The following is a 56,209-nucleotide window of genomic DNA, read 5'->3' on the forward strand; positions in this document are numbered from 1 at the left end:
CATGCGGTGATGCGCAAGGTGGTCGACCGCGCCGAGGCGCAGGGCGTAACGCTGGTGATCGAAAACATCGAAGACATCGCACCCGATGATCGGGCGGAGCTGGCCGAAAGCTTTGGCTCGGATGCGGTGAAGCTCTCGATTGATACCGGGCACGCGCATTACGCCCATCACGCCACCGGCGCGCCGCCTGTGGATTTCTTCGTCACCCGGGCCGGCGCGCGGCTCGACCACGTCCATCTTCAGGATGCCGATGGCTATGCAGACCGGCATTGGCCCATCGGTCAGGGCACGATCCGATGGCATCAGGTTTTCGAAGCCATCGCGGCGCTGCCGGTGCGCCCGCGTCTGTTGATGGAATTGCGGGACGCCTCGAAAATCCCCGCATCGATGCGATTTCTGGAGGCGGAGGGCCTCGCCCGCTGACCGTGACCCGCAGAACGGGGCAAGGGCGTTGCCGCGCGCCTGGTCTGAAACGGTCCCCGGCAATCGGCGGGCATCCCCCGATCCCGGCCCATGACAAGGCAGCCGCGTTGCCCGCAGAACGGGACTGTGCTTTCTGGATTGAACCTCGGAGTGACCAAATCGAATCGACATCAAGCCATCGTTAACCATCTTGCCGATAGGCTTGGCATGGCGCCGAGCAATGCGGCCTTGATGAGACAGGCGTGAGGGGGATGACCGAACAATGCCCGAAGTGATCCTCCATATCGGCGCTCACAAGACCGGCACCACAACCCTGCAACGGCTGTTCGCGGAAAACCGGGAGCTGCTGGAAAACCACGGGGTGCTGTATCCCGACACCAACTGGTATCATTACGCGCAGCACCGTCTCGCCTTCGCGCTCCGTGCCCAGTCCTTCGATGTGGCCGGCGGATGTGCCGAAGCGCGTGCCCAGCTCGACCTGTTGTGCCGCGCGATTTCGGAGACCAAAGCCGAAAAGGTCTTCGTTTCCAGCGAGGAACTGTTCTCAATCCCCCTTGGAAAACTGCGCCTTCTGGCCGAGCGGCTTGGCGAATGGCCGGTCAGGATCATCGCGGTCGTGCGCAGACCGGACGACATGCTGCTTTCCCTCTACAACCAGAACATCAAGCATCCGGGAAACTCGTTTCGCCGGCCCATCGGATACTTCCTTGAAAACCCGCATGAGATCGATCCGGACATGCATGCCAATACATGTATCGGCAACTGGATCGAGCTGTTCGGCCAGGACAACGTGACCCTTCTCGACTACGAGTCGAAATCCCCCGTCGACGTCATTATCGATCATCTCGGGCTGGCCGGTCACCTTGCGCCGCCGCTCCAACGCGACAACCCGAGAGTTCCCGGTATCGTCGGGGAGATCATACGCCTCTCGAAGATGATCGACATGCCCGCCGAACGGCAGGCGCGTCTCTTCCGGGTTGCACTCAACCTCTTTTCCGGTCGGCCCAAGCTGGACATCCCGACGGAAGACCGGGCCTCGATCATCGCGGCATTCGAGGCGAAGAATGACGCGCTTTTCGCGCGGTTCGGCCGGGAGAACCCCTATCGTGTTAACAGCCTCTCCTTCGACGAGGAGGTCGGGGAAGCCGCGAAACCGCTCAACATGCGGGACATGATCATGCTGGTGAACCGGATCCTGGAGAAGCCGGAGTAGAGCGTCACGCCTGCCGCCGTTGCCCCGCATCATGACGGCGGCGGCCATCGCGCTGCGCCGTCGCGCAGACAGACCGGAGCGGGCAACGCTCGCAGATCGGAACGCCGTTTCGGCAAATCTCCTGACCAAGAACCTTCATGAGCTGGTGGTGCTGATCGAAATCCCTCGCGGTCCAGCTCTCGGGCAGCAGCGGCATGACAAGGTCATAGGCCTGCGCGATGCCGGTCCGCGGGCCGACATATCCAAGCCGCCGAAGCACCCGCAAATGGTGCGAATCTATGACCAGAGCCGCCTTGCGCAATGTGCTGAAGTTGAGTGTTGCAGCCGCGACCTTCCGCCCCACGCCAGGCAGACGTTCCAGCCATGCAAGCGCGTCGCAGACAGCCATGTCTTCGAGAGGTGAGAGCGTGAGTGCACCATGGGCCCGGGTCACCGCCAGAAGCGATGCCTTGAGGCGCGGCGCCTTGAGTTCCGCGAAAGTGACCCCGCGGATTACCTCATAGATTTCGGCAACGGGCGCGTCCCTCACAGCCTCCCAATGCCCGAACCGGGCGACAAGACCTTCGAAAGCGGACAGCGAAACCTCGCCCCGGGTCTTTCCTCCGATAAGTGCCATCACCAGCTGACTGACCGGATCGAGCGCCCGATAGGGCCCTTGCAGGCCGAAATGCCGCTTCAGACGCTGGTGGATATCCGTCAGCTCATGGGTTCGATCATCAAGGTTAAGCAAGAGTTGCATGGCCCGGAGACCCTATCGCATGAAAGGGAACAAATAAAGAACATCTACCTAGCGCCATGCGGTTTCCCGCCGTTCGCAGACAACAGCCGGAGCCCGAAAACCACTCGGACTTTGCATCCATGCTTCCGGTCTGAAAGGGGCGAGACAAAGCGGCTAATCCGAGCACAAGCCGCGGGTTTACAAATCAAACTGGTATGGTAGTAATACTAATAGGGAGATTCGGGATGACAGCAGTTTTGATTACTGGCGCAGCAAGCGGCATAGGCTTGGCAGTGGCCTGTCGCATCCTGAACGATGGCGGACATGCCGTGTTGCTGGATACCCGGCCTGTCGACCCTGACATGCTTCCGCCAGGGTCGGAGACCCGCGCAATTCTTGTAGAAGGGTCGGTGACCGATCCCGCCGCGTGCGAACATGCCGTCCGCGCAGGCATCGCGGCCTTCGGGGGGCTTTCCGGTGTCTCTCACAACGCAGGCATCCAGCGCTACGGCACCGCCGCCGATACCGATCCGGAGCTTTGGAACGAAGTCCTTTCCGTCAACCTCACGGGTGCGTTCAACATCGCAAGGGCCGCCCTGCCGCAGGTGCTGGACACGCGGGGCGCCATTGTTTTCATGGGGTCTGTTCAAAGCCTCGCATCGCAACGGAACGTGGCGGCCTACACGGCCTCGAAGCATGGGCTATTGGGACTTGTCCGGTCGATGGCGATGGATTTCGCCGAACGGGGCGTCCGGGTGAACATGGTGGCCCCCGGTGCGGTGCAGACGCCGATGCTCGACTGGGCCGTATCGCTGGCCGACGCGCCCGACCAGGTCCGGGATGTGCTGAACGGCATGCATCCGCTTGGGCGCGTCGCACGGGCGGAAGAGGTGGCCGCGGTCGTTTCCTTCCTGTTGTCCGACGACGCCTCTTTCATAACCGGGGAGACAGTGCGCGTGGATGGCGGCCTTCTCACCCAGATTGCAGGCACTCCAAAGGATCCGAAATGACGCGCATCGTCGATCTCAAGGCCTACACCGTCGCCGTCCCGCTGGAGGCCCCGCTGCGGCACTCGAACGGGGCCCATTGGGGCCGGTTCGTGCGCACCATCGTCGAGGTGGTGGGCGACAACGGCTTGAGCGGCTTTGGCGAAATGGGGGGCGGCGGTGCCTCGGCGGAGGCCGCCATTCTGGCGCTGAAGCCCTACCTGGAGGGCCATGACCCGCTGCAGCTGGAGCAGATGCGCTGGAAGATCATGAACCCGGTCGGGTCCCTCTACAACAACCGTGTGCAGCTCCATGCCGCCCTTGAAATGGCAAGCGTGGATCTGGCCGGCAAGACACTGGGCCTGCGCGCCTGCGATCTGCTTGGCGGCGCTTTGCGGGAGGAGGTGCCGTTCGCAAGCTACATCTTCTACCGCTACGAAAACGCCGAAACCGGAAAAGGCGGCGAGACATATGCCGACGAGATCGTTGCCCATGCCAAGGCGCTCAAGCAGCAATACGGCTTCCGCACGCACAAGCTGAAGGGCGGCCATTTCACCCCCGACCATGACCTCGAAGTGTTCCGCGCTCTGGCGGAGGCATTTCCCGAAGACGGTCTCAGGCTCGATCCAAACTCCGTCTGGTCGGTGGAGGAGGCGATCCGCGTCGGCCAGGCTATCGAGGGCCTCAACAACGAGTATTTCGAGGATCCGACCTGGGGGCTGGAGGGGATGCGCCGGGTCCGTCAGTTCGTGCGCATCCCCACGGCGACCAACGCCGTGGTCGTCAATTTCGAGCAACTGGCCCAATGCATACGCCACGATCTGGTTGATGTGATCCTGCTGGACACGACCTTCTGGGGCGGCCTGCGGCAGGCGCACAAAGCCGGGCAGGTGCTTGAAACTTTCCAATACGGCGCGGCGGTTCATTCCTCGGGAGAGCTTGGCGTGCAGCTGGCCTCGATGCTGCATCTCGGGGCGGCGCTGCCGAACCTGAGTTTTGCGGCAGACGCCCATTACCACCATCTGAGCGACGACATCATCATCGGCGGCAAGCTCCGCTATCGCGACGGCGCGATCGCGGTTCCCGAGGGGCCGGGGCTTGGGGTGGAGGTCGACCGCGAGAAGCTGGCCGAATACGGCGAGCATTACAAACGGGTCGGCGGCTACCCCTATGATCGGGACCCGGCCCGTCCGGACTGGTATTCGGTGTTTCCGGAACGCCGCTACGCGGACCCTTCGGTGAAAACCGCGTCTCTCACCATGCCGGAGACCTGAGATGGCAGAGGTCGTTCTGAAGAATGCCGTGAAGGCCTATGGCACCCACCCCGCGGTCAAGGGCATCAACCTCAAGATCGAGGACAAGTCTTTCGTGGCGCTGGTCGGGCCTTCGGGCTGCGGCAAGTCAACGACCCTGCGGATGATCGCGGGGCTGGAAAGCATCTCCTACGGCGAAATCTCCATTGGTGGCGAGGTCGTGAACGATCTGCCCTCGCGAAAGCGCGGTGTCTCGATGGTGTTCCAGTCCTATGCGCTTTATCCGCATATGACCGTGCGCAAGAACCTGAGTTTCGGATTGCGTATCACGGGCGTCGCGAAGGACGAGATCGAGCGGCGCGTGGCCTTTGCCGCCGATGTGCTGGAACTGGGCCCCTATATGGACCGCAAGCCGGCGAACCTGTCGGGCGGGCAGCGCCAGCGCGTCGCCATGGGCCGGGCTATCGTGCGCGAACCCAAGGTCTTTCTGTTCGACGAACCATTGTCGAACCTCGACGCGAAGCTCCGCAACCAGATGCGCGTGGAGATCAAGAAGCTCCACCAGCGGCTGCACAACACAATCGTCTATGTGACCCACGATCAGGTCGAGGCGATGACCATGGCCGATGTGATCGTGATCATGCGTGACGGCTATATCGAGCAGGTGGGCGCCCCGCTGGATGTCTTCAACCGCCCGGCCAACAAGTTCGTCGCAGGTTTCATCGGGGCGCCGCAGATGAATTTCTTCGACGGCACCGTGGTCGCAGGCGGCGTCACGATCAACGGGTTCGACGGCATCTTTCCGATCGATCCGGCGCGGTTCAATCTTCCCGCCGTGGGCCGGCCCGTGACCATCGGTTTGCGACCCGAGGACATCGTGCCGTTCGGCCATGGCGTTCAGCCGGAACGGCCCGTCGAGTTTGAGGCAAGCGTGCCGCTCAGCGAGTCGCTCGGCAATGAGAGCATTCTGTTCGCCGAAACAGGCACCGTCAGTTTCGCCGCCCGGATGCAGCAACCCAGAGCGGTTGCCGAGGGCGAGATCCTGACCTTCGAGGCGGACACCGGCAAGATCCATCTTTTCGACCAGGACAGCGGGTCCACCCTTCGCAGGGACCCGGACTGAAGACATATCAGAGGAGGAACGAGATGAAGAACTGGAAACTGGGAACGGCCGCTTGCGCGCTGATCCTGTCGGCGGCGATGAGCGTCCCCGCGGAGGCTCAGGTCTTGATGGCTCATGACAAGGATTTCTGGCGCGACGGCATGGATGTGATGGCCGAGGCCGGCGACTTCGAACATACCGGCTATGTCACCGAGCAGTACCGCGCCTTCCTGCAAAGCTCGATGTCGGCAAACAACCCGCCCGATATCTTCACATGGTGGACAGGCAACGCCCTGGCCGACATCGTGGCCTCCGGGCAAGTGGCCGATGTGGGTGAATTGTGGGATGAACGCATCGCCGCGGGGGAGTTTTCCGAAGGCACGCGCGACCTCTTTTCCGTGGATGGCGTGACTTATGCGATCCCAATGCTGCTGGCGCGGTGGGTCGTGTTCTACAACATGGAAATGTTCGAAGAGCACGGGCTGAGCGAGCCCACGACCTGGGAAGAGCTGGAACAGGCCGCCGAAACCTTGCATGCCGCCGGTATCACGCCGTTCCATGCCACCGTTCAGGACGGATGGCGCGGCTTCATCTGGTTCTCGGAGATCATGATCCGGCAGAATGTCGAGGCGTATCACGGCCTTCATGACGGCTCGGTTCCGTATGACGGGCCGGAGGTGCAGGCGGTCTTCGATCAGTGGCTGGAATGGTACGAGGCCGGTTACTTCTCAGACCCCCGCTCGAACGAGGAAGCGCAGGATTTCGCCCGCGGCGAAGCCGCGATGTATCTGATGGGCGAATGGGCCGCCGGCACCTTGCTGGAAAACGGCATGACCATCGGTGAAGATCTTGGTGTCTTCATCATGCCGAACGCCAATCCGTCCCAGGCGCCGGGCGTGATCGTCGAAGGGGCCCCGATCCTGATTTCGCAGGAGGCGTGGGAGAACCCCGAGGCGCGGCGGGTCTACGAGTTCTGGGCCTCGACCGAAGGCGCGAATGTCTGGGCCGAAACACAGAGCCTTTACACCGGCAACCTCGCCGCGACCGCGCCCAACGCGATCATCCAGGAAATCTCCTCGGACATCGAGGCCGGCGGCCACACCGCCATCACCCGCTGGTGGGAGGCCGTGCCATCCGACCTTCAGGGGGATATCGTGGCGGAACTGTCGAGCTTCATGCTCGATCCAACGCCGGAAACGGCGGCGGAGGCCATGGCCAACATGCAGGCCTTCAACGCCGACTATTGGGCTGATCAGTGATCTGACCAGGTTGGCCTGATCCGGCCCCCGCCGGAGTTCTCCCCTCCGGCGGGGACCACAAATGCCGCGATAGACGCAGGAAAGCGGACCGATGACGTCACCACACAACATGCCTGACGCGGATCTACAGAAGCTCGATTTTTCGCGCTATGCCGAACAGGAACGCCGCGAGCGCCGCCGCAGCATGTGGACCGCACTCGGCTTCATGTCGCCCGCGATCGTGCTTGTCAGCTTCTTCCTGCTCTACCCGGTCGCCTACAATGTCTATATCAGCTTCACCCGCTGGCGCCGCTTTACCGGCTTCGACGAATGGGGCGGACTGTCTCAATACCAACGCCTTCTGGGCAATCCGAATTTCTCCGAGGCGATGGCGAACACCATCATCTGGGTCGGGGTCTCGCTGGTCCTGCCGGTGGCGATCGGTCTTTTCATCGCCGTCATGTTGCGTGGCCAGAAAATGGAGGAGACCGCCAAGAGCATTTTCTTTCTGCCGCGCATTCTGGCCCCAACCGCGGCGGGGGTGATGTGGTTCTATGTCTATGCTCCCGACGGGGTGCTCAACTCGATCCTGTCGCTGTTTGCCGCCGAGCCAGTGAGCATCGGCTGGCTCTACAACGAGAACACGATCACGCCCTCGATCATCGTGGCCTATCTCTGGCAGACTGTAGGTCTGGCGATGGTGCTGTTGCTGCTTGGTCTGGCGGCCGTGCCGAAAGACCCGCTGGAAGCCGCTTCCGTCGAAGGCGCCACGCGCTGGCAGATCTTCCGGCACGTGACGCTGCCGCTTCTGCTGCCGACGATTCTGGTGGTGGTGATCCTGTCGGTTCTCGCGGGCTTCACGGTTTTCGACCACATCTGGGTCATGGCGCGGGATTTCCCGGGCAAACGCACGCTGTCGCTGACCGTCTACATGTATGTGGAAGCCTTCGACCGGTCGTCATGGGCCTATGCCTCCGCCATCGCGGTGGTGCTTGGGGTGATCGTGCTGAGCGTGACCTGGCTGCAGGTGATCCTGCAGGACCGGATCGACCGAATGACCAAATAGGAGGGCATGAGGATGGCCGTAGATCTCAGCACCCTCGACTATGGCGCAATTGCCCGGACCGAGGCGCGCCGCAACCGCGAGAACAAAGGCGTCTTCGTCCTCATGATGGTGCTGAGCATCGCCTGGCTCGCGCCCTTCTATTACCTTATCGTGTCGGTTCTCAAATCACCTGCAGAGTATGTGGCGTCGCATCCGCTCGCCCTGCCCTCGGGCATCATGCCGCTCTTCGCCAATGTCACCGATGCCTGGGTGGAGGCGCGGATGGGCTTCGGCGTGCTGAACTCTCTCCTTTACGGGGTCGTGGGCGCCGGCGTTGCGGTCTTCATCGCGATCATGGCGGCCCACGGGCTCGCGCGGTACCGGTTCTCGGGGCGAACCTTCTGGTTCATGCTGATCTTCGCCGGCACGATCTTCCCCTTCCAGATGTATCTGATCCCGCTTTTCTTCACCTATCTGGAACTCGGCCTGCTCGACACGCGGATCGGGATGATCCTGTTCTACACAGCGATCTGCATCCCGTTTCCGGTTCTGGTGATGCGCAACTATCTCACGCAGATGTCGTCCGAAATGGACGAGGCGGCGCGGATGGACGGATGTTCGGAGTTTCGGCTGTTCTTCTCGATCATCCTGCCCAATTGCAAGGGTCCGTTCATCGCGCTGTTCCTGTTGCAGTTCACCTGGATATGGAACGATCTGATCTTTTCCACCGTCCTGACCCAAAGGGTCGAGGTCCGTTCGGTGATGAGTACCTTGCAGGTGTTTCAGGGCGCCTATGCAGACGTGTCACAGACGGTTGTCATGGCGGCCTCCCTGTTGGCGTCGCTGCCAACGGTCGTGTTGTTCTTTGTCCTGCGCCGGCACTTCATGCAGGGTCTTCAGGTGAGTTCGAACTAGAGGGGGCAGGCAAATGAAAAAACAGAAGAATTTCACGCCTGATGCCACTGGTGAAGGGTTCACTCTGCGCACCGGACAGCCGGCCTCCCTGCAGGTCTACAGATACCTGCGCTACGAGATCCTGCGCGGCGGGATCGAGCCCGACACGCATCTGTCCGAGGCAAACCTGTGCCATTACTTCGAGGTCAGCCGCCAACCCGTGCGCGAGGCATTGCTCAGGTTGTCTGTCGAAAACCTCGTCCGGATCTATCCGCAGCGCGGCTCGGTCGTAACGCGGATCTCGGTGCCGATGGTGCATCAGGCGCAACTGATCCGCGAGGCGGTGGAGGTGGAGATGGTCCGGCGCGCCGTGGACGCCCGCGATACCGGCTTGCTGCGCGCTCTGGACACAGAGCTTGAGGTGCAGAACACCTATGCCAAGGCCGGCCAATGGGCCCGATTCTTCGAATCCGATCAACGCTTTCATCAGCTCATTTTCGAGAAGTCCGGTGTCGCAGGGGTCTGGGAAGCTTTGGAAAGCTCCCATGCTCAGCTTGATCGCGTGCGCCAGGCCGATCTTCAGATGGAAGAGGTGATGGGCCTGCTGGTCGATCAGCACAGGTCGATCTTCGACGGGATCGCCGCCGGCGACGCACCCCGCGCGGTTCAGGCGATGCAGCAACATCTCCGGCGTGTGCTGGAGAGCCTGACACGTGCCCGCGCCCGCGCGCCCGAGCTGTTCGATGATGTCGATCCGGCACTGGAAGGCTGAGATGCGCGAGGTCGTCATAGCCGCCCCGGGCGTCCGGGATCTTGTCGGCGAAAGCCCGGTCTGGGATCCGCGCAGCGGGTGGCTTTACTGGGTCGACATCATCGGCCGGGTGATCCGCGCGCTGGACCCGGCCACCGGCGTCACGCGGGCCTTCAAGACGCAGGATTTTCCAACCGCGATCGGTCTCTGCCAGACACCCGGTCAGGCGGTTGTCGCCTTCGCCGCCGGTGTGGCGCTGGTGGATCTGGACACAGGCGCTGTCATACCCTTCGCCACCTTGCCCGGGGAGCCCGAGGGCAACCGCCTGAACGAAGGGGCCGTCGGGCCGGACGGCGCGTTCTGGGTCGGCACGATGCAAACCAATCTCAACCCCGATGGCTCCATGCGGAAAATGGACCGGAGCAGCGGGGCGTTCTATCGGGTCGGACCGGACCGTTCCGTGCAACGCGTCACCGATCCGTGCTTCGGGATCACGAACACCCTGGCCTGGGATGTGGCGCGGGGGCGGATGTATCTGGGCGACACGCTGGCGCAGAGCCTGTTCGCCACCGACTGGCCGGTGAACGACGCGAAGCCTGCACCGCTCCGGCCTCATTCTGCGGTGACGACCGACGGGTATCCCGACGGCTCCTGCATCGACGAAGACGGATATCTCTGGAATGCGCGGTATGCCGGCCGCTGTCTGCTCAGGATCGCGCCGACGGGCGAGGTGGCCAGCCGCATCGCAATGCCTGCGGAGAACATCACGGCCTGCTGCTTCGGCGGCCCGGATCTGAGCACGCTCTATGTGACGACAGCCGCCAACCAGCTTTCCGAAGATATGCTCTCGGACCCCTTCCAAGGGGCGCTTCTTGCCGTCGAGCCGGGTGTGCGCGGCCCCGCCCCCTATCTGTTCGGAGTATAGCGGATGGCGCCCTTCGAGCTGGTCTGGGATCGGGGTATCGCGCAGGTCGAGGCTGTCGGCGCGATGCTGGGGCCGGTGCGGCTTCACCTGTCCGATGGCCGTACCATTTCCCCTTTGGCCGTTGGCCCGTGGGGCGAGGACGGAGGGCCAGACCATGATGCGTTGCCCCCCATTCTGAAACGGCTACGGGGGGAATGGCCCTGCGTGCCCTTCGGTGCGCCCGACTGCCCGCCGGACCTGCCGGAGAGATGGCGCGGCGTTCCGTCCAAGGGAACGGGCACGGATTTCCACGGATACGGGTCGCACAACGCCTGGGAGTGCGTCGAAGACGGCCCCGGACGCCTTGTGCTTGAAATCACCTACCCCGAAGACCACGCCATCGCCGGCCTGAGGCGGGAGATCCGCGGCGTTGCCGGGAAGGCCGAACTTGAGATTTCTCTGATGATCACGGCCCGCACCGCCACGTGCCTTCCCATCGCGCTCCATCCGGTTTTTGCCCTGCCGCGAAGGCCCGGCGAGGCGGAGATCGTGGCCGAGGGCATGACCGGCGGGCATACATTCCCCGGCGTGGTCGAGCCCGGGGTTTCCCGGCTTGCCCCGGATCTCACCTTCGAAAGCCTTGAGGCGGTGCCGACACATCAGGGACCAATCGCGCTGTCGCGCCTGCCGCTGCCTGTCGACACCGAAGAACTCGTGCAGCTTTTCGGCGTGGCGGGCAGGGTCACGCTTTGCAACCATGCCGAAGCCTACGAGGCGTGGATCGCCTTCGATCAGACGGTGTTCCCCTCCGTGCTGCTCTGGGTTTCGAACCGCGGTCGCCGCGCCTACCCGTGGAACGGCCGGTTCACGGCGGTCGGGATCGAACCCTTGCGCGGCGCCTTCGATCTGGGCCCAGAGATTTCCTCCAACCCCGCCAATCCCATCGCCCGCTCCGGCATTCCGACCGCGCTTGAGCTGACCGAGGGGGAGGTTTTCACCACCAGCTACCAAATCGGCGCAGGCCGGATTTAAGGACAGTTCTCCATGGCCGACCGACCGATCACCAAGCTCTATCTGCTGAGCCATACCCACACGGATTTCGGCTATACCGACCATGTTTCTGCCGTGCGTCGGCATCACCGGAACATCCTCGACCGGGCGATCACGCTTTGCGAGGAGAGTTTCGATCTTCCCGACGGCGCACAACATCGCTGGACCTGCGAGTTGACCTCGACGACGCTCGATTTCCTGCGCCACGCCTCGACGCGGCAGGTCGACCGTTTTCTTGCGCTTCATCAGGCAGGGCGCATCGCCGTGGGGGCGCTGCGCTATCACTGGACGCCTCTGGTCAGCCGAAGCTTGGCCTTGCGCACCTTGCGGGATATCGACGCGTTGCGCGACGAATTCGGGGTGAAAATCCGCTCGGCGATGCAATGCGACGTAAACGGGCTTGCCTGGTTCTGGAACGACCTGCTGGCCGCGCGGGGCGTGACCTTCCTGTCCACCCATCAAAACCCGCATCGCGGCTATTTCGGGCCGAGGCAGCCATCGCTCTGGCACTGGGAAAACCGGACTGGCGGGCGCATCCTCGTGCATCAGGGGGAGCATTACGGATGGGGCGGCAACTTCCTGCGCTTGGGGCGTCCGGGCGAACAGGACGCAGACACTCTCGGAGCGATGCTGGCGCGCCACGCGGCAAGTACCGATTGGCCGCTCGACGCCTCCGTTCTTACCATCACGAACGCTGCGAACGGCGACAATGCCTTCCCCCAGACCGAGCTGTCAGCAGCGGTGCAGGCGTGGAACGCGCGCAACGATCTGCAAATGGAGATCGTGACGCTCGACCAGCTTGGGGACATTCTCGCTCGGGTTCCGGACCTGCCCGTCCAGAGTGGCGAGTGGATGGACAGCTGGTGCGACGGTGTCGCGTCAAGCCCGCTTGAAACCGCCGCCGCACGCAGCGCCGAACGGCTCCTGCCCGTAATCGAAAGGCTGGGTCCGCCCGAGGACGGATCGTTCGAGGAACTGATCGACCGCCTTGTGCTTTACGACGAACACACCTGGGGGGCGCACAGCGCGGCAACCGCACCGGACAACATTTTCGCAACCATGCAGCGGATCGAAAAATCCTCCTTCGCCTATGGCGCGTTCGCCGCAAGCCTGCATGCGGTGGCCGGGGCGTCGCGGCATCTGGCAAAAGCGCGCGGGGGCGGACATGCGGTCGAAGGGGATCCGGGCTTCACGGCGCAGTCTCATCCCGAATTGAGCGCCGATGCGCAGGGCTACATGGTCGCCAACCCCTCGACCCAGCCGATGGCGCTTGACTGGCCGGTGCCGTTCGACCGCGGGGCCGGCCCGCAAATCGCAATCCCGCAGGCCTATGGCTGCGATGCGTTTTTCCCGGGCTTCGGCGCCGATGGCTGGACCGATGCGCAAAGCCGGTTTCGACCTGACGGGCAGCACCGTCTACAGGCGCAACTGGCGCCGGGTGAAGTGCGGTTTCTGCGACCCACGCCGGTCGAGACGACCGGGGTTGAGACCGGCCCCGGCTGGATCGAAATACCCCTTGCCAGGATCGAGATCTGCCCCCAGACCGGCGGTTTCTCCCGCTGGCTCGACAAGGAGAGCGGGGTGGAGATGGTCGCGCCTGCAAGGCCCCTTCTTGCGCCGGTTTTCGAGCGGATGCGGCCGGGCGTATCCCGCCGGGATATTTTCCACGCCCCCTATTGGGAGCGCTCGGAGCGGCCGATGCAATGGAGCCCCGACCCGGTCTTCGACTATGACGTTCGGCCCGAGATTTCCTTCCACGACGGTGCCGGGTCCGGGGCGCTGCGCTGGACCATCGGCTTTCCGGGCAGATTTTCCGCCGAACTGCGCCTTGCGCCACAGGGGCGGGACGGCACATTCGTCGTGACCGCGCTTCAGCGCACAGAGCCGACCGATCTGCCCTATTCGGTTCACTGGCCGCTCCGCTTCGCCCAACCCGTCGAGACCACATTGATCGACACCGGCGATGGGATGATCGATGCGCTGGCAGACCACGTGCCAAGCTCCTGTCTGCGCTGGCAATGCGTGCAGTCCGGCCTCGGGTTTCGTTTCGGCGACGGCTCGGGCGTGGCCGTCGCCCCGCTCGACGCCCCGCTTTACCAGCCGGGCGGGCCGCATTGGCGGAACCCGCATACGGCCCCGGAAACCGCCGATGGCGGCACGATCTGGTCGATCAACACCCACTGGGACACGAATTTCCCGGTGCGCGTGACAGATCAGGCGCCGGCAAGGTTCGTTCTGCGCCGCCTGCCCGTGGCGGACGCCACGACAATCGGCGCGGCCCTGGAGCAAATGAGCGCCTGCCCCGTGATCGTGCGGGTGCCGGAGGCCGAAGAAATGTCCGCAGGCACCCTGCCGGGCGGAGCGTGAAGGAGGATACGGGATGAAATTCATGCGAATTGGCGCGGTCGGCGCCGAAACGCCCGCGGTGCTGGACGAAAACGGGATTGCGCGCGATATCTCGGAGATCGTTTCCGATATCGGGCACGAGACGCTGCCACATCTCGAAACCCGCATGGCGCCGGTCACCCTGTCTGATCTGCCCGAAGTGCCGACACACGGCGCCCGCATCGGCGCGCCCTTTGCCCGGCCCCGCAATGTCTGGTGCATCGGGCTGAATTACTCAGATCACGCCACCGAAGCCGGTATGCCTGTCCCGACCGAGCCAATCCTCTTCACCAAATCCGGCAGCACGGTCTGCGGGCCGAATGACCCGATCCTGAAATCGCCCGCCATGACCAAGCTCGACTGGGAAGTGGAGCTTGGCGTTGTGATCGGCAAGGCCGCGCTGGAAATCGGGCCCGACGCGGCGATGGATCATGTGTTCGGCTACACAGTGGTGAATGATGTGTCGGAACGGGCCTGGCAGCTGGAGCGGGGCGGGCAATGGTCCAAGGGCAAGGGCTATCCGAATTTCTGTCCGGCCGGTCCGCTGCTGGTGACACGCGACGAGCTTGGCGATCCGGGCGATCTTGCAATGCGGCTCGCAGTCAACGGCGAGACCTTCCAGAACGGCTCGACACGAACGATGATCTTTCCGGTCGCCGAGATCGTGCATTATCTCAGCCAGTTCTGCCTTCTGGAGCCCGGGGATCTGATCTGCACCGGCACGCCGCCCGGAGTTGGCATGGGCCAATCCCCGCAACGCTATCTCGACATCGGCGACGAGGTGGTTTTGTCGATATCGGGGCTTGGCGAGCAAAGACAGACCGTCATTGCCTCGGAGAAACGATCATGAGCGGAAAACTGGCAGGAAAGATCGCCGTGGTCACGGCGGCCGGGCAAGGCATCGGCCGCGCCTGCGCCGACGCTCTGATCGCGGCGGGGGCCGAGGTTCACGCCTCGGACATAAATGCCGAGACCCTTTCGACGCTGGACAGCGCAACACGCACGGTATTCGACGCGACGTGCGAGGAGGAGGTCGCAGCCGCCTTCGCCAGGCTGGACCGGATCGACATTCTCGTTCATGCCGTAGGCTATGTCCATCAGGGCACAATCGAGGAATGCACGCCCGACGAGTGGCAGCGTTCCAGCCGGATCACGCTGGACAGTTGCTACACCGTGCTGCGCGCGGGCCTTCCCAGAATGAAAGAGGCGGGCGGCAGTATCGTGACCATCGCCTCGGTCTGTTCGTCGATCAAGGGGTTTCCCAGACGGGCCGCCTATGGCGCGATGAAGGCGGGCGTGATCGGGCTGACCAAATCGGTTGCGGCTGATTATCTGAGCGCCGGCATCCGCGCCAACGCGATCTGCCCCGGCACCGTGGACAGCCCGTCACTGCGCGAGCGCGTCGCCGATCTTGCAGAAGAATTTGGAGATATGGACAAGGCCTGGGAGTTTTTCCTGAGCCGCCAGCCCACCGGCCGTCTGGGAAGGCCGGAAGAGGTGGCTGCGCTCGCGATGTATCTTGCATCCGAGGAAAGCGGCTTCATCACCGGCCAGGCGATCAATATCGATGGCGGCATCACGATCTGAAACGCCCAGGGAAGGCACAGGCAGGACGGCATCGGTCCGTATTGGCGGGGTCGTTGAGAAAGCTGGGATAGCGGTAGAGAAATCTGCAGGTTTTACTCCCCTGTTTTCGGTCAAGCGATATGGTCTGGGTTTAGGGGTGTTATCAAACGTGTCTTCTTTTCTGAAAAGGGGCTTGGATGATGTGGCGGTCAGGCGGTTTCCTCGCGTCGGGCCGACCGCCCTCCCCAGAGCCCTATGACCACGATCCCGGGATTGCCGGCGGCATCGGGCAGCCTCACCTGGGTCAGCACCGGTTCGATGAACAGGAACCGGAGGTTGAAGACAACGAGCGGGATCGCGCCCGTCAATCCGAAGACCAGAACGGTCGCGGAGGCGACCCCATCGCACGTCAGGCCGGATAAAGGCGCGCTGTCACACCGATGTCGACCTGTTCAAAGAGACCGTTGATATGCGCCATGACCATGCGGACGCAGCCGGAACTCGCCCTTGATCCGATCGATCGGGAAAAGGGTGTGCCGTGAATGCGGAGATAGGTGTCACGCTCACCGACATAGAGGTAAAGGGCGCGAGACCCCAGGGCATTGTCAGGGCCGGGCTCCATTCCATCTTCGTATTGCGCATAGAGATCGGGTTCGCGCTCGATCATGGAACGGGTCGGCGTCCAGTGCGGCCAGCGGACCTTGCGACGGATCGTGTAGATGCCGGGTTCGTACAGATCGTCCCGCCCGATAGCCACACCATATCTCATCGCCGTCCCGCCCTCTTCGACATGGTAGAGATAGCGCGCCACGGCGTCGACATGGATGTCACCCGGCCTCAACCCGTCTTTCGCCAAGACCCGGGTCGGCAGGAAGCGCGGATGCAGACCCCACGGGTTCGACGTGGCAGGGTCGTAATACGGCGGGGTGACTTGCGCATCCCATTCAGCCTTCTGCGCCTCGCTTGGCCAGGTGCCTGCCGAAAGTGGTGCGACGATGGGGGCCGAGAACATGGTGGCGGTCGTCATGATGAAGTGGCGGCGTGTCAGCATCTTGGCATTCTCCGCTTGGTTGATCGATGAAGGGGCCATCCGCTACGGACGAGGCGAAGGCCCGGATCGGAGGCAGGCAGGCTCTTGATGCCGGGGTTGTCCGGGATCGTCTCGGGGACAGGTGCCCGCAGGAGATAGACGGAAAGACCGTCCAAAGTCGCGCCCATGGGAGAGGAGGCGGCTTGCGCCTCGGCCCCAGAGATTTCATCTGCCCGCCAACGAGCAACCGAGACGGAGGCGTTGGTGGCGGCATGCCGCATCAAACCACCCTCATCCACGTCATCATGCCCGACTCGGCATGAGAGAGCATGTGGCAATGAAACAGCCAGTCGCCCGGGTTATGTGCGACGAAGGCGATCTCCCGCGTCTGGCCGCCATAACTCAGGAGCGTGTCGCGGAGCGGCCCCAGCGTGCCGTCCGTCGCAATCTCGTGGAAATGCATACCGTGCAGATGCATCGCATGCGGAAACGCTGTGTCGTTCACGATTTCCAGACGGACGGGCTCGCCCAGAGACAACTCCGCCAACGGCGCGGCCGTCATACCTATCATATCATTGAAGGCCCAGAACTGGTTGGCCTCGGCCATTTCACGGAAGGTTCTGCGCTCGCCGTCCAGCACCGCGGACCGGAGCCGTCCCATCGCACCGCCGCCCATGTGAAGGCGCAGGCGGCGCGCCTGCGCAAGATCCGGCGCGCCCATGTCGGGGTTCGGCGGCAATGGATCGGGCATGTTCGCCCGCGCGTTGGACGAGCCCGGCATCACCGGGAAGGCCGACTGGACGAACCCCTCGCCATTGTCGACGCGGACCAGATACGCCGTCTTGCCCTCTTCCGCCACGACATCCACGAAGAGGTCGGCACGCTGGCCCGGACCGAGCAGAACAGTGTCCGACAATGGCTGCGGCCTCTCCAGAGGCATCCCGTCGAGCGCCATGACCCAGCCGTTGAGGCCGGACAGGGCCAGTTCGAAGATCCGGGCATTTGCCGCGTTAACAAGACGGAGCCGCAACCGCTCATGACGCCGCACATCGAGGCTGTGATCGTATTGTCCATTCGTCGCGATGAAGTTGCCAAGCCGGCCCGCATGGCTTCGGTCGTGAGACCGCGAGAAGTCCGCGTCGATCTGCGCGGTGTCCTGGTTGAGCAGCCAATCGTCGAGGATCAGCACCTCATCGCGGTCCACATCCGGCCTTTCTGGCTCCTCCACCACAAGCGCGCCGTAGAGACCGCGAGCGACCTGTTCCATCGAGCGATTATGCGCGTGATACCAGTAGGTACCGGCATCGGGAGCGACGAAATCGATATCGAAAGAGGCGCCGGTGGCGACAGCTTGCTGCGTCAGGCCCGGGACCCCATCCATCGCATTGTCGATCCGCAAGCCGTGCCAGTGCAGTGATGTGGCCTGAGGCAGGTCGTTGAGCAGCCGCCGGACCACGCGTCCGCCCTGACGGACCCGGATCAACGGGCCGGGCATGGTGCCGTCATAGCCCCAGATCTCTGTTTGGGGGTAAGCCGGTGGAGCCAGTTGCACGCTGGCTTGACGGGCGACAAGTCGGCTTTGAGGGGGCTCCGGTTCGGCCCAGGTGCGGGATGCGACCGTGGTCAGGAAGGCCGAGGATGTTGCCCGCATCAGAAAGTCGCGCCGTGTCTGCATGGTCGTTCCACCTTTGAGGAAAGCGGACCTGCGGCTGCGGCCGCAGGTCCATTGGATCTTGCTGCGCTCAGCCCTGAATTTCGATATCTCCGACCATGCCCGCTTCGAGATGGCCGGGCACGTTGCACCCAAATCCGATTTCGCCAGAGCCGGAGAACGTCCAGATCACTTCGCCGGTATCCCCGGGCGTCAGCAGGACGCTGTTCGGGTCTTCATGCATCATGTCGGCCTCCCGCATCCGGTCATGCCGGATTTCCCGGGTCGTCATCATGCCGGACTGCATCATCTGACGCATCTCGTCGGCGTGCGAGCGCCATGTTTCGCGGGTGCCGAGATTGAATTCGTGTACGAACCGGCCGGAATTCGTGACGACGAAACGGATCGTTTCGCCTTCCTGAACTTCGATCACGTCCGGATCGAAGGCCATCTCGGTCATGTCGATCTCAATCGTACGATCAACGTTCTCGGCGGTGCCCGGCTCTCCAGGGAGGCCGTGGCCGGGATCGGCAAGTGCGATCGCCGAAGAGATCGCAAGAATTCCTGCGGCGAGGAGTGGGGTAAGCATATTTGTGGTTTTCATCTCAACGTTCCATTTGCTCGGTTTCCTGTCTGCATTGGTGCAACTGTCGTCCGACTCAGCCTCTCGGTGGTGGCAGCGCAGGAGGAACGGTTCGGCTCGGGCCACCGGTTCGTGCCAGAGAGGATGCGCCACCGAATTCCGCGGTTTGACGTTCAAATCCGGGATCGTGGACGAGCACGGCCGCCACCTGACATTGGAGGCCCGGATGGCAATGCCGGCTCACTGCCGCCGGCCAACCGTCAGCACGGCCCGATTGATCGCCCGCATGACTGTACGGCTCACCCTCCTCCGAAACTGCGCCCTGCGCCATTACGGCATCAGGCAAGGACGACACGATGGCGGCCAGCACGACGCAGGCAAGCAGAACCGCCATACACCGGATGCTGCCGGCCATTCGCATCAATTTATCCCGTTCGCGCGCTGAAGCTCACGAATATACGCGGTGATGGCCATGACATCGGCACGCGTGACGCCCTCCACCGGCGGCATGTTCCCGAACTCCCAGTGATGTGCCCGCACGCCGTATTGAACCGCTCGCTGAAACGCCTCATCCGCATGATGGCCGGGCTCATAGATGCGATGGACGAGCGGCGGCGCTATTCCTTCGCGACCTGCGGCATTGCTGCCGTGACATACCGCGCAGGTCACCTCGAAGGCCCGCTGGCCGATCTGGGCCCGACCCGACAGGCTATCGGGAAGCCGCACCTCAACCATGGGGGCGCCTTGTGCAATCGCAGCGGTTTCTTGCTGCGCAGGCGACCCCGGATCGCCCGCCTTCGGAGAAGAGAGCCACCATCCGGCTCCCGCGATCCCTGCAATCAACACGATGGCGGTAATGGATTTACTTGTGTTCATTCCGCTTTCTACAGTTTCGCGCGCATTCTCTTTGACACGACATCCTCATACCCCCATCGCGCCATCCGGCAACATGACAAGGCAGTGATTTTTGTATCGGTATGTATCCCCCGCTCGTCCCGCGCGTCAGGTCGGCGGACAGGGACAAGCCAAACAGATCCGTGTCGGTCCATTCGACATTCCAGAATCGCGGCCCCGGATCATGTAATCATATCTCCCCCGCCAGTTCGGGTCCGCGGCCGCGGCCATCGGGACCGAGGGGACCGGGGCGACCGCCGCTGTCTGTCCCGGCATTCTCAACGCTTCTTTCCTTCGAAGAGCCGATGCGGGGCAGGACACCCGCCAGCGGGACGACCATGGTCGCCACAAGCCCGCCTTGCGGACGGTTCGCCATACGGATCTCGCCACCATGCGCCCGGATAATGGAGCGGGCGATGGACAGCCCAAGCCCGTGCCCGCCGGTCTCGCGTGAACGCGACCCTTCGAGCCGGAAGAACGGGTCGAAGACCTGCTCCAGCTTGTCGGAGGGTATGCCTGGCCCCCGGTCGCGTATCTCGATCAGCAGGGTGTCGTCGTCGGTTCGCCATGTGATCTGCGCATCACGACCGTACCGGGTTGCATTCTCGGCCACGTTGCGCAGAGCGCGGCGGAACGCGACGGGCCGGAGGCGGGCCTCAACTCCCGGGCCGCCAACGATATCGGGCGGGTCGATCATGTCCGCGACCAGATCGTGCAGAAAGGGACCAATATCGACCGTTCTCGGCTCCTCGGTGCCGGTCAGGTCCTCCGCGAAGCTCAGCGTGGCCTCGGCCATGGTCTGCATTTCCTCGATCGACTCGATCAGGCTTTCGCGGGTCTCTTCCTCGTCGACCAGCTCGGCCCTGACGCGCAGCGCCGTGAGCGGGGACCGCAGATCGTGCCCCACCGCGGCGAGCACACGCGTCCTGTCGGCCACAAAACGGGTCAGACGATCCTGCATCTGATTGAAGGCCCGCGTCAGATCCTCCACCTCTTCGGGACCGACAAGGGGCAAAGGCACCGCGTCCTCGCCGCGGCCGAGCCGCTCTGCCGCACCGGCGAGCTTCCGCAACGGCCCCGTCAGCCGCGTGACCAGAAACCAGCACATCGTGATCAGCATGAGCGCGGCCGTAAGGGCGAAGGTGAGTGTCGAGAAAAGTGGCCATTGCAGCGGCGGACGCTCAAACCGGGTCCCGACATTCAGCCACCGGCCACCTGCAAGCGCGATGGACAGGGTCATTTCCAGTGCCGCCGTCTCGCCTTGCATCATGGAACGGTGCATTTCCGCCATCTCGGGCGAGAGGTTCGGCAATGGAAGGACCGGCGTTTCGATATCGTCGAGCCTGACCCGGATGTCGCGGCTGTAGCTGTCGCCCAGAAGTGCCCGCACACGCGCTTCCACCGCTGCCGCGTGATGGTGATCGGGCTCGGTCACACTGGGTGTGTCGGACAAATCGAACCGGACGAGCGGGGAGTCCGCGGCGCGCAGGATCGACGCCTGAAGATCGGGCGGCGCCTCTTCCAGAAGCCGGGCGACATTGGCGGCCCGGCCCGCAGCCTCGAAGCCGAGCGCCGCACGGATGGCGAGACTTCGCTCGTCCACGAACAGCCACAGGCTGATGGCCTGTGCGACGACGAGCGCGGCCATGATCAGGATCAGGAGTTGCGATCGCAGGCTTCGGAAGGGACGGATCATTCGATGACCTCGACATCGGCAACCAGACAATACCCGCCGTTCCTGACCGTGGTGATGATCCTTGGTTGCAGCGGGTCGGGCTCGATCTTGCGTCGCAGCCTGCTGATCTGATTGTCGATCGTCCGGTCCATGGGTCCGGCGGCACGGCCCGAGGTCAGATCGAGCAACTGATCCCGGCTGAGAACGATACGCGGTCTCTCCAGCAACACGGTCAGCAACCGGAAGTCCGCTGTCGTCAGGGCCAACCGATCGCCGCGCGGCGTCGCGATCGCGTGCCCATCCGTTTCCAGTGTCATGCCCGCGAAGCGAACACGTTTTCCCGCGAACGCGCCGGCGTGATTTTCAACTGTCGAACTCCTCCGCAGCACGGCCTTTATCCGCGCCAGCAGTTCGCGGGGGTTGAACGGTTTCGGCAGATAGTCATCGGCGCCGAGTTCCAGCCCGACGATACGGTCCGTCTCTTTTCCGAGCGCGGTCAGCATGATGATCGGGAGCTTCATTTGCGGCGCCAGCCTGCGGCAAACGGAAAGCCCGTCCTCGCCCGGCATCATCACATCGAGCACCAGAAGATCATAGTGACCTCCGGCAAGGCGCAGATCCATTTCGATCGCATCCTTGGCCGCAGTTGCGCGCATGCCGTTCTTTTCCAGAAACCGGGTCACCGATTCCCGGATCTGACGATGGTCGTCCACGACCAGGATATGGGGGCTTGCGGACATCATCTCCCTGTCTAACAAACCGGCGTTTCCCGGTCAGAGCCAGTTTTGTCTCCGTTTGTATCAGACCGGCCGCCTGCGACACGCGGATACAAATCCGTCCATGACGCCGGTTCCGATTTCCGGTGTGACTACCGACATGATGCGGGCAAGGCAAACGGAGGATCACAGAATGAATTTGCGTGGAAAGATGGCGGCTGCCGGAGTGGCGGTTGTGCTGACAGCCGGGGCCGCCGCCGCAGATAGCGGGCCGCATCATGGCGATGGCGACAGGATGGGAACGGGCATGCATGGCGACATGATGCAGATGATGATGCGCATGCATGGCATGATGGGTGGCGGCGGCATGATGCCGGGCATGGGCATGATGGGCGGCCAAATGGGCATGTCTCCCGGAATGGGAATGATGGGCCCCATGGGCATCATGTCCGACATGGATGGGGATGGCGACGGCGTTGTGACGCCCGAAGAGGCGCGCGCGGCGTTTGGCAATTTCCTCACCGAATATGATGCGAACGGCGACGGAACGCTGTCCATCCAAGAGTTCGAAACGCTGCACAGCGCACTCATCCGCGAGATGGTGGTCGACCGGTTCCAGCATCTGGACGCCGATGGCGATGGAGCGATTACGGAGGAAGAAATGCAGGCGCCGGCCTTGAAGACTCAACTTATGCAGGGCGGGCGCGCGCATATGACGGAAGGCAGCGGAAGCACACCGGGCCAGATGATGGGCGGCGGCGGACGCATGCAGGATAACTGACATCTCTGTCAGGACACATCGCAATCCGGGGCCGGAGTGATCCTCCGGCCCGGAACCGTCCTTGGCGGAGGGGATGCCCGAGATGCCCTATTCACATGATCGCCAGCCGACGGGCGAAGGCTCTGCGCAAGGCTTCGGCAGGGCGGAGGGACGTCCAGGTTCCGGCGTCAGCCGCATCTCTGCCTGGGTGACATGGATACTGGCCTTTGCCGTCGTGATCGGGATCGCGGCCGCCGCTATGGGCGTGCTCGACATCGACCGCGCCATGGTCGATGCATGGGTGACAGGCGCGGGGGCCTGGGGACCGCTTGCCGTGATCGGCCTCATGGCAATCGCCGTGGTGGCAAGCCCGATCCCCAGCGCACCGATCGCATTGGCCGCCGGTGCAGCCTATGGGCATTACGCGGGCGCCGTCTATGTGGCGCTTGGGGCCGAGGCGGGCGCGCTTATCGCGTTTCTGGTCGCAAGGGGCGTCGGGCGCGGACCTGTCGAAAGATGGCTTGGCGACAAAGCCGACTACGGATTGCTCGGATCCCAAAACGCGCTGACGCTTGTCGTCTTCGCAAGCCGTCTCCTGCCCTTCGTTTCCTTCGATGGCATGAGTTATGCCGCGGGCCTCAGCCGGCTCCAACTCTGGCGGTTCGCGCTTGCGACGATGGCCGGTATCCTCCCCGCCAGTTTTGTTCTCGCGCATTTCGGAAGTGTCGCCGTCGATGGCGGCCTGGGCATGACATGGATCGTTGCAGGGCTGGGTCTGGCGACGGCGCTGCCGATCCTGATGCTTGCCCTGCGCCGGTCGCATCGCAAGGGCAAATCCAATCGCGACCCGGAGCGGCAAACAGAGCCGACCGAGCCCTGCCCGCGCCAACGTGCAGCCCATGAAGGGGCCCAAGGCAATGGAAGGCCCACCCCTTGACCTTCCAGTAACTGGAATCCCTACATTGTCCGCCTAAGGAGAATTTGAATGACCGATCACACTCATCGACATCATACCGCCGAACCCGCTCCGGGCATGGAGATCGCGGCAGATCCCGTTTGCGGTATGCAGGTCGAGATAGGCAACGGCGCACGGTCGCGGGAGTATGGCGGCGATACGTTTTGGTTTTGCTCTGAGGCCTGCGAAGATGCGTTCCAAGCGGATCCTTACTTCTACGCGTCCGGTTCCGCGTCCAGCCGCGCCGCCATCGTAAACCCCGACGCCGTCTGGACCTGCCCGATGCACCCCGAGATCATCCGCGATGAACCGGGAAGCTGCCCGATATGCGGCATGGCGCTGGAACCGGTGGTGCCCTCCGATGAACCAAGCCACGAGCTTGTCGATTTCACGCGGCGCATGTGGATCTCCGCGGCGGCGGCGGTCCCTCTTGTCGCCATTACCATGGGCGACCTCGTCGGGCTCGACCTGCGCGGTTGGCTCGGGCACCGCGTATCCGTCTATGCGGAATTCGCTCTCGCAACCCCAATCATCCTCTGGGCGGCGCTGCCGTTCTTCCGCCGTGGTATCGATTCGATCCGCAACGTTTCGCCGAACATGTGGACGCTGATCGCGCTTGGCGTGGGTGCGGCCTATCTCTACTCACTGGTGGCGACCTTCGCGCCCGGCGTGTTCCCCGATGAATACCAGATGGGCTATGGCGTCGGCACCTATTACGAGGCCGCCGTGGTCATCGTCGCGCTGGTGTTCGTCGGACAGGTGCTGGAACTGCGCGCGCGCGAACGCACCGGCGACGCGATCCGCGCGCTGCTCGATCTCGCGCCCAAGACCGCCCGGCGCATACTGCCGGACGGCAGCGAATACGACGCGCCGCTGGAAAACATCGTCGAAGGCGACCTTTTGCGGGTCAGGCCGGGCGACAGCGTACCGGTGGACGGCGAGGTGATCGAAGGCCGGTCCTCCGTCGACGAGAGTATGATCACGGGCGAACCCGTGCCGGTGGAGAAGACAACCGGCGCGCGCGTGACCGGCGGCACGATCAACAAGAACGGCACGCTGGCGATCCGCGCGACGCAGGTCGGCGCGGACACGGTGCTGGCCCAGATCGTCGAGATGGTCGCCGGCGCGCGGCGGTCGCGGGCGCCGATACAGGGGCTGGCCGATCGGGTTTCGTCGGTCTTCGTGCCGACCGTTGTGGTCATCGCCATCGTCGCTTTCTTCACCTGGCTCTCCTTCGGTCCCGAACCCGCTTTGGCCTACGCCATCGCTTCGGCCGTCTCCGTGCTGATCATCGCCTGCCCCTGCGCGCTTGGGCTCGCCACGCCGATCTCGATCACCACCGCGGCCGGGCGCGGCGCGCTGGCCGGTGTGCTGATCAAGGACGCCGAGGCGCTGGAACGGATGGCGCGGGTCGATACGGTGATCGTCGACAAGACCGGCACGTTGACCGAAGGCAAACCGAAGCTCACCGATGTCTTGGCGCTTGAGGGGCACGAGGAGACCGAGGTCCTGTCACTCGCCGCCGCGCTGGAACGCGGCTCGGAGCATCCGTTGGCCGACGCCATCGTCGAGGGCGCCCGCGCGCGCGACCTGGAGCCCGGACGGGTGGACGACTTCGACGCGGTCACCGGCAAGGGTGTCCGCGGCATCGTCGGCGCCCGTCCCGTCGCTCTCGGCAACCGCGCCATGATGGAGGAACTGGGCATTCGGACCGATGCCGCCGAGGAGACGGCTGACGGATTTCGTATCGAGGGAAAAACGGCGATGTTCGTTGCCGTCGACGGGGCGCTGGCGGGGATTGTGGCCGTGGCCGACCCGATCAAGGCAAGTACGCAAGCCGCGATCCGCGACCTGCATGCCCTGGGGCTGACGGTGATCATGGCGACGGGTGACAACCAGCGCACAGCAGAAGCGGTGGCACGGAAACTCGGGATCGACGAGGTGCGGGCCGGCGTCCTGCCGGAGGACAAGAAGAACCTTGTGGAGGAACTCCGCGCCAAGGGAGCGAAGATCGCCATGGCGGGCGACGGCGTGAACGACGCGCCCGCCCTTGCGGCGGCGGATGTGGGCATCGCCATGAGCACCGGCGCGGATGTGGCCGTCGAAAGCGCGGGGATCACCCTCATGCGCGGCGACCTCGTGGGGCTCGTGCGCGCCCGGAAGCTGGCCAAGGGCACCCTGCGCAACATCAAGCAGAACCTGTTCTTCGCCTTTGCCTATAACGCGGCGGGTGTGCCCATTGCAGCCGGGGTTCTCTTCCCCTTCGTCGGACTGTTGCTGTCGCCCATGATTGCGGCGGCCGCGATGAGCCTGTCTTCCGTTTCGGTGATCTCGAACGCGCTCAGACTTCGGCGGCTGGACCTCTGACGGGTATGGATTGGAGCGCCTTCAAACCCGCCGGGAAATCGGCCGCAAGGTGTTGTGGCCCCGCGCAACGGTCTTCCAATGGGCTTGCCTCCTGCGCGCGAGCCTCTAGAAATCAGCATGAAAAGGAGAACCTGAAATGAGGTTTCACGTCCCCGACATGAGCTGCGGCCATTGCACGGACGCCATCGACAAGACCCTCAAGGCGATCGACCCCGATGCCCGGGTCGATACCGATCTGGCTTCAAAGACGCTCACGGTCGTGTCGAACAAGGATGCCGTTGCGCTTCAGGCCGCTCTCAGAGAGGCCGGCTATCCCGCCACCCCGGTTTGACAGGATGAAACGATCCTTCGGTGCAAAAGGCTTTCGCTGATGAACGGAGTTTTGGAATGGATAGTCAGATGAACAGACGTGCTTTTCTTCTCGCGGGCGCTGCGGCCGCCGGACTGGCCGGCAAAGGTGCCGCGCAAGCGCTGGCGCCGCGGATGCAGGTCTACAAGTCGCCGACCTGCGGATGCTGCTCGGCCTGGATCGAACATGCAGAGCGCGCAGGATTTGCCGTCGATGCGCAAAACCTCGATCAGGACACGCTTTATGCGCTCAAGGCGCGGCTCGGGATCGCGCCCGAAATGGCCTCCTGCCACACCACGCTTGTGGACGGATATGTGGTCGAGGGCCACGTGCCCGTCCGCGATATCCAGCGTCTGCTGGCCGATCGCCCGGACGCGCTCGGGCTGACGGTTCCGGGCATGCCGATCGGGTCGCCGGGCATGGAGATGGGCGATCAACGCGAGGCGTTCGATACGCTGCTGGTCCTGCGTGACGGGACGACCGAGGTGTTTGAGCGACACGCGTGAATGAGTTGCCTAGGGGCCAGTGATTTGCCGGCAATCTTTGAAACCGTGGGGCCGGTTCGTCTGGCATGATCCGTCGACCGGTTCCGAGGTCGAAGCGATGCGCCGAGCGTCGGTTGGTTTGGGCTGCATGCATCTTCGGACAAGCTCCGTGGCCTCCCGATCACTCGAAAATGCGGCAGGATTGCATGACACCTGCGGTTTAAAGGTACGCCTCGCGACGGCCGATTCGCCAATCACAAAGGCTGGTGCGCCATGCCCGTCGGCAATACTGGGCACAACCAGGAAGACCGCTATTGGCTGCCGATCAACAAAGGCGATCGCATAGCAATGCCGTTGCGTGGAAAGGCAGGGCATGCTGTTTCTCGCCTAGCTCGATTGCGCACGCCGCTCCGTTGCTACTTCGGGCTGCCTCTCGGAAGTGGTTGGCTGTTGCAGGTCATTAGCGACAAGTCGCTTGCGAGAGGGCAGATCAGGCGTGCCCCTCCATCCAGTCCATCAGAAGCCCGGTCACCCTGTCGGGCTGATCGAGCATCAGCCAGTGGCCGGCCTCATCGACCTGCTCGAACTGCCATTCCGCCTCCATGAACCGTTCGGAGTCCGCGATCTGCGGTCGCCACATGAGCTCGTCCTGCGCGCCCCAGAGGCCGAGCGTGGGCACGGTGACGGGCACCGGCTCCGGCAGCTGGCCCGTCAGCGCGGCGAGCAGGATCTCGGCCACGGGATGCGCCAGTTCGATCCGCCGCATGGCCTGCAGATAGTCCGGCTCGGCCACCATGCGATCTGCGATGGCATCGCGCTGCGGATGGCCGGCGAGAAAGAACCGCATGAAAGCCCCGTCGCTCGCCCTAAACAGTTCCGGCGCCAGTTCGGTCTGGGCGAGCAGGAAGTACCAGAGGTTGCTCAGCTTGCCATGGTCGAGATCGAACAGCGCCCCGCTATGGCCGACCGACAGGGCAGCATAGGACGCGAACCGCTGCGGGGCCGACGCCACCATCTCCCACCCGACCACCGCGCCCCAGTCATGGGCGACCAGATGGGCGCGGGCAATGTCCATCCTGTCCATCATCAAAAGCAGATCGGCGGCAAGGCGCGCGCCGGTATAGCGGCCAGTGTCCGGATGCCGCTCGCTCTTGCCGAAGCCCAGAAGGTCCGGCGCGAGCACGCGGTAGCCGGCCTCGACCAGAGCGGCCACCTGGTGCCGCCATAGATCGCCATCGTCGGGCCAGCCATGGATGAGGATGACGGTCCTGTCCCCCGCGCCATGCTCCCTGACGTGATAGGTCGCCCCGTTCAGCTCAATCTCCATTTGCGTACCTTTCTGACAACTGTTGAAGCCCTGACCGCAGAGCGGTCTTCGGCCATTGACGGATCTTTCCCGATCTCACAGCTTGAAGGTAATGGATGCAATTACCCCCAGGTTATCGAACCGATGGACAGGCGCTCGCCCTTCGCGATCATGCTGAAATCTCGGCGTCATGAACGCCGTCTGTCGCAGCTCGACCTCGCCATGGAGGCCGGGATCAGTCAGCGGCATCTGAGCTTCCTGGAAAGCGGGCGGTCGAAGCCCGGCCGCGACGTCGCCGCTCGGCTCGCACGGGCTCTGCGGCTGGCGCCGGAGCTGGCGAACGCCTTCATGGCGGAGGCCGGCTTCGCCCCGATCTTCCCGGCAAGAGCGATCACCGATGCCGCCATGGCGCCCGTGCGGAGCGCCGCCGCGCAAGTGCTGCAGGGCCACATGCCGTACCCGGCGGTGCTGGTCGATGCGGTGGGTGACGTTCTCGATGCCAACGTGGCTTTTGACGCCGCCCTGTCGCTCTTCGGCGATCCAGCGGAGCTTTGGGACCGAACCCATGAGGGCAGGCAACAGAACCTCTACCGGCTGACGCTCCATCCCGCCGGCACGGCCGCAGCGCTGGTTAACTTCGGCGACGTCGCCCGCGCGACCCTGCAGCGCATGGCCCGCGAGGGGCAAGCAGGTCCGCGCCTGGCAGCCCTGATCAAGGAGATCGTCGGCTGGGGCACCATCGATCCGGCTTGGGCAAGTCCCGGCTGGGGACCGTCGCCCGCACCCATCTTCGCCGAGCGCTACAGGATCGGGCATCAGATGCTGAGCATCTTTGCCGTCACGACCCGGTTGGGCACGGCAATGGATGCGATTGCGGGAGGCCTCAGGGTCGAAAGCTACTTCCCCGCCGACCACAGGACGCAAAAGGTGATGGAACGGCTAGAGCGGTGAGGCTTCGGAAGTCGAGATGCAACCATAGTGGGAAAGTCCAGGTTTCTCGGGGATCGCAGCTCGTTCTTCGAGGCGCGGATCTGGCCAAATATCTCGATGAGGAGGTATGGATCCCCGAGTGCGGTGGGGAGCATGCAGTGTCCGCATTCAATTGCTTTCACTCCCAAGACCATCAGCAGCAGAGATAGCCCAGGCGCTCGTCACGCCGCTGTCCCCAGTTGGGCCCGCGCCAGGGCGGCGTAGCGACCCCCGCGAGCAAGAAGGTCGATGTGTGTGCCCTCTTCCGCGATGCGCCCGCCGTCGAGAACGAGGATGCGGTCGGCGCCGCGCACGGTGGACAGGCGGTGCGCGATGACGATTGCGGTGCGGCCCTCCATGAGCCGGTCGAGCGTGGCCTGGAGCCGCGCCTCGGTGGCGGCGTCGATGGCGGAGGTCGCCTCGTCCAGCACCAGGACCGGCGCATCCTTGAGAACGGCGCGCGCGACCGAGAGGCGCTGCTTCTGACCGCCCGAGAGGCGCACGCCGCGCTCGCCCACCCGGGTATCGAGACCTTGTGGCAGCGCCTCAACGAAGGACAGCGCTTCAGCGGCGGCGAGAGCGGCGCGGATCTCCTCCCGCGACGCCCCCTCGCGGCCCATGGCGACGACCTCGCGCACCGTTGCATCGAAGAGAAACACGTCCTGGCTGACGCGCGCCACGCTCTCGCGCAGGGGGCGCAGCGCGAGGTCGCGCAGGTCGCGTCCGTCGAGCGTGACACGGCCCCCTTGCGGATCGTGGAAGCGCGACAGAAGGGCGGCAACGGTGCTCTTGCCCGCGCCGGTGGGTCCGACGATGGCGACGGTCTCACCGGGGGCGACGGCGAAGGAGAGGCCGTGCAGGACCGCGCCGCCTTCCTCATAGCCGAAGCGCACGTCCTCGAAGGCAATGGCGCCGCGGACGGGACGCGGGTCCACAGCACCGGGCGCCTCGGCGATCTCGGGCGCGGTCGCCAGAACGTCCTCGATCCGGCGCATCGCCGTGAGCGCCTTGTGCAGGGCCTCGGAGGCGCCGACGACCACGTAAAGCGGCTGGTAGATGGCGGTGACAAAGAGAAGGACCGCGATCAGGTCCGCGACCTCGACCCGTCCGGAGGCGAGGCCGGTGCCGCCCACCCAGACGACAAGCGCGATGGCGAGGCCCGTGGCCCCGTCCACGGCCGGATCGAAGCGACCGATCAGCGTGCGGTTCGCGATCTCGCGCCGGGCGAGCGCGCGCGACCCGCGCGACAGGCGCGTGCGCATGGCCCGTTCGCGCGCGAAGCCCTGGATCTCGATCATGCCGCCGACGTGGTCCTGCACCGTGCCGGCCAGCGCCGCGCCGCGTTCGGACTCTTCGCGGAAGGACGGCCCGACCTGGCGGCCCTGCCAGAGCACATAGGCCAGTGCGACCGGCAGAGGAGCCACGGCGACGAAGGCCAGCGCCGGGTCGATGAAGAGCATCACGATGAGTACGCCCAAGCCCACCACGGCCGAGGTCACGAAGCCCTCAACGCTGTCGGCCAGCAGCGGCTCGATACGGTAGCTGTCCTCGGTGACGCGTGCGACCACCTCGCCGGAGGGACGGCGGGCAAACCACGCGGGGGCCATGCGCTGAATGTGGGCGTAGAGCGCGAGGCGTGTGTCGTGGCAGGTGCGGAAGGCGGCGACATGGGCGTAGTGGAAGATGCCGAATGCCGCGGCCGAGCGCAGCGCATAGGCTGCGACGACGGAGAGCGCCAGCAGCCCGATCCCGGCTACGGCCCCCTGCTCCACCCGGCCGATTATCTCGCGCACGATCATGGGACCGGCGAGCGTGCCGGCCGTCTGCACCGCGATCAGCCCCGCGACGACGGCGACGATGCGCCGGTACCGTCGCAATGGCGCAAGCGCGCGATACCCGAGGAGCGGGCGGATGGCGGCGCCTGCGGGCGGCGCAGGTAGAGCAGAGCCGGTCATTCGCGCGCGAGCCGGTCAGCGAAGGAGTTGGGCTGGGATCCGCCGTCCGGCGCCATCCCGAACATCCCCTTGGCCACGTCGTCGAGGATCGTACCGGCGTCGATGTCCAGAACGACGGTCGGGGCGAGCGACAGCGCCACGAGCAGGAGAGGTATGTGTCTCATATATCGTCTCCGTTTTTGGTTTCGCGCACGGTCGAGCCGGTCGCCGACGAAGGGCACGGCGGCGGCGGCCGACATGAGGAGGTCGGCCACCGTCCGGCCCCTATTCGGGCCGCCGGACGATCTCGTCCGAGGTGGTGACGGTAAGCACGACAAGGCCGAGCGCCATCAGCGCATCGTAGGAGGCCGATGTCGCCTCGTCGCGCGGCAGGATCACCATCTGTCCCTCACGGCAGGCATGCAGCACCTCGCAGAAGGACGGCAGAACCGCCTCCATGGCGGCGACAGCATCGGCGGGCGTCTGGCCGGCATCGTTGCGGTAAGTCAGGAAGACGATATCGGCGTCTAGATCGGGCAGGCGCTCGGCGCTCCAGGTCTCGCTCGTGCCCTCGGGGATCGCGTCCACCGCCGACGGGAAGGAGAAGCCCGCGTCGCGCAGCACCTTTCCCAGCGCGGAGTAGGTATGCTGCACATAGATCTCGCCCTCGACGCCCTGCAAGACGGCGACGGTGATCTCTTCGGTCGGCACGAGGTGCCGCAGCTGTGCGATCTGCGCCTCGTAGCGGGTCTGGAGCCGGTCGAGTACGTCCTGCGTCCCTGTCGCCTCCGCCAGGAGCGGGAAGACGTCGATGGTCTGCCGCGCCGTCGTGTCGAGAACAACCGTCGGCGCGATGGCCGAGAGTTGCTCCACATCCGCGGTCTGCCAAGTGGAGGTGAGGATGAGGTCGGGCGCTGCGGCGGCGACGGCCTCCACGTCGGCCGGGTTGCCGCCGAGATAGCTGATCCCGGAATTGTCGAAGTCGTAGCCCGTCACGCGGATCGAGCCGCGGATGAAGGGCGTACCATCCGGTGTGGTGCGCCCGTGGCTGCCCACGGGGATCACACCCAGTTCGATCAGCGGCGTGCCCAGATTCTTGTCGTGCAGCACCACGATGCGCTCGGGGTCGGCGGGAACCTCCACAGTGCGGCCGAGATCGTCGGTGACGGTGCGGGGCTCCTCTGCGGCGGCGGGAAATGCCGCGAGGAGAGCGGCGGCGAGGGCGGGACGAAGCATGAGTTTCTCCTTTCGAGTATATGCACCGGGGGGCCGCTCGCGCTGGCCCACCGAGATCAGCGGTCCGGCAAGTTACGCGCAGCATGAGTGGTCACGAGGTGCAACAGCGTGTTGAGCTGCGCGAAAGCCGTGTCGCCTGCGACCTCTCGCGGCAGCAACACGTAGCGGCCTTCGGCGCAGGCCGTGAGCACGTCGCACCAGGCGGGAAAGATGCCGTCCATCCGTTCCCTCGGGCTTGCCAGCGTATCGCCATAGGCAATGGTGTACGTATCGAAGATGTAGTCCGCCTCGAGTTCGGGCAGGATTTCCGCGCTGACCTCCTCGCCCCAGACGACGCCGCGATCCGCCATGGTCTGGGCGAATGGAACGCGCTCCATCCCCAGGTCATGCAGGACATGCGTGAGCCCGCCGTACCCCGCGAAGACGTTCAGCTGCCCGTCCCAACCCTGGATCTTGGCGTAGCTCATGCCGTCGAGTTGCGGCAGGAGGGTGCGCGCCCGCGCGACATTCGCCTCGTAGGCGGCGCTCAGCCGCTCCCATGTCTCCAGACGTCCAGCGGCGTCGGCCACGTCGCGCGAAAACCCCAGGAGGTTGGCGGGGTCCGAGCCGATGAGGACCGTGGGCGCGACCGCCTCGTACTTCGCGAGATCCTCCAGATCCACCTCGCGGCCGATGATGAGGTCCGGCGCCAGCGCCGCGATGGCCTCGAAATCCATCGCCTGGAAACTGCCGACATAGGCTATGCCTGAGTTCTCGAAATCGAGGCCCGTCAGGATGTCGACCGAGCGCATGAAGGGCGTGCCGCCATCATCAAGGCGGCCATGGCTGCCGACAACGGGCGCGCCGATCTCGATCAGGTTGAGCGTGACCTGCTGGTCGTGCAGGCCGACGATGCGTTGCGGCTCCTCTGGGATGCAGGCGATCCCGCCGAGATGGTCGAAAGGGCGGGTGCCCGCCGCGCAATCCTGCGCCGTCGCGGTGACGGGAAGGGCCATGAGGACGGCGAGAAGGATGGAAATGCGCATCATCGGTGTCTCCTGTTACTGGTGCGTGCCTGGCCAAAGTGCCGCCGCGGCTCATTCGGTCACGAGGTCGCGGTCCAGATCCTCGCGCAAAAGGATCGTCGCGATCTGGTCGAGGCCGTTCTCGGCCTTGCCCCAGGCGGACCCGACCATGGCGATGCCGTCGAGCGGATAGACCTGACCGGCCCGCGTCACGGCCATGGCCTGCACCAGCGGGTGCGCGGTGAAGGCCGCGTGGCTGTCAGAGGCGCCGCCGTCATCCGCGTCGTAGACCAGATGCAGCATCGCATCCGCCTCGTGCCCGCCCACGGTCTCCATGGCGCGGTACTCGCGCTCGGAGCCAAGACCCCGTTCCGGCGCGGGGCGCACGGGGTCGAGCGCGCGCAGGACCATGCCCAGCGCCTGTGTCGGGTTTGCAGGATAGAAACGCCCCCCGGATTCGTCGAAGGTGAGGACCGAAACGGTCGTGGCGGCCAGCCTGTCGCCCAGCGCGTCGCGCGTCTCGGCGGCCTTGGCCTCGAACCCGGCGCGCAGCTCTTCGGCGCGGTCGGTGCGGCCTACGAGGTCGGCGAACTGCATCAGCGCGTCCTCCAGCGGCTGCTGGAACATGTCGATCACCACGACCGGCGCGATCCCGCCCATCAACTCCGGCGCCTCCGGCGGCCATGGTGCGGCGACGATGAGATCGGGCTCCATGGCGGCGACGGCCTCGGCATCGAAGGGGCCGCGATAAGAGCCGATCCATTCGACCTCCGACGTGTCGTAGCCCTCCATGCGGCGGAAGATGCGGGTACCGTCGGACTGGACGTGCCCGAAGCTGGCGACGGGCGTGACACCCAGCTCCATCAGCGGCAACAGCCCGTTCTGATCATGGAGCGTGACGATCCGCTGCGGGTTTTCGGGGATGCAGGTCGTGCCGGCGCCGTGCGCGAAGGCACGCTGGCCGTCGGCGCAATCCTGCGCTAGGGCAGGCAGTGCAAGGGCCGCGAGGATCGCGGCGAGGGGAATTCGGAGCATGTCGTGCCTCCATCGGTTTGGGAGGCTGGCTCGGGCCCGACCGGGGCCCTTGCTTGCCGGGATCTCGGAACTCAGTCGGCGCCGAGCGGGACGAAGTCGCGCGTGGCGACCTGGCTCAGCAGGATCGCGAGGGTCGTCTCCAGCGCGGCGAAACTGACGCCGCGCATACGCTCACGGTCGAGGAAGAAATGCTGGTTGTGACGGGGCGCGTGGAGCACCTCGTCCCAGACCGGGACCAACGCCTCCCACTGCGCGCGCTGTGAAGTGGGTGTCTGGCCGAAGGCGATACTGTAAGTGCCGATCAGGAAGTCCCCATCGATCTCCGGCAGCAGCTCGGGGCTGATGCGGGCGTTGCTGTCCTCCAGCGCAAGGATGAAGGGTGGCGTAGCGAAACCGAGCTCCCGGATGACATGGCTGAGTGCAGCGTAGTCTCGATATGCGACGAGTTCACGATCGAACACATCGGCGACGGTGATGGTCACGTCTGCGGGGTCGGGGATGGTGTCGGCGACGACCGCACGGGCATCGCTCAGGCTCGTCTCGAACTGCGCGAGCCGGGCCTCGTACACGTCCAGCACTCCGGCTGCGTCGGCGATTTTGCGGTAGCGTTCCAGAAGCGGGTTGCTCCAGATACCGATGACGACGGTGGGCGCGACCGCGCTGAGGCGGTCGATGTCATCCTCGCGCCAGTCCGGGATCAGGATGAGGTCGGGTCGGGCCGCCGCGATCGCCTCGAAGTCGGGCGCGTTCGGATTGCCCAGAAAGGCAAGATCCGTGTTCTCGAAGTCGATGCCGAAGATGTCGAAGGCCCCGCGCGGATAGGGATCGCCGCCATTCTTGTCACCGTCCTGACGGCCCGACGAAGCCACGAGGTTCGCGCCCAGCTCCCACAGCGGCGTGGTGAACTGCTCGCCCCGCAGCGACGCGATGCGCTGCGGGGCGACGGGAATTTCGACGGTACGGCCGGCGTCGTCGATATAAGGCCGCATCTCCTGCGCATGCGCTGGCAGGGCAAGGAGAAGGATCGCCAGAAGGCCTCTCATGAGCAATCCTTTCAGATCTGAGAGCGCGCCTGCGCGCGCAGGATAAGCCAGACGAACACGGGTGCGCCGATGGCCGCCGTCACAAGGCCCGCCGGAAGCTGTACGGGGGCGAAGGCCGTGCGGCCCAGAAGGTCGGCCGCGCTCACCATCAAGGCACCGGCGGCGGCCGACAGGGCGAGATGCAGGCCCGGCCCCGAGCGGGCGAGACGGCGCGCGACATGCGGCGCGACGAGACCGACGAAGCCTAGCGGACCGACGGCGGCCACCGCAAAGGCGGCGAGCGCGACAGAAAGGGTGATGAGGATCATCCGGTCGCGCCGGACGGCTGCGCCGAGCCCCGCCGCGGTCTCGGGCCCCATGCGCAGCGCGGCGAGCGGGCGCGCGGCCCAGAACAACACCGGCGTCATGGCGAAAAGGCCCAGCGTGAGATACGCAACCTCCCCCCAGCCCGCCGCATGGACCGACCCCGCGAGCCAGCCCAGGGCCGCCAGCGCCCGGTCGATGTCGCCATAGGTCAGCAACGCCTGGGTGCAGGCCGAGATGAAGGCCGCGACGCCGATCCCCGTCAGGATGAAGCGCATCGTCGCCCCACCCGTCCGGCGCATGGCGATCCACTGGATCAGGGCCGCGACCACGAGCGCGCCGCCGAAGGCGAGGATCGGGCGCAGTGCGATGGGGGTCTGGGGGAAGGCGATCATGGTTGAGACGACCGCGAGGCCCGCGCCCTGGCTCACGCCCACCAGCGAGGGGTCAGCAAGCACATTGCGCGTGACCGTCTGCAGGACCGCCCCCGACAACGCCAAAAGCGCGCCGGACAGCGCAGAGACCAGCGCGCGCGGAAACCGGAACTCCCACACCACGGTCGTCGCCGTATCCGACGGGGCCGCGCCGAAGAGCGTCGCGACCGACTGCCATGCGGTCAACGGGAAGCTGCCCGACATGAGCGCGCCCAGCAGCACCGTGAGGCTCGCCAGCAGCAGGAGTGTGACGATGGTCAGCGCGCGCACCGGCAGGCGGTAGGTGACCCAGCCGTCCAGCCGCTCGATCACGGTCTCGCTCATAGCCGGGCCCTCACCAGCCAGACGAAGACCGGCGCGCCCAGGATCGCGGTGACGAGGCCCGTGGATATCTCCACCGGCGCTAGCACCAGCCGCGCGGCGATGTCCGCCACCAGCATGTAGATCGCCCCCGCCAGCGCCGACCACGGGACCACCGCGCGGTAGTCGTGGCCGACGAAGAACCGGACGACATGCGGAATCACCAGGCCCACGAAGGCGAGCGGCCCAGCAACCGCCACCGCCGATGCCGTCAGCGCGACGACGGCGAAGAGGATGGCGGCCTGGAGCTTGTGCACATCCACGCCCAGCCCGGTCGCCGCCTCTTCGCCCATGGCCAGTACCGTAACCTGCCGCGCGGCGCCGAAAGCGACGGCCAGCCCCGCCAGCGTCCAGGGCAGCGCCCAGAGCGCCGTCTCGGTGCGGCGCCCGGCCAATGTACCGGTCAGCCAGACGCGCAGGTTCTCAAACGAGTCCTCGTCGATGAGATGCGCCATCGAGATGAGTGCGCCCAAAAAGGCCGTCACCGCCGCGCCCGCAAGAACCAGCGTCAGCGGCGTCGCTCCGCCGGGGGCAGAGATGGCGATTCCCCAGACGATAACGGCACCTGCAAGCGCGCCGAGCGCCGCGAACAGAGGGATGACGCCCGGCCCCCCGATGCCGAGGAAACCGTGCAGGATCACCACGGCAAAGGAGGCCCCCGCCAGAAGCCCCAACAGCCCGGGATCGGCCAGCGGGTTGCGCGTGACCCCTTGCATCAACGCGCCCGCGACCGCCAGCGCCGCGCCGACCATAACCGCGATGGCCGCGCGCGGCAGGCGAAGGTCGCGGATCACGACATGATCGAATGTGGTGTTGTCATAGGTGAGCAAAGCCTCGGCCACGGTACCAAGCGGAATCGCCTTGGCGCCCACCGAGATGTGCCAGCCGAAAACAAGCGCAAGGAGTGCCAGCGCGAGCCCGTAAGCGGGCACCCGACCGTGTCGAACAAGCGCGATCATTCGGCAGCAGCGCGCAGGCTCGGCACGCCAGGCAACAACGGCACGCAGACCGGACGGCCGCTTTCGGGGTCGGTGAGGACGCGTGCCGCAAGGCTAAATACCTCGGCGAGGTTGCGTTCGGTAAAAACCTCCGACGGCGGGCCCTCGGCGTGGATCGCGCCGTCTTTCATCATCACCATGCGGTCAGCGAAGGCGGCAGCCACGTTCAGCTCGTGCAGCACGACGACGAGAGTTCGCCCCTCTTCGCGGGAGATGCGCGTCAGCAGCCCCATAATCTCCACCTGGATACGAAGGTCGAGGAAGGTCGTCGGCTCGTCGAGCAGGAGGATCGGCGTGTTCTGCGCCAGCACCATCGCGATCCAACACCGTTGGCGCTGACCGCCCGAGAGTGACGCCACGGGCCGGTCCGCGAAGACATCAACGTCCGCCGCCTTCATCGCCGTGGCCACGGCGCTCGCATCCTCTCGCGACCATTGGCGCAGGAGAGTCTGGTGCGGGAAACGTCCCTGCGCGACCAGTTCGCGCACGCGCAGCCCCTCTGGCGCAACAGGCCCCTGCGGCAGCAACGCCATGCGCGTCGCCACCTCGCGCGTCGGCCTGCGGTGCACGGGTCTCCCTTCCAGCAGCACCTCACCCCTCGTAACGGGCAGCACGCGCGCCATGGCCTTCAGGAGCGTGGATTTACCGCACCCGTTCGGACCCACAATGGCAGTCAATGCGCCGTTGGGCACCTCAAGGTCGAGCCCCCGAACGACAGGCGGGCCGCCATAGCCTATGGACACGCCGCGGACGGCCAAACGCGGGGCCGCGATCTCACCATACGCCTTTTCATTGATTGCCTGAATGCCGTCCCGGCACGCCTCCGACATACGTCGCCTTCCTCATACGGATCGTGAATCGGTTGGCGACGGCTGACCAATCTTGTCGAACCTTCCATATCTGACTACTTTAGTAAAGAATTATGAAAGGAAGAGATCATGATGGCACTACCCCGCTCGGGATCAACGGAGTGACCCACATGAAACAGCATGTAGTCATCGGGTCGGCCAAGCGTTGCGGCGCCGCCGCCCGGCACGGCCCGCTCAGATTCCGCGCGAGGTTTCGCTGAGAAATGCCGCGCAGCTTCTGCACCGATCTGTCGCGCGCCGCTGGCGAACCGCTGGCTGGCACAGGGGCGCACCAGTCCCGCATTCTGTTGCTGCGCTGGCCCAAGGCCGGCTGGGATCGGCGCATTTTCCAGGCGCCGGGGATGTCGGACGATCTCGCCGCTGCCATCGCCGACCTGAGGCAGGACGGGAGCGGCCGCCGCGTCCAACTGATCGACCGCAAGGGAGAGGCGACCGGCCGGCACCGGCTCTTCCTCTATCCCGAACAACTGACCCGCGAGGTGGCGACCGAGGAACTGCCCGACGTGATCCGTGCGCTCGACGTCGGCGACCTGTCGGGCTGGCAGGCGCAGGTGCGGCCCGTGATGCTTGCCTGCACGCACGGTGTGAAGGACCGATGCTGCGCAAAGTATGGCTTTGCGCTCTACAAAGCGCTTGAGCGCGCAGCGGATGGGCCGGAGGTCTGGGAGAGTACGCATCTCGGCGGGTGCCGCCTGTCTGCCGTCGCGCTCACCCTGCCCAACCTGCACAAGTACGGCCGTCTGTCGCCGGCCGACGCCGCTGCGCTCACGGCCGACGAGGCCGCCGGGAGGCCGTTCCTCCCGGCATGGCGCGGTCCTTCGCACCTGCCGCCCGAAGCCCAGGCCGCCGCCGTCGCAGCCGAAGCCGCGGCGCGGCGCATGGGCGGCATGGTGGCGGGCGATCCGAACGGCGCGGACGGCGCATGGTCCGCGCCGGTGCGCCTGCCGGGGGGCACGACGACAGTCCACGTGGCTCTGGAACCGATAAAGACCCGCCGCCCCGGCACCTGCAACGACCTCGACGCCGGTGAGGTGGCACAGGCAGTCGGGTGGCAGGAGCAAGGAGCGGCGCTCAGATAGAGCAATCGAACCGCAGCAGGTACGGATAAACGCGACGGCATCGCTCCGCCCTCGTGCGTTGCTCAAAATGCGTTTGATGTTCATTGTTCTTGTCTGACTTGCTTACTTGCTATCCCACTTCATAGCAGACATCCTGTTTCACGTAACGAACAGCAACTTCGTCCTGCGTTGTAGACCTCGCCGCTCCTTACGACCAGCAGGCGCAAAACGTGACAAAACCCCTTCTATTTTGCCGGGGGTTTTTGACCGGGTTATGTGTCTGATCTCATGTAAGGCAAGGCAGGGCGGCATAAATGACTTGCTCTGATTGCGGCGGTCGCTCTCCAGTGGCGAACGAGGTCCGGTATGTTGGCCTCATGGATATAAGCCGTGAGGAGAGCGACCTATGGAACATTATGCCGGTTTGGATGTGCCCCTGAAAGAAATTTCGATCTGCGTTGTCGATCATGATGGCAAGACCATTACGCGCGGGGCTTGTCCTGCGGACCCGGAAGGCGTGGCAGGTTGGTTTCGCAACCGATCGCTAACTCCGCACCGGATCGTGCATGAGAGCGGGATGCTCTCGATCTGGCTGCAACGCGCGATGACGAGGCTTGACCTTCCCACCACATGCATCGATGCCGGCAAAGCGCACAAGAGCCTGTCGGCGCGGCTCAACAAGTCCGATGCCGCCGATGCCGAAGGCTTGGCGCAGCTTGCGCGCACCAACTGGTTTACCCCGGTCCATATCCGTAGCGAAGAAGCCGATCGGCTCAGCAGCCTGATTGGCGCGCGCGAGCGTCTGATCCGTTTGCGCAAGGACTTGGAGGGACACATCCGGGGCGTCCTGAAAACCTTCGGCATCCGCATGATCGGCATTGGTCAGGGTCGACAGAGACAGGCGTTCCGCGATCAACTCGCAGCAGCTGGAGAGACTGATCCGATCCTGCGCACGATCGCTGATGGCTTCATCGCGGCCCCTTCGACCCTGTGCCAAGCGGCTGATGAACTCGACAAAGCCGTGAAGAGAAAAGCTAAGGCGCACCCCGTCGCGCGCCGTTTGATGACCATCCCGGGCGTCGGACCGGTGAACGCGCTCAGTTTCATTGCCTTGGTCGATGATCCAAACCGGTTCAGCCGGGCATCTGATGTTGGCGCGTTCCTCGAGCTCACACCAAAGCGGCATCAATCTCGTGAAATGGATTGGTCGGGACGGGTGTCAAAGTGCGGAGACGGGACGATGCGCGGACTGCTGTTCGAGGCGGCGTCCTGCTTGATCCGGCGAGTGAAGCGTTTCTCACCACTGAAATCATGGGCAGTACGACTGGCCGGACGACGCGGGTACCGAAAGGCCGCAGTCGCAACAGCGCGCAAGATTGCAGTCCTGATGCTGACGATCTGGAAATCTGGCGCGGACTATCAATGGACAAAGGAGGCCGCTGCCTGATCTGTATTTCCGCCGCAGAGAAGGCGGGAAGCGAAGTCCCGACAGGACGGAGGTAGATCGATCTCGTAAAAACGGTTGGGGCGCAGGCTCGCTTGCCCACCCCGCAAACGACATTGGAGACGATCCACCACCGAACACCATCATGAGGCGCAAAGCACGACCTCGGAGAGAACCATGATCCCGAACGGACAGATCGCTATCCCACTTGACATAGCCGCAATCAGAGAACCGTTTTTGCCGCCCGATGTGCGAGACCAAGCATTCGCCGCGCTCTGCGTGAACTCACAGGATGCGAGACGAAGCCGGCTTTCGCTGCACCAGCGCCAACGACTGGTTTCGGCGTTTGACTTCAGGAACTAACTCGATGGACCACCGCCGGATTTGCTCAATGCAAGCCGCCGCGTTCCTCACCTTTTTTGCGTAATCCGTAACGCTCTTCATCGATTTTGTCGGCGGCGAAGTCCATGAAACTGCGCACGCGAAGCAAGCTGTGCGCCTCTTGCGATGCAACCAACCACCACGGCGTGTCGAGTTCCGGGGGTGGCGGGAAGCAGCGGACAAGATCTGGTAACGGGTCGCCGCTCCCGGTCCACAGCAGCCCGACTCCAACGCCGGCTCGGATCATACCAGCCATGTTGGGAACAGAATTGCAGGTGGCTACGATCTTGTCTTCGCTGGTATGCGATACGAACCATTTGACGAACCCCAAATGCGCAATTTCTTTGCCAAAGCTGACAATCGCGTGGCTTCGTAGGTCTTCCATTTTCTCCGGCATACCATGGGTCGCGATATAGTCTGTGGAGCAATAGGCAGACCAGGTGATATCCGGCAGGCGACGGGCGATCAGCGTATCGCCGGCCACTGCATCTGTCGCCCGAAAGGCAATGTCCGCATCCCCGCGTTCGAGACTGACCTGCGTTTCTGCTGAGAGGTTCTCGAACCTCACCTCGGCGTGGAGGGTTCGGTACGCCATCATGATTGGGCTGATAATATGCGTCATCAGCGCCTCGGGTGCAGTCACGCGGATGACACCGGACACATCGCGATTGAGACGCTCGGCTTCGGCTGCAATGTCGAGAGAGGCCTGTTCCAGCGTCTCCGCCCTTGCCAGCAATGCCTTGCCTTGCGGCGTTAGGGAATATCCACGGGTGTCACGCATGAACAGGGTCAGTTGCAACCCATGCTCCAGCGCCTGAATACGTCGGCTGACGGTTGTGTTGTTGATATTCAGCTGTCGGGACGCAGCCAGTGTTGAGCCTTCGCGCGCCACTGCCAGGAAGATGCGGATGTCACTCCAGTCATACATAACCCAAGAATAGCATGGCTCTGCAAAAATGCAGAATGGTTCTCAACCTTGATGGATAGGCCGCAGGTGGCCCGCTCAATATCGTAGTGGTCATTCCTCGGAATTCCAAAAACAGGGAGAAGGAAGATGGACACAATAACCACACAAAAAGCCCCACACAAAATCCGCGATATTCAAAATCACCACATGGATTCAACAATCTGGGACAGTTTCACTTTTCGTGATGATGATATCATCGTGGCAAGCTACGCCAAGGCAGGCACGACGTGGACACAGCAGATCATCGGCCAGCTCATTTTCGATGGGCGCACCGAACCTGCGATGGGACAAGTCAGTCCTTGGGTCGATCTGCGTGTGCCTCCGCCGGAAGTGAAGTTACCGATGCTTGAGGCACAGACGCATCGGCGGTTTCTCAAAACGCATCTGCCCGTCGATGCGCTCGTCTTCTCGCCCAAGGTCAAATACGTTTATGTCGCCCGCGACGGTCGTGACCTGATGTGGAGCCTGCACAACCACCATTACAACGCGAATGACCAGTTCTTTTCCGTCATCAACGACACGCCCGGCCGCGTCGGCCCTGCGTTGGACCGCGCGCCCGAAGATCCGGTCGCCTACTTCCGCGAATGGCTTGATGGGGATGGCTATCCGTTCTGGTCTCTTTGGGAGAACATGCGTAGCTGGTGGGCGGTCCGCGACCTGCCCAATGTGCTGATGGTGCATTTCAACGACCTGAAGGCCGATATGGACGGCGAGATCCGGCGGATGGCCGGCTTTCTGGATATAGCCCCGACCAACTGGGACGCGATCCTTGATCATTGCTCATTCGATCACATGAAGGCGAACGCCGATGCCATGGCCCCGATGGGAGGGGCACTTTGGGAGGGCGGCGGGGCGACCTTCATCAACAAGGGCACGAATGGCCGTTGGCAAGCAAGCCTGCCTGCCGCCGACAGTGCTGCCTACGAGGCCCGGTCCATTGCCGAATTGGGCGAGGAATGCGCCGCTTGGATGATGAACGGTCGTCGTTGATTTAAATGGCCGGTGCCCCAGGGTCACCGGCCATCCCACTCTTTCAAAAGGTATGGTCCCTTTCTGCACGTTTTCTGCGGAATCGGCTGCCGGTCAGCGTGATGCGATCGGGCTGGCGATACTGGTTCAGCGCGATGGCGACCAACACCTCTATCGCAGCTGTGCTTTGCGCGAACGGCTGGCTGGGCGGCTGGGATGTGCTGCTGTTCGTGTTCCTGCCAACGATGCTATTGGCCGCGGTCGCGGGGATGTGGTTTTTCTCCGTCCAACATCAGTTCGAAGACACTATCTGGGGAGCCACAGACTGCTGTCGTTTTCGGATGCGAGGGCGCTGGCCTCGTGACGTGATGTGCAGGCCCCTAAGACAATGACCATTCAACATCTGAGTCTGGCGGGCATGTATCGCGATGCGCGGAGAGCAGGTCTCCAAGTGTTTCACCGAATAAACAGAAAACCAGCTGAGCAGGCATCCCTGCGGCCCAAACGCTGGACGCAGCGGCGTACCATTCAAAAAAACCGGTCTTTGAACTTGAGACGCCACGCCATTGCCAGAACTCTGTGCTAAGCTTTCAATAAGATTACTTCTTCTTGGTCTGGCCGATATTGACCGGTGCTTTGCCCCTGGCAAAGTCGACCGCAGCAACGATTTTTTCTTTGAGCTTTTTCGGTTTCTTCACTTCTCGGTTGCCGCGTCTTTTGTCACCTTTGGACATTTTCTCATCTCCCTGGATAAAAGTTGTCGGTTTGGTGGCCGACGCAATTGCCGATCATCAGATCTGGCCCCGCTTGCGAGGTGATCCTTCCTGAAAAACGGGTCACACGGCTAAGTCATCGACGCATATGCGGCAGAGCCCCGTTCGGAGGGGTCTTGACGGGCGACAACCGCTTCCATCACGAGCGACGCGCCAAGTTGCCGCCAACAATGATCCGGTTGATCAGCCCGGCGACGACCTGATGCATTTCCTTTTCTGCATCAGACCCGACGGCGTTCTCATGGGTCGCCGCTGCGTCGCGGAGAACCCCAACTGTCTCGCGTTCCGGAAGCAGCTTGTGATCGTTGATGGCAAGCAGAAGTGCCTCGCAGATCGAAAGGGCTGCCATTCCTGAATAATCTGTTTGGTTGGACATTGCGGGCCTTCCTTCCTGCAGATATTCGATCAGGATGAAGCGCGAGCCTGATTAGCTAAACCATCCTCGCAGGAATCGCGGTATGCGGGACTGATCGAAAGCAGTCCCTGCGCCGTCTTCGTCAAGAATTCCTCGCCGCTTCGGGAGGGGCCATTGAACGCCATCGAAAGCAGTCCACTCACCCGAAAGCTCTCCGCCTTCGTTGCGTTGTCGGAGAAGGAGCTTGGTGTTCTGGAACGTCTGCACCAGCGCCGCAGGTCCTTCGTCGGCGGTCGCGACCTTGTTCATCAAGGACAGTCGGAACAGGCGGCCTATATCCTGGCAGCAGGCTGGGTTTGTTCCTACAAGATCCAGCCCGATGGGTCGCGCCAGATCGTCGATTTTCAAATACCGGGGGATTTCCTGGGGTTGCGCAGTGTTCTGCTTCATACCTCGGACCATAGCATCGAGCCCATCGCCGAGATTGAGGCAGCGGAAGTGTTGGTCAGCGATCTTCTGGAGGCTTTCGAGCAGACCCCGCGGCTTGCCACAGCCATCCTCTGGGCCGTGTCCCGGGATGAGGCGATGGTGGTCGAACATCTGGTTGGGCTTGGACGACGCGACGCGGACGCGCGCATGGCGCATTTCCTGCTCGAGCTTGGTGCCAGGTTGGCGCTGGTCGGGATGGGAAGCAAAGCGGGCTATGCCTGTCCATTGACGCAATATCATCTCGCCGATGCATTGGGGCTGAGCGCTGTTCACGTCAATCGTGTCCTGCGAAAGCTGAGAGAGGCCGGATATGTCACATTCCGGGATGGTCAGGTGACGTTTGACGATTATGATCGTCTGGTTACACTGGCAGATTTCGATCCTGCCTATCTTGATCACACCGGGCCGCTATTGAAGTAAGGGGGCAGGCTCCGCTGGCCTCAACCTGGGTTGGCCAGGACATAAACCCGCGCCAGAACGGAAAACACGATGAGGGCGGCAAGGATCCACCCGAAGGAAATCGTTGGAATCCCGGATATTGAGCTGGTCCTAGTATCCTGCACAGTTTCTCGGCCCTGCTAAGGTATATCGGGTTGTGTACTCAGGCCGCTTTCGTCAGTTCGATCCTCACTAAGTATGCCTCATCGGGGGTCCTCAGACCAAGTGCCGAGTGCGGGCGCTGGCGGTTGTAGAAGTCGATCCAACTGTCGACGACCCGCCCAGCCTCGAAGCCATCCGCGATATCCTGAAGGTAGACGGCTTCATATTTCATCGATCGCCAAAGCCGTTCAATGAAGATGTTGTCCATGCAGCGGCCGCGGCCGTCCATGCTGATCCGCACCCCGGCCTCGGTCAGAGTCGTGATCCACGCTGACCCGGTGAACTGGCTACCTTGGTCGGTATTCACGATCTCGGGCGGGCCATGGCGACGGATCGCCTCGTTCAGCGCCTCGACGCAGAAGTCCGCGTGCATCGTGTTCGAAAGCCGCCAAGACAGCACCTTGCGCGTCGCCCAATCCATGATCGCCACAACGTAAAGGTAGCCACGGCTGACTGGAACGAACGTGATGTCAGCACACCAGACCTGGTTCGGGCGGTCGATGGTCATGGTCCGCAGCAGGTAGGGATGGATCGGATGCGCCGGGTGAGGTTGGCTGGTCTTTGGCCTGCGATAGACCGCCTCCAACCCCATTCGACGCATCAGCCGCCGGATCCGGTGCCGCCCGACCGACAGGCCGTCACGCTTAAGCATCGCAACCATTTGTCGGCTACCGAAGAACGGATAGGCCGTGAACAACCGGTCGATCGACTTCATCAATGCCAGCGTGTCGTCGCGAACCGGCACGGGTCGATAATACAGCGACGACCGGCTGATCCCCAGGATGCGGCACTGCGCGCTCAGGCTGAGCTGCGGATGATCGGGCTGGACGATATTCTTGCGACGGCAGGGGCTCATGTCTTGAGCCCTTTGGCTAAAAAATCGTTCTCCACCGCCAACCTCCCGATCTTGGCGTGCAGATCCTTCAGCTCCGCTTCTCGGTCCACCGCGCCACCCGCCTTTCCGGCGAACACATCCGACAGGCCCTCCATTGCCTGCTTCTTCCAGGCACTCACCTGTGTCGGCAGCAGCCCGTGCCGCGCCCGCGATCTCCTGCACCGTCCTGTCACCACGCAGCGCTTCCAGCGCCACCTGGGCCTTGAAATGATCCGTAAACTTCCGTCGCTTCCGCGCCATCGTCATATCCCTTCGTCGTTGGGATACACCTTAGCTCACTGTCCAGTTTTCCGGGACCAGCTCAATCTTCCAGCGAGAACTCGTAGAACAGTGCCGCCTGCGCTTCTTGCTTAGGTCCCATCATCGCCAATGCCCCGGCTCGTTGAGGCGATTGAACCAGCGAATTACGTCTCAATCAACGATGAGTTTTTCAACGAAATAAGCCGTCCCTGCAGAAAGATGGCTGTTTGGCGGAAGTTCTGCAGTCTTGGCAGTCGCAACCATGATATGTTAGGAAACCTCGGACTGAATGCGAAATTGTCCGAGGTTACCCATCAGTGCCGCGCGATCCAACACAAAGGCAGCGCCTCCTTGAATATCTGGAGTCCCATGCGCCGGCGCGCGCAAGGGATCTTGAGGGGGTGGGCGTGTCAGCGGCAACAATCTCCCGCTCGGTGCAGTCCGGAGACATCCTCCGGCTTGGTCGAGGGCTCTATGGCCTGCCCGACAGCACCCCCGATACGCATGAAACTCTCATCGAAGTCGCCAAGCGCGCGCCCAAGGCCGTCATCTGCCTCACATCGGCACTGGCGTTCCACGGCCTGACTGATCAACTTCCGCGTCGTGTCTGGATCGCCATTGGCGCCAAGGACTGGGAACCAAAGATCACCTATCCGAAGATCCGAACCGTCCGGTTCCGCGAACCCTATTTCTCCGGCGGTGTCGAGGAGCACCAGATGGGCGGGGTGACGATCAGGATGTATTCGATACCCAAGACGCTGGCCGACGCGTTCCGGAACCAGCGCCTGGTCGATCGATCGGTCGCCATTGAGGCGCTCAAGGCCGCGATCGAGCAGCGCAAAACCACGCCGTCAGCGATTGCCGAGGCTGCGCGCACCTACGGCGCCTGGAACCAGATGCGTCCCTACCTCGAGGCCGTGACGTCGAATGGCTGACAAGCCCAGGAACATCGCCGCGTCTGTGCGTCAGAGACTGCTGAACCTCGCACGCGCGGAGGGACAGGCCTTCGACGTGGTTTTGGTCGCGTTCGGACTGGAACGGCTCATCTACCGCCTGTCAGTGTCGGCGCACCGCGATCGCTTCGTCTTGAAGGGCGGCATGCTCGTGACTCTCTGGACGAAGGACAGAGGCCGGTTCACCCGAGACGTCGACTTCCTGTCGTTCGGCGCAGAGGATGAGGCGATCCTGACAAAGACGATCGTGGAGATCCTCGAAATCGACGCCGGCGACGGACTGGTTTTCGATGGTGCCAGTCTCACGGCGGCCCCGATCCGAGAAGATCAGGTCTACGGCGGCATGCGCCTCAAAACGGTCGCGTATCTCGAGAAGACACGGATCCCGATCACGATCGATGTCGGTTTCGGAGACGCGCTTGGAAACCCCGACTACACGCTCGATTACGGTTCTCTGCTCGACTTTCCCTCGGCATCGGTGCGCGCCTACTCCCCGGAGACCGTCATCGCAGAGAAGTTCCAGGCGGTCGTCGCTCTTGGTGTCATCAATGGTCGGATGAAGGATTATTACGATCTTTGGGCGCTGCCGAAGGCCGTCGATCTCGATCTGGAGGACTTGCTGGCCAGCATCGAAAAGACCTTTGAGCGGCGTCAAACGGAAGTCCCGAGGGAGCGACCGCCGGGCCTGTCCCAGGAGTTCGCTACCGAGCCAACAAAGTCTGCTCAGTGGCGCGCCTATTCCGAGGCGACCGAGATCGAAGGCATGAGCCTTGCGGACGTCGTCAGTGATATTTGGGCGACGCTTGAACCGATCTGCGCGCGCGTCGGTGGTGCGACCTGAGGAAACCAGACCTCAGCTTGTGTATTCGGACATGTCAATCGGAAGCTGGCAGACATGGCCGACCACGCGCCGTGACTTCTTTGTTGCCCAGCTAGTGCGCTTCGCCGCGACGCGCCCGTGAGTGATAGACTTCATTTCTATAACTCATTAAAGCCCCAAATTTGAGCGATAGAACTGTGTGTCACGTCTCCGTCAGCCCCGCATCCTCGAGCTGCTCTTGATCCGGCAGGTCCTGAAGCGACTCCAGATCGAAGGCGACCAGGAACTGCTCTGTCGTCACGTAGGTGTAGGGGGCGCCGCGCCGCGGTGACCTTGGCCCCGTCCCGATCAGTCCCCGCGCATGCAAGCGGCCAATCAGGTCTCGGCTGATCTCCTTTCCGAAGATATCCTTGAGTCCATCACGTGTGACCGGCTGGTGGTAGGCAATGGCGGCCAGTACCGCGACGTCGTATTCCCGCAAATCGAGATCCTGGTCAGCCACATCGGCGGCCATCCGGATCGCCGTCGCATAAGCCGGTCGGGTCCGCAACATCCAACCGCCGGCGACCTTGGCCAGCTCAAAGGACCGCCCCTCGAGATCGGTGACGAGATCGTCAATGAGAAGATCAACAGAGATCCCCTGCCCCACCACCCGCGCCAGATCTTCGCGCGGCACCGGCGAGGCGCTGGCGAAGAGCACGGCCTCGATCCGGCGCATCCATTCGCGCCATCGCAGGTCCTCGGGCAGATCCTCCAGCTCCCGGTCCAGCGCCTGGTCTGTGTGGTCTTTCGCCATCGTCAGATCCCGTAGAGCCGGAAGGTGTCGCGCCCGGTCAGTTCGCGCACAGCGCCGAGCGCGACCAGCCGGTCACAGAACCGGCGTGCGGCGCGATCGGAGCGCAGGGACGTCAGCGCCGTCGGAGCCACAGCGTCCCGGCTCAGGAACAGCGCCAAAGCCTCGTCGGATCCCTTTGCTCGGAGTTTCGGCGCGACCTTTTTCAGGCGGGCCGCACGTCGGGCAAGGTCGGTGGCCTCCCGCGTTACCTCGACCGCTGCCGCCGCGATCGCCCGATGGCAGGTCAGGCGCAGTTCTTCACCCGATTTCCGCAGATCGGCCCGCTTAAGACCAAGCGCGACGAGCGGCAGGACATGGCTCCACCCAAGCGCTTATGCTAGAGTAGCATCCGCGAGCAGCAGGGACGCGATGTGGTTTCGCGGACGCTCCTCCATCACGGCTTGAAACACGGCTGCGGCCCGCGCGACCGGCGCCCCCTGCCCTGCATCCAACCAGCTGGCAATTTGCTCTGCGTCGATCTGGGGCAGTGCGCAGTGCAGCGCCTTCACGGAGATCGGCCGCTCCACCGCACGTCGCCAAGAGAAATAGACTTCGCCGGCAGGGCCCGGATTGTCGCCGGGTTGCAAAAACCCGACGGCATCCCGCAACTCTGCAGCCTGTTCCGGTCGTCCCTGATGCGTCACGCAGACCTCTGCGGCGTGCAGCGCCAGCCGCGCCCGCAGCAAGGTCTGGGGGACGTCATCCCGGCTCAACACCAGATGCAGGTGGCTCAACGCCGCCCCGGACAAAAACGCCACATCTTCAGGGGTTTCCGCCCGCGTCGAGGTGACCCAGGACGGCATCCGAGGTAGGGTCTCGCTGTCGTCGGCGAAGCTTTGTCGGGCATAAGTCATGCCACAAGACTATCCTGTCGCGGCGCTTTCGTCCACAATATGATGTGCAAACCGCCCCACTCTGCAGGTCTTCGCTATGTCCAATAAGTTCGCCTTATCAGACGTTTAGCCATCACAGTCGCCCGGCCATTTCCAGCCCGCTTCGTGATCGGTGATCACATCATATTCGTAGGCGAGCCTTCCCCGGGGCGTACCTATTTCGACGCGGCCGCATAACCCGCGACGTATGTTGCCGCCGGATCGTTCACGAAGCGAACGTTCATTGTGCCCGCCATACCGATATGCATTCCATCGAAATGACCTTCAGCAGCTGTAAGCAGAGTACCCCCTTGCGACACGCAAACGCCTGCAGATATGCGTAATGTCTTCCTGATCCCAAGAGATTCGATCAAGCGCTTGCGAACAAAGAATGTCGAAGCGTTGAGCCTTAGCATCTCCAGCAGGGGGATTATTCCATTTCCGCTGAGGATACTGGCACCGCCGAACCCCTTATCCAAGTAGTTGTCCGCAACCTCTCATCCTTCCCGACCCGCCAGACGGCGGCAAAGCGGAAGCTGGTCGTCGATCGACTGCGGGTTTTGATGGCCGAAGGATAGCGAACGCAGAAGTTGACTTTCGGCGTGGATGGGTCCCGTTTCTCAAAAACGGCGCGTATTTGGTTGCTGGGTACACGACGTTGTTTTGTACCTGTGGGGCTAAGTCATTGATTTACGCGAATTCGCGCGTCAAATCACCTGTACAGTCAAGATTAGATTATCGCTAACCAATTGAGTTAGATGGATTTTTGATGTTAAAATTGGTTGCCGGGGGCAGGATCAAATCATAACTTGCGCCCCGAGCAAGTAAACATGGTTGCGGGAGGGCGCAACCGACGATCCCGTCGGGCGGGGCCCACAAAAGCAAAAACCTCCGCGGCAGGACCGGCGGAGGCATCGCAAGTATCGTTGGTTGCGGGGGCTGGATCTGATCACAACTTGCGCCCCGAGCAAGTAAACATGGTTGCGGGAGCCTGCAATCATCTTTACTTGCGACCGGACTCTCCTCTTCACTCTATGATGCTCCAGATGGAAACAGAGATCCTTAGCGAGCTGTTTCGCACATCCGCGTAGGAGTGGACCTGCTCCAGATACGACTGACACGTGATCACGGTCATGGGAGTGAAGCCGACAGACATCGGGCCGAAAATAAGCCACTGCCGGTTTGCCAAGAGCGTGACGTGCCTAGCGCAACTCGCCACTTTAAATCCCAGCTACGATAACGGGAAGTATCTGAACCCTACGTACAAGCTGCCCACGTAAGAGATAGTTGCTCCGTCGAGCATACCTTTCGAACTCGTTGTCCGAACCCAGCAAGTTTCTCACCGACACTTCAATCTATCTCAATGCCGGACGCTCCGCCCCAGGCCATTTTGCGACAACCAGAGTTCGCCCGTCGTTCTTTGAGCAAGGGTGGATTGAGTTTGGAGTAGACCATGTCAGATCGCAATTTTCCTTCGAGTGTCCCTGGTCAAACGCAGGATCATCAGCCGGGCGACGAATTTGAAGTGCACCCTGAACCCGACTACGACCCCCGGTATCCGGGTTCTGGTCGGCTGGACGGCAAAGTTGTGATCATCACCGGCGGCGATTCCGGTATTGGTCGCGCTGTCGCCGTGCTTTTTGCGCGTGAAGGCGCGCGAGTTGGAATTGTCTACAAGGATGAAGTCGCTGACGCAGAAGAAACCAAACGTTTGGTCGAGCGGGAAGGATCAGAAGCCAAGCTCGTCGCAGGCGATGTTGGCGACAAGTCATTCTGTCAGGATGCAGTCGAGAGCATAGTGTCCGAGTTCGGCCAACTCGACTGTCTCATCAACAACGCCGCCGAGCAGCACGCACGCGACGAGGTCGAGGATATCCCTGAAGAGCAGCTCGTGCGGACGTTCCGAACGAATATTTTCGGACAGTTTTTCTGCGTACAGGCAGCTCTGCCGCACCTCACCGAAGGTTCGACGATCATTAACACTACATCGGTCACGGCCTATCGTGGTCAGGACCTGTTGCTGGACTATGCTTCGACAAAAGGTGCCATCCTCGCGTTTACGCGCGCGTTGTCGTCAAAGCTTGCGCCGAAGAAGATTCGCGTCAATGGCGTGGCCCCCGGTCCGATCTGGACACCGCTGATCCCGGCCTCGTTCCCGGAGGACAAAGTTGACGCGTTCGGGACCGATAGTCCTTTCGGCCGACCCGGGCAACCGTGAGAGGTCGCACCGTCTTTCCTGTTTTTGGCATGTGAGGATTCCAGCTACATGACCGGACAGGTTCTGCATCCCAATGGTGGAGATCTTATCGGTGGATAATCGAGAGCGGCTGACTACGCCTCAGCGTTGTTGGTTTGTCCTTTCAAGATAAGCCACCGATAGATGCCTACGATATTGATGACAGTCAGGACGACGTTCTGTATCGCCAACGGGGTTTCTCCCGCCTGCAACGCGAAACAGACCCAGGCGATTGAGGATGCGGTAAAGACGATGAAGCCGTATCCTGTCAGCTTCCGACCGAGATTCAGAGAGACAATGACTGCAGCAGCTATTCCGGTGAGGGTCGCGAACCACTGAACCATATCCTGCATCGTTTCTCAGCTCCTTGGATAGACCACCGCGCGACGCTTAGGGTCATGCTGTCAGCAGACCAGCACGGACCGTCGTTGTTTCACTCCATTTGACTTTTAGGTGGGATGTTCGGGGATGCTTCAAGCTACCTTGAAGCGGCAGATAAGGATTTCTGTGATGCCGTCCGAATGGACAGTCTTCATTGCATCCCTTCGGGACCCCTCTCGTGAGGGTCGCGCTGCTCACGTGGTTTTACCCACCCGGCGGGTCTGGCTTGGGGCGCGCAGCGCATATGATCGCGCACGGCTTGCGCGAGACCGGATGTTCGGTGAGCGTCATCACCGCGTCGAAACCCCTTGGGTTTCGGGAAAACGACACAGACGTCGAAATCATCGGTTGCGCTCCACCAGAGAAAGGGGTCGGCGGCTTCCTGCGTCGGCGGGCCTGCGGCGGGCATCTTGTGGCACCGTGGCATTTTCAGAAAGTGGTGCGCGATTTACGTCAGGAAAAACCCTTCGATATCATTGAGGCAACGAACTGGTACGCGCCGGCTGCGCTCCTGACGAGCCACGAGACGCCAATTGTCATCCGCAACAGCACGCCAGCGATCGACACAGGGTCCTCTGCCATCGGCGTGCGCAATTTGATCGATCTCCGATTTGCTCACGCCTTAGAGGCGTGGACCGCAAGGCGCGCCAGCGCTCTCATCTCGAACACGGTGACGCATCACCGCATGATCGAACAAACCTATCGTATTCCTTCCGCAAAGCCGCACTCTGTCGTCGAATTGGCCCTCGATCCCACACTCTTGGCGCGCAGCCGAGACGTCGGTCTTGATCCCGTAACTGCGCCCAGATTCCTGTTCATTGGTCGCGACGAGCGGCGCAAGGGGTTTCGGGAGATGCTCGAGGCCTTTGTCCGGATTGTCAGCGCACAGAAGCGCGCCGATCGACCCGCTCCGTGCCTTACAATCGTTGGCGTCGACGAGGATGCGGTCAGTGCACTCCTGACCCGCAATCCCGAAGGCCATCATGCCTGTCGCTATATTCGTTGCTTCCCAGCTGTTGCCGACGAAACGCTGCATGATCTCTATGAAGAGGCAAGCATTGTTCTCGCGCCATCGCGCTATGAGTCCTACGGTCTGGTCTACCGCGAAGCAGCGGCCTTCGGCCGACCACTGGTCGCATGCGCAGAGGACCCAGCCGCAGTACAATTCGTCGAGCGGGCCAATTGTGGTGTTCTGGCGAAAGACTGTTCTGCGCAGTCCATTCAGACGGCGATTGAATTGCTATCAGCAGACCTCGAACTGCAGAGACAATTGAGCGCGAATGGGCGTCAGCATGCCCCGACCCTGACCCGCCGTCGGCTGGGCGAAGAAACGCTGAAAGTCTATCGCTCAGTCCTCGCTGGTCGTCAGTACATCTTGGCGACAGCCGCGCGGACGAAGACGGCCCGCTAAGTCGGATGCCAGTTGAGCCGCCCCTTAGTCTGCTGATCGAGAACCCAGGCTTTCTCAGCGTCCCAGCTATGTCCGCCCCACCCGGCAAAGGTAAACCCATAGAGATCGACACTTGTATCCCGCGCGCAGCGTTCCAGGCAGGCAAATGCCGCGAGGTACCCGGTGCTGGGGTTGATCTGCGCGCCATTGGCTCCCTGGGCGCACAATGCATTTGTTGCCGCTGAAAAGGTTTCTGAAGCAAGCGTGCGAACGATTTTGCCAAGGGGTCGAAGCGCGGCACGCATATCCCATTCGAAGTTCAAGCAATTGACGGATTGGCCAATGCCATTGTCCATGATGGCGAGAGATGGCTGCCGGTTTGGGGCGGCCAAAGGCAGCGTGATGTAGGATGTCCGTGCGAGATAATCGCGCGACCAGAACGCTTCCGAACGCAACCATTCCAGAGGCTGACCCCCGCAGTTGATGAGATAGAGCTCGTCGATCCGCGTGCCCGTCACATCGCCATAGCCGAACGCATTGTTAAACCGCACCACATAATCCGCGCCATCAATGAGCGAAGACCGGTCCTCTTCAGTCGGCGCGTTTCCAACGATGGCGATGCGGTTTGGCATATCTTGTCACTCCATCAGTCGGCCTCGCCTTCTCGTTGCTAAGGCAAGATCCCAACCAGCAGCAAAAGCGAGCAGTCAAACGAGGGCTTGATATGGCATAATTATACCAAACCTTCTGACGGGACCGTCTTGATGAATAAGCAAAGAAATGGATTTGGCATCAATCTAGATTGAGGGCGCGCCGGTCCATCCTGCGATACTCGGCGGCAGTTGCAGGAGAATGCTTTGATACGTGTCCATGTCGCCGTACCGGTTCGTGACGAGGAGGCTGGTTTGCCAGGCCTGCTGCAGTCGCTGGCTTGCCAGGCCGGATGCGATGCGATCGAGCTAACTGTGCATCTTCTCTTCGATGGGTGCCGGGATGGTGGACTCGCGTTTGCGCGGCACGTTTTCGAGACCGGTTCTCTTGCGGGCAAAGCATCGCTGGTCTCTCGGGCTGGGTCACCGAATGCCGGTCGTGCGCGGCGCTTGGCGGTGGAACATGCCTTAGAGGGCAGCGAGCAAGAGGATGACGCGATTCTGCTGACAACGGATGCGGACACGGTCCCCGACGCCGATTGGGTTCGAAACGCAGTCGCAGCTCTGCGTGAGGTCGATGTCGTTGCCGGCTATACGGCCCGGGATCGTGCGGCGGTGCTGCCAGCGCGCGACGCGCTGGAGACCTATCTCGAAGACCTGCACTGCCTGCGGCGTCAAATCGACGTCATTCCCTACGATCCGGCACCATCCCATCCGTGGGTTGGTGGGGCCAATTTGGGATTTCGCGTGAACGCCTACCGACAACTTGACGGGTTTGCGCCAATCGCGAGCGGAGAGGACAAGGATATCGTGGATCGTGCGCGCCACTTGGGTCTACGCGTACGCCATGACAGGGCGATGCGGGTCGTGACCTCATCTCGCATGAACGGTCGAGCGAAAGGGGGTTTGGCCGACGCCTTGCGCTTCATGGCGGACGAGGTCGAGGAACCTCGGGTCGAACACCCCGCCGACGCCGCGCGGCAATATGCCCGCCATGCGTTTGCGCGGAAGGTCTATGCACAGCGAAAGGGTCAATGCGATTGGACTCGGGCAGAACAAGCTCTCGGAGCAACCCAGGAACTGCGACCCTTGGCGAAGGAGGCACCCAACGCCGACGCTTTTGCCATGAAGGCGGTTCCCGCTCACGAGACGACGCGTGATGTGGCGCTGTCAGAGGCTGCGGCCATACTCACAACTCTGAACGCCAATCAGTTCCGTGTGTGAGAGATGCGCCACAGCGGCCCGAGCCGCCGACCTTCCGAACCGGGCGGAGTGCCCGGACAATGCCAAATTCATTCGCCAGTGCGTCGCTCAGCTCGACGCAGGCCGATCCCGGCAAGATCCCGGTACTTTTGAAGAGATGGCCGATCTTCTTCACCGCCTGTTTCGTGCGGGTCGGCACGACATCGCGCTTGGA

The 56,209-nt window shown here is 63.1% G+C and carries 55 protein-coding genes and 2 pseudogenes (2 of these 57 running past the window's edge); 30 read left to right on the forward strand and 27 right to left on the reverse strand.

Translation table 11 applies throughout. The annotated features are described in order from the left end of the window. Both ACQ651_RS14030 and ACQ651_RS14035 read left to right on the forward strand, forming a co-directional pair. On the forward strand, positions 1-423 hold the 3' portion of the coding sequence (locus tag ACQ651_RS14030; protein WP_430449588.1) for a sugar phosphate isomerase/epimerase family protein. Its footprint begins 414 nt before the window's first position; only the last 423 of its 837 coding nucleotides appear in the window; its start codon lies off the left edge, out of view; it ends in the stop codon at positions 421-423. Between the two features lie 262 nt (positions 424-685). Next, complete coding sequence (locus tag ACQ651_RS14035; RefSeq protein WP_430449589.1) at positions 686-1,636, forward strand: sulfotransferase domain-containing protein; 951 nt, start codon at positions 686-688, stop codon at positions 1,634-1,636. A gap of 4 nt (positions 1,637-1,640) precedes the next feature. Here the strand turns inward: ACQ651_RS14035 and ACQ651_RS14040 are convergent, their stop codons facing one another. After that, on the reverse strand, positions 1,641-2,375 hold the full coding sequence (locus ACQ651_RS14040) for an endonuclease III domain-containing protein (RefSeq protein WP_430449590.1): 735 nt from the start codon (positions 2,373-2,375) through the stop codon (positions 1,641-1,643). A gap of 224 nt (positions 2,376-2,599) precedes the next feature. Between ACQ651_RS14040 and ACQ651_RS14045 the strand changes: the two genes are divergently transcribed. The 12 genes from ACQ651_RS14045 to ACQ651_RS14100 all read left to right on the forward strand — a co-directional run bounded on the left by ACQ651_RS14045 (position 2,600) and on the right by ACQ651_RS14100 (position 15,549). Then, a complete protein-coding gene (locus ACQ651_RS14045; protein WP_430449591.1) occupies positions 2,600-3,364 on the forward strand; it encodes an SDR family NAD(P)-dependent oxidoreductase in 765 nt (254 codons plus the stop codon). Then, complete coding sequence (locus ACQ651_RS14050) at positions 3,361-4,614, forward strand: enolase C-terminal domain-like protein (protein WP_227286909.1); 1,254 nt, start codon at positions 3,361-3,363, stop codon at positions 4,612-4,614. The genes ACQ651_RS14045 and ACQ651_RS14050 overlap by 4 nt, the downstream gene beginning before the upstream one ends. Position 4,615: 1 nt before the next feature. Next, positions 4,616-5,716: an ABC transporter ATP-binding protein gene (locus ACQ651_RS14055; protein ID WP_227286910.1), complete on the forward strand. Its 1,101-nt coding sequence runs from the start codon at positions 4,616-4,618 to the stop codon at positions 5,714-5,716. A 23-nt stretch (positions 5,717-5,739) separates the two neighbouring features. Then, positions 5,740-6,954, forward strand: coding sequence for an ABC transporter substrate-binding protein (locus ACQ651_RS14060; RefSeq protein WP_227286911.1), 1,215 nt, complete (start codon positions 5,740-5,742; stop codon positions 6,952-6,954). A gap of 91 nt (positions 6,955-7,045) precedes the next feature. Continuing rightward, positions 7,046-7,999, forward strand: coding sequence for a carbohydrate ABC transporter permease (locus tag ACQ651_RS14065; protein ID WP_430449592.1), 954 nt, complete (start codon positions 7,046-7,048; stop codon positions 7,997-7,999). A 12-nt stretch (positions 8,000-8,011) separates the two neighbouring features. Further along, positions 8,012-8,893 carry a carbohydrate ABC transporter permease gene (locus ACQ651_RS14070; protein WP_375551445.1) on the forward strand — a complete coding sequence of 294 codons (882 nt, stop codon included), beginning with the start codon at positions 8,012-8,014 and terminating at the stop codon, positions 8,891-8,893. 13 nt (positions 8,894-8,906) lie between these two features. Continuing rightward, on the forward strand, positions 8,907-9,644 hold the full coding sequence (locus ACQ651_RS14075; RefSeq protein WP_227286914.1) for a GntR family transcriptional regulator: 738 nt from the start codon (positions 8,907-8,909) through the stop codon (positions 9,642-9,644). Between the two features lies 1 nt (position 9,645). Beyond that, the gene (locus ACQ651_RS14080) at positions 9,646-10,548 is read left to right on the forward strand and encodes an SMP-30/gluconolactonase/LRE family protein (RefSeq protein WP_430449593.1); all 903 of its coding nucleotides are present in this window, start codon (positions 9,646-9,648) and stop codon (positions 10,546-10,548) included. Positions 10,549-10,551: 3 nt separating this feature from the next. Beyond that, the gene (locus ACQ651_RS14085) at positions 10,552-11,559 is read left to right on the forward strand and encodes a hypothetical protein (protein WP_430449594.1); all 1,008 of its coding nucleotides are present in this window, start codon (positions 10,552-10,554) and stop codon (positions 11,557-11,559) included. Positions 11,560-11,571: 12 nt separating this feature from the next. Then, on the forward strand, positions 11,572-13,944 hold the full coding sequence (locus ACQ651_RS14090) for a hypothetical protein (protein WP_430449595.1): 2,373 nt from the start codon (positions 11,572-11,574) through the stop codon (positions 13,942-13,944). A gap of 13 nt (positions 13,945-13,957) precedes the next feature. Then, entirely contained in the window at positions 13,958-14,812 is an 855-nt protein-coding gene (locus ACQ651_RS14095; protein WP_430449596.1) for a fumarylacetoacetate hydrolase family protein, read from the forward strand. Continuing rightward, positions 14,809-15,549 (forward strand): SDR family oxidoreductase, encoded by a 741-nt coding sequence (locus ACQ651_RS14100; protein WP_430449597.1) that lies wholly within the window; start codon positions 14,809-14,811, stop codon positions 15,547-15,549. Before ACQ651_RS14095 ends, ACQ651_RS14100 begins: the two co-directional genes overlap by 4 nt. Before the next feature lie 188 nt (positions 15,550-15,737). On the opposite strand, the gene ACQ651_RS14105 is transcribed toward ACQ651_RS14100, so the two are convergent. From ACQ651_RS14105 to ACQ651_RS14135, 7 genes are all read right to left on the reverse strand, one after another. After that, positions 15,738-15,896 carry a hypothetical protein gene (locus ACQ651_RS14105; RefSeq protein WP_430449598.1) on the reverse strand — a complete coding sequence of 53 codons (159 nt, stop codon included), beginning with the start codon at positions 15,894-15,896 and terminating at the stop codon, positions 15,738-15,740. Positions 15,897-15,937: 41 nt separating this feature from the next. Next, the gene (locus ACQ651_RS14110; RefSeq protein ID WP_430449599.1) at positions 15,938-16,579 is read right to left on the reverse strand and encodes a L,D-transpeptidase; all 642 of its coding nucleotides are present in this window, start codon (positions 16,577-16,579) and stop codon (positions 15,938-15,940) included. Positions 16,580-16,838: 259 nt separating this feature from the next. Further along, positions 16,839-18,233, reverse strand: coding sequence for a multicopper oxidase family protein (locus ACQ651_RS14115; RefSeq protein WP_430449600.1), 1,395 nt, complete (start codon positions 18,231-18,233; stop codon positions 16,839-16,841). A 67-nt stretch (positions 18,234-18,300) separates the two neighbouring features. Continuing rightward, entirely contained in the window at positions 18,301-18,969 is a 669-nt protein-coding gene (locus ACQ651_RS14120) for a cupredoxin domain-containing protein (protein WP_430449601.1), read from the reverse strand. A gap of 243 nt (positions 18,970-19,212) precedes the next feature. Further along, positions 19,213-19,668 (reverse strand): c-type cytochrome, encoded by a 456-nt coding sequence (locus ACQ651_RS14125; protein ID WP_430449602.1) that lies wholly within the window; start codon positions 19,666-19,668, stop codon positions 19,213-19,215. A gap of 208 nt (positions 19,669-19,876) precedes the next feature. Beyond that, positions 19,877-21,382: an ATP-binding protein gene (locus ACQ651_RS14130; protein ID WP_430449603.1), complete on the reverse strand. Its 1,506-nt coding sequence runs from the start codon at positions 21,380-21,382 to the stop codon at positions 19,877-19,879. Beyond that, positions 21,379-22,101: a response regulator gene (locus tag ACQ651_RS14135; RefSeq protein ID WP_430449604.1), complete on the reverse strand. Its 723-nt coding sequence runs from the start codon at positions 22,099-22,101 to the stop codon at positions 21,379-21,381. Before ACQ651_RS14135 ends, ACQ651_RS14130 begins: the two co-directional genes overlap by 4 nt. 169 nt (positions 22,102-22,270) lie before the next feature. Between ACQ651_RS14135 and ACQ651_RS14140 the strand changes: the two genes are divergently transcribed. The 5 genes from ACQ651_RS14140 to ACQ651_RS14160 all read left to right on the forward strand — a co-directional run bounded on the left by ACQ651_RS14140 (position 22,271) and on the right by ACQ651_RS14160 (position 27,014). Continuing rightward, positions 22,271-22,858 (forward strand): EF-hand domain-containing protein, encoded by a 588-nt coding sequence (locus tag ACQ651_RS14140; RefSeq protein WP_430449605.1) that lies wholly within the window; start codon positions 22,271-22,273, stop codon positions 22,856-22,858. A 238-nt stretch (positions 22,859-23,096) separates the two neighbouring features. Then, entirely contained in the window at positions 23,097-23,774 is a 678-nt protein-coding gene (locus ACQ651_RS14145; protein ID WP_430450331.1) for a TVP38/TMEM64 family protein, read from the forward strand. A gap of 48 nt (positions 23,775-23,822) precedes the next feature. Continuing rightward, positions 23,823-26,159 (forward strand): heavy metal translocating P-type ATPase, encoded by a 2,337-nt coding sequence (locus tag ACQ651_RS14150; protein WP_430449606.1) that lies wholly within the window; start codon positions 23,823-23,825, stop codon positions 26,157-26,159. Positions 26,160-26,295: 136 nt separating this feature from the next. Then, entirely contained in the window at positions 26,296-26,490 is a 195-nt protein-coding gene (locus ACQ651_RS14155) for a heavy-metal-associated domain-containing protein (RefSeq protein ID WP_227286928.1), read from the forward strand. A gap of 68 nt (positions 26,491-26,558) precedes the next feature. Then, a complete protein-coding gene (locus tag ACQ651_RS14160) occupies positions 26,559-27,014 on the forward strand; it encodes a DUF411 domain-containing protein (protein ID WP_227286929.1) in 456 nt (151 codons plus the stop codon). Between the two features lie 469 nt (positions 27,015-27,483). Here the strand turns inward: ACQ651_RS14160 and ACQ651_RS14165 are convergent, their stop codons facing one another. Further along, positions 27,484-28,320 carry an alpha/beta fold hydrolase gene (locus ACQ651_RS14165; RefSeq protein WP_430449607.1) on the reverse strand — a complete coding sequence of 279 codons (837 nt, stop codon included), beginning with the start codon at positions 28,318-28,320 and terminating at the stop codon, positions 27,484-27,486. Between the two features lie 123 nt (positions 28,321-28,443). Here ACQ651_RS14165 and ACQ651_RS14170 point away from each other — a divergent pair, with 123 nt between their 5' ends. Beyond that, positions 28,444-29,250, forward strand: coding sequence for a helix-turn-helix domain-containing protein (locus tag ACQ651_RS14170; RefSeq protein WP_430449608.1), 807 nt, complete (start codon positions 28,444-28,446; stop codon positions 29,248-29,250). 200 nt (positions 29,251-29,450) lie between these two features. Here ACQ651_RS14170 and ACQ651_RS14175 read toward each other — a convergent pair whose 3' ends face one another. From ACQ651_RS14175 to ACQ651_RS14215, 9 genes are all read right to left on the reverse strand, one after another. Beyond that, on the reverse strand, positions 29,451-31,223 hold the full coding sequence (locus ACQ651_RS14175; RefSeq protein ID WP_430449609.1) for an ABC transporter ATP-binding protein: 1,773 nt from the start codon (positions 31,221-31,223) through the stop codon (positions 29,451-29,453). Beyond that, positions 31,220-31,387, reverse strand: coding sequence for a hypothetical protein (locus ACQ651_RS14180; RefSeq protein ID WP_375551428.1), 168 nt, complete (start codon positions 31,385-31,387; stop codon positions 31,220-31,222). The genes ACQ651_RS14175 and ACQ651_RS14180 overlap by 4 nt, the downstream gene beginning before the upstream one ends. 100 nt (positions 31,388-31,487) lie before the next feature. After that, entirely contained in the window at positions 31,488-32,438 is a 951-nt protein-coding gene (locus tag ACQ651_RS14185; RefSeq protein ID WP_227286934.1) for an ABC transporter substrate-binding protein, read from the reverse strand. 56 nt (positions 32,439-32,494) lie between these two features. Then, on the reverse strand, positions 32,495-33,466 hold the full coding sequence (locus ACQ651_RS14190; protein ID WP_227286935.1) for an ABC transporter substrate-binding protein: 972 nt from the start codon (positions 33,464-33,466) through the stop codon (positions 32,495-32,497). 48 nt (positions 33,467-33,514) lie between these two features. Then, on the reverse strand, positions 33,515-34,477 hold the full coding sequence (locus tag ACQ651_RS14195; protein WP_227286936.1) for an ABC transporter substrate-binding protein: 963 nt from the start codon (positions 34,475-34,477) through the stop codon (positions 33,515-33,517). Between the two features lie 71 nt (positions 34,478-34,548). Further along, positions 34,549-35,520: an ABC transporter substrate-binding protein gene (locus ACQ651_RS14200; protein ID WP_227286937.1), complete on the reverse strand. Its 972-nt coding sequence runs from the start codon at positions 35,518-35,520 to the stop codon at positions 34,549-34,551. A gap of 11 nt (positions 35,521-35,531) precedes the next feature. Further along, positions 35,532-36,581: a FecCD family ABC transporter permease gene (locus ACQ651_RS14205; protein WP_227286938.1), complete on the reverse strand. Its 1,050-nt coding sequence runs from the start codon at positions 36,579-36,581 to the stop codon at positions 35,532-35,534. After that, on the reverse strand, positions 36,578-37,576 hold the full coding sequence (locus ACQ651_RS14210; RefSeq protein ID WP_430449610.1) for a FecCD family ABC transporter permease: 999 nt from the start codon (positions 37,574-37,576) through the stop codon (positions 36,578-36,580). Before ACQ651_RS14210 ends, ACQ651_RS14205 begins: the two co-directional genes overlap by 4 nt. Beyond that, complete coding sequence (locus ACQ651_RS14215) at positions 37,573-38,445, reverse strand: ABC transporter ATP-binding protein (protein ID WP_430449611.1); 873 nt, start codon at positions 38,443-38,445, stop codon at positions 37,573-37,575. Before ACQ651_RS14215 ends, ACQ651_RS14210 begins: the two co-directional genes overlap by 4 nt. Positions 38,446-38,687: 242 nt before the next feature. On the opposite strand from ACQ651_RS14215, the gene ACQ651_RS14220 reads away from it, so the two are divergent. Beyond that, entirely contained in the window at positions 38,688-39,563 is an 876-nt protein-coding gene (locus ACQ651_RS14220; RefSeq protein WP_430449612.1) for a sucrase ferredoxin, read from the forward strand. Between the two features lie 385 nt (positions 39,564-39,948). Further along, a complete protein-coding gene (locus ACQ651_RS14225) occupies positions 39,949-40,989 on the forward strand; it encodes an IS110 family transposase (RefSeq protein ID WP_430449613.1) in 1,041 nt (346 codons plus the stop codon). A gap of 385 nt (positions 40,990-41,374) precedes the next feature. On the opposite strand, the gene ACQ651_RS14230 is transcribed toward ACQ651_RS14225, so the two are convergent. After that, positions 41,375-42,295 (reverse strand): LysR family transcriptional regulator, encoded by a 921-nt coding sequence (locus ACQ651_RS14230; RefSeq protein WP_430449614.1) that lies wholly within the window; start codon positions 42,293-42,295, stop codon positions 41,375-41,377. A 126-nt stretch (positions 42,296-42,421) separates the two neighbouring features. Between ACQ651_RS14230 and ACQ651_RS14235 the strand changes: the two genes are divergently transcribed. Beyond that, positions 42,422-43,324 (forward strand): sulfotransferase domain-containing protein, encoded by a 903-nt coding sequence (locus ACQ651_RS14235; protein WP_430449615.1) that lies wholly within the window; start codon positions 42,422-42,424, stop codon positions 43,322-43,324. 578 nt (positions 43,325-43,902) lie between these two features. Here ACQ651_RS14235 and ACQ651_RS14240 read toward each other — a convergent pair. Both ACQ651_RS14240 and ACQ651_RS14245 read right to left on the reverse strand, forming a co-directional pair. After that, positions 43,903-44,037 carry a hypothetical protein gene (locus ACQ651_RS14240; protein WP_286193636.1) on the reverse strand — a complete coding sequence of 45 codons (135 nt, stop codon included), beginning with the start codon at positions 44,035-44,037 and terminating at the stop codon, positions 43,903-43,905. 178 nt (positions 44,038-44,215) lie between these two features. Then, entirely contained in the window at positions 44,216-44,452 is a 237-nt protein-coding gene (locus ACQ651_RS14245; RefSeq protein WP_227288051.1) for a hypothetical protein, read from the reverse strand. A gap of 153 nt (positions 44,453-44,605) precedes the next feature. Between ACQ651_RS14245 and ACQ651_RS14250 the strand changes: the two genes are divergently transcribed. Beyond that, complete coding sequence (locus ACQ651_RS14250; protein ID WP_430449616.1) at positions 44,606-45,340, forward strand: Crp/Fnr family transcriptional regulator; 735 nt, start codon at positions 44,606-44,608, stop codon at positions 45,338-45,340. Between the two features lie 181 nt (positions 45,341-45,521). On the opposite strand, the pseudogene ACQ651_RS14255 reads toward ACQ651_RS14250, so the two are convergent. Then, positions 45,522-46,655: pseudogene (locus ACQ651_RS14255) on the reverse strand (IS3 family transposase). 317 nt (positions 46,656-46,972) lie between these two features. Here ACQ651_RS14255 and ACQ651_RS14260 point away from each other — a divergent pair. Both ACQ651_RS14260 and ACQ651_RS14265 read left to right on the forward strand, forming a co-directional pair. Continuing rightward, positions 46,973-47,590, forward strand: coding sequence for a type IV toxin-antitoxin system AbiEi family antitoxin domain-containing protein (locus ACQ651_RS14260; protein ID WP_430449617.1), 618 nt, complete (start codon positions 46,973-46,975; stop codon positions 47,588-47,590). Beyond that, positions 47,583-48,449: a nucleotidyl transferase AbiEii/AbiGii toxin family protein gene (locus ACQ651_RS14265; RefSeq protein ID WP_227287918.1), complete on the forward strand. Its 867-nt coding sequence runs from the start codon at positions 47,583-47,585 to the stop codon at positions 48,447-48,449. The genes ACQ651_RS14260 and ACQ651_RS14265 overlap by 8 nt, the downstream gene beginning before the upstream one ends. 181 nt (positions 48,450-48,630) lie before the next feature. On the opposite strand, the gene scpB is transcribed toward ACQ651_RS14265, so the two are convergent. From scpB to ACQ651_RS14280, 3 genes and pseudogenes are all read right to left on the reverse strand, one after another. After that, complete coding sequence (gene scpB / locus ACQ651_RS14270; RefSeq protein WP_430449618.1) at positions 48,631-49,224, reverse strand: SMC-Scp complex subunit ScpB; 594 nt, start codon at positions 49,222-49,224, stop codon at positions 48,631-48,633. 2 nt (positions 49,225-49,226) lie between these two features. Beyond that, positions 49,227-50,117: pseudogene (locus ACQ651_RS14275) on the reverse strand (DUF1403 family protein). Positions 50,118-50,311: 194 nt separating this feature from the next. Continuing rightward, positions 50,312-50,614, reverse strand: a complete 303-nt coding sequence (locus ACQ651_RS14280; protein ID WP_430449619.1) for a hypothetical protein — start codon at positions 50,612-50,614, stop codon at positions 50,312-50,314. Positions 50,615-51,588: 974 nt separating this feature from the next. Here ACQ651_RS14280 and ACQ651_RS14285 point away from each other — a divergent pair. Next, positions 51,589-52,353, forward strand: coding sequence for an SDR family NAD(P)-dependent oxidoreductase (locus ACQ651_RS14285; RefSeq protein ID WP_430449620.1), 765 nt, complete (start codon positions 51,589-51,591; stop codon positions 52,351-52,353). A gap of 113 nt (positions 52,354-52,466) precedes the next feature. On the opposite strand, the gene ACQ651_RS14290 is transcribed toward ACQ651_RS14285, so the two are convergent. Then, positions 52,467-52,724, reverse strand: a complete 258-nt coding sequence (locus ACQ651_RS14290) for a hypothetical protein (protein ID WP_430449621.1) — start codon at positions 52,722-52,724, stop codon at positions 52,467-52,469. Positions 52,725-52,930: 206 nt separating this feature from the next. Here ACQ651_RS14290 and ACQ651_RS14295 point away from each other — a divergent pair, with 206 nt between their 5' ends. Beyond that, the gene (locus tag ACQ651_RS14295) at positions 52,931-54,163 is read left to right on the forward strand and encodes a glycosyltransferase family 4 protein (RefSeq protein ID WP_430449622.1); all 1,233 of its coding nucleotides are present in this window, start codon (positions 52,931-52,933) and stop codon (positions 54,161-54,163) included. Here ACQ651_RS14295 and ACQ651_RS14300 read toward each other — a convergent pair. Further along, positions 54,160-54,774 (reverse strand): glycosyltransferase family 29 protein, encoded by a 615-nt coding sequence (locus tag ACQ651_RS14300; RefSeq protein ID WP_430449623.1) that lies wholly within the window; start codon positions 54,772-54,774, stop codon positions 54,160-54,162. The two genes, ACQ651_RS14295 and ACQ651_RS14300, sit on opposite strands and share 4 nt — an antisense overlap. Positions 54,775-54,999: 225 nt before the next feature. Between ACQ651_RS14300 and ACQ651_RS14305 the strand changes: the two genes are divergently transcribed. Both ACQ651_RS14305 and ACQ651_RS14310 read left to right on the forward strand, forming a co-directional pair. Next, positions 55,000-56,016 (forward strand): glycosyltransferase, encoded by a 1,017-nt coding sequence (locus tag ACQ651_RS14305; protein WP_430449624.1) that lies wholly within the window; start codon positions 55,000-55,002, stop codon positions 56,014-56,016. Between the two features lie 136 nt (positions 56,017-56,152). Then, positions 56,153-56,209, forward strand: the 5' portion of a protein-coding gene (locus tag ACQ651_RS14310; protein WP_430449625.1) for a hypothetical protein. The gene runs 846 nt beyond the window's last position; only the first 57 of its 903 coding nucleotides appear in the window; it begins with the start codon at positions 56,153-56,155; the stop codon falls past the right edge of the window.

The sequence above is a fragment of the Rhodophyticola sp. genome (assembly GCF_965284195.1).
Classification (GTDB): domain Bacteria; phylum Pseudomonadota; class Alphaproteobacteria; order Rhodobacterales; family Rhodobacteraceae; genus Rhodophyticola.

Bases quoted from the DNA above. Each gene is read 5' to 3' on its own strand.
- ACQ651_RS14055 (WP_227286910.1), top strand. From the start codon at position 4,616: ATGGCAGAGGTCGTTCTGAAGAATGCCGTGAAGGCCTATGGCACCCAC.
- ACQ651_RS14245 (WP_227288051.1), bottom strand. From the start codon at position 44,452: ATGTCCAACCAAACAGATTATTCAGGAATGGCAGCCCTTTCGATCTGC.
- ACQ651_RS14265 (WP_227287918.1), top strand. From the start codon at position 47,583: ATGGCTGACAAGCCCAGGAACATCGCCGCGTCTGTGCGTCAGAGACTG.
- ACQ651_RS14170 (WP_430449608.1), top strand. From the start codon at position 28,444: ATGGACAGGCGCTCGCCCTTCGCGATCATGCTGAAATCTCGGCGTCAT.
- ACQ651_RS14195 (WP_227286936.1), bottom strand. From the start codon at position 34,477: ATGCTCCGAATTCCCCTCGCCGCGATCCTCGCGGCCCTTGCACTGCCT.
- ACQ651_RS14070 (WP_375551445.1), top strand. From the start codon at position 8,012: ATGGCCGTAGATCTCAGCACCCTCGACTATGGCGCAATTGCCCGGACC.
- ACQ651_RS14080 (WP_430449593.1), top strand. From the start codon at position 9,646: ATGCGCGAGGTCGTCATAGCCGCCCCGGGCGTCCGGGATCTTGTCGGC.
- ACQ651_RS14035 (WP_430449589.1), top strand. From the start codon at position 686: ATGCCCGAAGTGATCCTCCATATCGGCGCTCACAAGACCGGCACCACA.
- ACQ651_RS14300 (WP_430449623.1), bottom strand. From the start codon at position 54,774: ATGCCAAACCGCATCGCCATCGTTGGAAACGCGCCGACTGAAGAGGAC.
- ACQ651_RS14220 (WP_430449612.1), top strand. From the start codon at position 38,688: ATGCCGCGCAGCTTCTGCACCGATCTGTCGCGCGCCGCTGGCGAACCG.
- ACQ651_RS14100 (WP_430449597.1), top strand. From the start codon at position 14,809: ATGAGCGGAAAACTGGCAGGAAAGATCGCCGTGGTCACGGCGGCCGGG.
- ACQ651_RS14045 (WP_430449591.1), top strand. From the start codon at position 2,600: ATGACAGCAGTTTTGATTACTGGCGCAGCAAGCGGCATAGGCTTGGCA.
- ACQ651_RS14180 (WP_375551428.1), bottom strand. From the start codon at position 31,387: ATGAGACACATACCTCTCCTGCTCGTGGCGCTGTCGCTCGCCCCGACC.
- ACQ651_RS14090 (WP_430449595.1), top strand. From the start codon at position 11,572: ATGGCCGACCGACCGATCACCAAGCTCTATCTGCTGAGCCATACCCAC.
- ACQ651_RS14210 (WP_430449610.1), bottom strand. From the start codon at position 37,576: ATGATCGCGCTTGTTCGACACGGTCGGGTGCCCGCTTACGGGCTCGCG.
- ACQ651_RS14060 (WP_227286911.1), top strand. From the start codon at position 5,740: ATGAAGAACTGGAAACTGGGAACGGCCGCTTGCGCGCTGATCCTGTCG.
- ACQ651_RS14205 (WP_227286938.1), bottom strand. From the start codon at position 36,581: ATGAGCGAGACCGTGATCGAGCGGCTGGACGGCTGGGTCACCTACCGC.
- ACQ651_RS14115 (WP_430449600.1), bottom strand. From the start codon at position 18,233: ATGCAGACACGGCGCGACTTTCTGATGCGGGCAACATCCTCGGCCTTC.
- ACQ651_RS14285 (WP_430449620.1), top strand. From the start codon at position 51,589: ATGTCAGATCGCAATTTTCCTTCGAGTGTCCCTGGTCAAACGCAGGAT.
- ACQ651_RS14075 (WP_227286914.1), top strand. From the start codon at position 8,907: ATGAAAAAACAGAAGAATTTCACGCCTGATGCCACTGGTGAAGGGTTC.
- ACQ651_RS14190 (WP_227286935.1), bottom strand. From the start codon at position 33,466: ATGATGCGCATTTCCATCCTTCTCGCCGTCCTCATGGCCCTTCCCGTC.
- ACQ651_RS14145 (WP_430450331.1), top strand. From the start codon at position 23,097: ATGGGCGTGCTCGACATCGACCGCGCCATGGTCGATGCATGGGTGACA.
- ACQ651_RS14215 (WP_430449611.1), bottom strand. From the start codon at position 38,445: ATGTCGGAGGCGTGCCGGGACGGCATTCAGGCAATCAATGAAAAGGCG.
- ACQ651_RS14165 (WP_430449607.1), bottom strand. From the start codon at position 28,320: ATGGAGATTGAGCTGAACGGGGCGACCTATCACGTCAGGGAGCATGGC.
- ACQ651_RS14230 (WP_430449614.1), bottom strand. From the start codon at position 42,295: ATGTATGACTGGAGTGACATCCGCATCTTCCTGGCAGTGGCGCGCGAA.
- ACQ651_RS14160 (WP_227286929.1), top strand. From the start codon at position 26,559: ATGAACAGACGTGCTTTTCTTCTCGCGGGCGCTGCGGCCGCCGGACTG.
- ACQ651_RS14130 (WP_430449603.1), bottom strand. From the start codon at position 21,382: ATGATCCGTCCCTTCCGAAGCCTGCGATCGCAACTCCTGATCCTGATC.
- scpB (WP_430449618.1), bottom strand. From the start codon at position 49,224: ATGGCGAAAGACCACACAGACCAGGCGCTGGACCGGGAGCTGGAGGAT.
- ACQ651_RS14125 (WP_430449602.1), bottom strand. From the start codon at position 19,668: ATGAACACAAGTAAATCCATTACCGCCATCGTGTTGATTGCAGGGATC.
- ACQ651_RS14235 (WP_430449615.1), top strand. From the start codon at position 42,422: ATGGACACAATAACCACACAAAAAGCCCCACACAAAATCCGCGATATT.
- ACQ651_RS14185 (WP_227286934.1), bottom strand. From the start codon at position 32,438: ATGCTTCGTCCCGCCCTCGCCGCCGCTCTCCTCGCGGCATTTCCCGCC.
- ACQ651_RS14155 (WP_227286928.1), top strand. From the start codon at position 26,296: ATGAGGTTTCACGTCCCCGACATGAGCTGCGGCCATTGCACGGACGCC.
- ACQ651_RS14085 (WP_430449594.1), top strand. From the start codon at position 10,552: ATGGCGCCCTTCGAGCTGGTCTGGGATCGGGGTATCGCGCAGGTCGAG.
- ACQ651_RS14135 (WP_430449604.1), bottom strand. From the start codon at position 22,101: ATGTCCGCAAGCCCCCATATCCTGGTCGTGGACGACCATCGTCAGATC.
- ACQ651_RS14140 (WP_430449605.1), top strand. From the start codon at position 22,271: ATGAATTTGCGTGGAAAGATGGCGGCTGCCGGAGTGGCGGTTGTGCTG.
- ACQ651_RS14150 (WP_430449606.1), top strand. From the start codon at position 23,823: ATGACCGATCACACTCATCGACATCATACCGCCGAACCCGCTCCGGGC.
- ACQ651_RS14050 (WP_227286909.1), top strand. From the start codon at position 3,361: ATGACGCGCATCGTCGATCTCAAGGCCTACACCGTCGCCGTCCCGCTG.
- ACQ651_RS14225 (WP_430449613.1), top strand. From the start codon at position 39,949: ATGGAACATTATGCCGGTTTGGATGTGCCCCTGAAAGAAATTTCGATC.
- ACQ651_RS14065 (WP_430449592.1), top strand. From the start codon at position 7,046: ATGACGTCACCACACAACATGCCTGACGCGGATCTACAGAAGCTCGAT.
- ACQ651_RS14175 (WP_430449609.1), bottom strand. From the start codon at position 31,223: ATGACCGGCTCTGCTCTACCTGCGCCGCCCGCAGGCGCCGCCATCCGC.
- ACQ651_RS14240 (WP_286193636.1), bottom strand. From the start codon at position 44,037: ATGTCCAAAGGTGACAAAAGACGCGGCAACCGAGAAGTGAAGAAACCG.
- ACQ651_RS14290 (WP_430449621.1), bottom strand. From the start codon at position 52,724: ATGCAGGATATGGTTCAGTGGTTCGCGACCCTCACCGGAATAGCTGCT.
- ACQ651_RS14095 (WP_430449596.1), top strand. From the start codon at position 13,958: ATGAAATTCATGCGAATTGGCGCGGTCGGCGCCGAAACGCCCGCGGTG.
- ACQ651_RS14200 (WP_227286937.1), bottom strand. From the start codon at position 35,520: ATGAGAGGCCTTCTGGCGATCCTTCTCCTTGCCCTGCCAGCGCATGCG.
- ACQ651_RS14040 (WP_430449590.1), bottom strand. From the start codon at position 2,375: ATGCAACTCTTGCTTAACCTTGATGATCGAACCCATGAGCTGACGGAT.
- ACQ651_RS14110 (WP_430449599.1), bottom strand. From the start codon at position 16,579: ATGCTGACACGCCGCCACTTCATCATGACGACCGCCACCATGTTCTCG.